The following is a 57,671-nucleotide window of genomic DNA, read 5'->3' as shown; positions in this document are numbered from 1 at the left end:
GACCGTTTCGCGGGTTGGGGCATGGGCCGTGTTCGACGTGCAATATGGTCTGCAGTTCGGCGCGGAAAAGCAGTATGAGCTAACGCTGGGCATGATAAACGCGTTCGACAAGGCACCCGCCAAGGCACTGTACACCGGGTACCTCTCGACCCTTGGCAATCCATAAGGGCGGCAGGCGTATGTCCGGATTGGCGTAAAATTCTAAGATGTAAGGGCGCCAAATACGGTCGATCGGGGTGGTCTCGTGGAACGTCAACCGAATGGCTTGGTTCACAGTTGGCATGGAAACGGTGAACTATAAGTTTTAATGCCGTCTGCCGCCTCAGTGCGGTAGCGCGAGAGTCTGGCCAGCTACGTCTTGCAAATCGTGCGGTATTGCTCAGCGTCCTATGTTGCTTGAGGCTCGTCGCTTCTTAAGGTCCTTCGATAGCTATGCGCTGTCCGCTTGCGAGATCTAAGCCTAACGTCAAACGCCGTTCGTTGGCACTTTCGCCATTCGTGAGCCAAAATCCCAGCGGAAAAAGCGATCATAACCCGGACATGAACGAGCGTCCGAAGTTGGGGGTGAGAGGAGGAGCGTAAATGGCCGATTATGGGTCGAATTGGAAATAGGCGGGACTACACAGGCGTCAGTAAATTGCCGCTGCGTTGCAGCTGTTCGATGTCACGACGGGGCGGCGCGCCAAACAAGCGCGCATATTCCCGATTGAACTGCGACGGGCTTTCGTAGCCGACGGCAAAACCCGCGCCACTCGCGGTCGTGCCCCCGGACAGCATCAGGCGCCGTGCCTCCTGCAGGCGCAGCTGCTTTTGGTACTCCAGCGGGGTCATTCTCGTTACAGCCTTGAAGTGTTCGTACAGCGACGACGGGCTCATGCCCGCGGCGGTGGCGATGTCCCCGATGCGGAGCGGCCGGTCGAACCCCGTGCGGATCGTCGCGATGGCGCGGCTGACCTGGTTGAGATGGCTGTCGGCGACCGCCATGTAGCGAAGCGCGGGCCCGTGGGGCCCCTTCAACAAACGATACAGGATCTCCCGCTCGATCAGCGGCGCGAGCGCGGCGATGCTATCGGGCTGGTCCAGCAAACGCACCAGCCGGCAAGCCGCATCGATCAGATCGTCGTCGCTGCGATAGACCGCAAGAGCCGGCAGATCGGCTTTCGGTGCCCGGGCGCCTTCGGCAAGGATGAGGTCCGCCAGCACCGCCTGGTCGATGTCGATCTTGCAGCAAAGGTACGGAGCGTCCCGCTCAGCCTGGATGACGTGTCCGACGAGCGGCAGGTCAACCGAGACCAGCAGGTAATGCGCGGCATCGTAGAGAAGGCTGTGTCCGCCAAGCGAGACCCGCTTGGTGCCCTGGGCGATTATGCAAAGCGACGCATCGTAGACGGCGGGCAAGGGGACGGTCGGCTCGTCGGCCCGGAAAAGCGATAACCGATCGATTGCCGTACTGACCATACCGGTTCGGGGAATGTGGTGTGCAGCCAGCGCGGCCAGATCTGCGATCGTGCTCATTGAGGGTCTGTGTCCGCTGTTACGGGCCTCGGCAAGCGTGGCGCACCTTGTTCCGGAGAATCGTGCAAGGATCGCGGCGGATCGGTCTTACGCCGGCCGATGGTTCGGTTCCATCTGTGCCCAGCCTTCATGGCCACAGGAAAGGACTCATCATGAACGACGTCATCGACAAGACCGTACTGATCAGCGGCGCTTCCAGCGGTATTGGCGAAGCCACCGTGCGGGAACTGGCGGGCAGGGGCGCGCGCCTCTTCATCGGTGCGCGCAGGACCGAGCGGCTCGAAGCGCTTGCGGCAGAATTGGGCGCGAATGTCGCGTGGCACGCGCTGGACGTGACCGATGCATCGAGCTTCGCCGCCTTCGCCGACGCGGCGGAAGCGCGGTTCGGGCGCGTGGACGTGCTGATCAACAATGCCGGCGTGATGCCGCTGTCGCCACTCGCCGCGCTGAAGCAGGATGAGTGGACGCGGATGATCGACGTCAACGTTCACGGCGTGCTGAACGGGATCGCGGCCGTGCTGCCCCGGTTCATCGCGCAGAAGGCGGGTCACGTCGTGAACGTGGCATCGATCGCCGCACATTTCGTTATGCCGAGCGCCGCCGTCTACTGCGCGACCAAATATGCGGTCTGGGCGATCACCGAAGGGTTGCGTCAGGAGCATGACGACATTCGCACGACGATCATTTCCCCCGGGGTCGTGGCGACCGAACTGGGCAATGACATCACGGACCCGGCGATCGCCTCTGCACTGACCATTTGGCGGCAGAAGTCGCTCACCCCCGACGCGATCGCGCGGGCGATCCGCTACGCCCTGGAACAGCCCGAAGGGGTGGACATCAACGAGGTCATCGTCCGCCCAACCGCAGCCGGCATGTAGCCGTGTCACGCTACCAGTCCGGGCGGACTTTCGGGCTGCCCGGACTGGTGTCGAGGTGAACGGCTGTCTGCGATCGAGACGACCCGATCATCGCAACGACGTGCGGTCAGGCGGCTGACCCGGCGTAGAAGCGCAGTTCCTCGAGGATCGAATGCCGCGACGGACGCCAACCAAGCGTGCGTTCGGCGCGTTCGCCCGACACCAGCTGGTCGCACGCGATCGCATCCGCGAAGCCCCCGAGCGACTGCCGAGCCTCTTCCAGCGGCCATTCCGCCACCCGGCCCGCGGCGCCCGCACCCTCGCTGGCGGCGCGTGCGATGTCGATCAGCGGGATAGCGGCGCCGTGCGCGCCGTTGAAGATCGAGGCCGCCGGCGCCTTCTCGAGCGCGAGCAGATACAGCTCGGCGAGATCGTCGACATGCACGCACGTCCAGCGGTTCCGCCCGTTGCCGACGTACCGCGCGGCGCCATGGTCCTGCGCCGAACCGTACATCATCATCGTGGTCCAGGCGTAGTTGCCGTAGACCCAGGCGGGACGAATGATGATGCCGTGAACGCCATCGGCCGCGGCGCCGAGGATCTCCGCTTCGAGCGCCTGGCGAAAGCGCACCATTTCCAGCGGATCGAGCGGGCTATCCTCTGTTGCGGGCCTATCGCCAGTGGCGCCGTACAGGAAACAGCCGCTCGTATAGACAAAGCGCCTTGACGTGCCGCGCAGCGCATCGATGATCGCGCGGGTCGCCACTTCGTCATAAGCCGCGCTGTTCTGGTCGTTCGGCGACGCGGCATGGACGACCGCATCGACGCTCTGGACAGCGTTGGCGATGCTGACCGCATCGCCGAGGTCGCCTTGGACCGTTTGATAGCCCATGTCGGTCAGCCTGACCGCGCTCGCCTCCGAACGCGCAAGCCCGACCACGTCATGCCCCGCCACGGTCAATCGACGTGCGACCGCCCCGCCGATCAATCCCGTAGCACCCGTTACCATTACACGCATGTCAGCATCCCATTGCTTCTGTGCCGCGAGGTAGAGCGGAACTGGGGCGCTGCGGAAAATCGCAAAAGTTGATACGCCGGTATCAGCGAGGACGATGGCGTCAGGCCGACGCGGCGATCCCGGCAATGCAGTCGCGAAGCCAGACCGTAGCGGGATGGTCATTTACCCGCCGATGCCACATCATCGCCAGCGGCCAGTCCGGCAACGCGACCGGCGGCTCATGCACGACAATACCCAGATTGGCCGCGGCGAACCGCCGGGCGACGCGCGCGGCAAGCGTCGCGATCAGGTCGGTGTCAGCGACGACGAACGGCGCGACCAGAAACTGCGGCAGGCTCAGCACGACACGGCGCGCCAGTCCAAGTGCCGCAAGCTTGCGGTCGACCAGCCCCGCACGATCCCCCTCGGGCGATACCAGGAGATGGGGCGCCGCCGCGAACGCCGCGACGTCGGCCTCGTTCGCAAAGGCCGGATGCCCGGGCCGGGCGATGCAGACGAAACCTTCGCGTAGCAGCGGGCGTGTCAGGATGCGTGCCGAGGCGTCGATGGGAACGCTGAGTGCGAGGCTCGCCTCGCCACTGTCGAGGAGATCGACGACCTCGTCCTTGCCAAAAATCCCGCGGACCCGCACCTCGAGACGAGGCGCTTCGATGGTTAGCTTCGCCAGTAGCGTAGGCAGCAGGACGAAGGCCGCATAGTCGGTCATGGCGATCGTGACGACATGATCGGCGGTTCCCGGATCGAAACCGTCGTCTTGCAGGACGGTCCGCATCAGACGAAGCGCAGCCGCGATCGGGCCGGCCAAATCATCGGCGCGGGGTGTCGGTTGCATTCCCGTCGACGACCGCACGAACAGTTCGTCGTCGAGCATCTCGCGCAGGCGCGTGAGTGCACCGCTCATCGCCGGCTGACTCAGACCGATACGCTGGCCCGCACGGGTGACGTGGCGTTCCGCGTAGAGGGCATCGAACGCCTTTAACAGGTTCAGGTCGAAGCCAGCTATATCCATTCGACGGGCATAGAAGGATGCGGCCGGCGGGGGAAGGAGAGCGGGGGTTCGGTAAAAGCCCGCTTTTTCCAGAGGATCGCCGAAATCTGGGCGGCGACCCGCTTTAAGTTGCGCCTGCTAGGGGCATAAACAAATGTACAAATTGGGGAAGCGAAAACCGCTCGGGAACGTCCATAACTGGGTCTTGCCGGCCACAGAGCTACTGGGCGGCTAACGACAATAGCGGACCTTGATTTTTCAGCGGAGTAGCGGCACCCCAAGAAGCGCCGGAAGGGGCATGTGCTTGACTGAATGTAGCGTTCTCCTCGCCTGACCCTGCAAACCGCACAATTTTCGTGAACGTCGTATCAATCACAAAGGGCGTCCTGCGGCGCTTTGTAACATACGTTACACCGCACCGCTTACTGCGTGACCGACAGCACCGTGACGGATCTCGGCGGTAGCGTCAGGCTGATCCGCCCGTTGCTGACGCGGGCAGCAATCTGCCGCGGCACGACCGTGTCCGGCTTGTCGTAGGTGTTGACGGCATCCACCCGGTCGGCGGTCAGCACCGTGCCGGATGCGGTCTGCGCCCGTATGCCCTGGAGCTGCGCATCGATTTGCGCCGGCGCGTTGGGGTCGACGTTCGTCAACGCGATCCATAGTTTTCCGTCTGCTGCGCGCGCGGCGATCGCGTCGATGCGCGGTAGGCTGACGTCGCCGAAACGATAGGTGCCCGCGTCAAAGGTGATCGGCAACCGCGTCGCATCTTGGAACGGCACGTACATCTTGAACAGATGGTAGGTAGGCGTCAGCACCATCTTCGGTCCGTCGGTCAAAATCATCGCCTGAAGCACGTTCACCATCTGGGCGATCGCGGTCATCCGAACGCGGTCGGCATGGCGCGTGAACATGTTCAGATTGATGGAGGCGATAATCGCGTCGCGGATCGAGTTCTGCTGATGCAGGAAACCGTCGCGGCTGCCGGGCAGCTTGGCCAGCCAGACGCCCCATTCGTCGATGACCAGCGGGACCTTTTTGGCCGGGTCGTACTTGTCCATGACGGCGGAGTGAATGCGGATCATATCCTCCATCTTCAGCGTGTCTTTGATCAGGGTCGCATATTCGCGCTCACCGAACCCAGTGCTGGCGTAGGTCGGCGGCCAGCTGACCCAGGTATAATTGTGCAGCGACAGCCCTTCGATGCTCCAGCTCCAGTCGTGTCCCTTCCATGCGCGCATCACCGCCTCGGTATAATCGGTCCCCGGCGATCCCGGCCCAACCGCGATGCGCTGCATCGGATTCGACCCGGCGACCGATCCGCCCGCCGGGTTGTCTGTGCCTTGCTGCTTGAGGTTCAGGTTGCGTGCGAAGCGGGCGTAGCGCTTCATCTCGTCAACGTAATATTCCGATCGATACGCGCCGCCGCAACTCCAGCTTTCGTTGCCGATACCAAGGAACTTCACCTGATAAGGATCGCGGTGACCGTTTGCGGCGCGCTCGGCGCCGGCAGTCGTGCCCGGATCGGCGGTCATATACGCCATCCAGTCGGCAGCTTCCTTGACGCTCCCCGATCCCATGTTGACGGAAATATAGGCCTCCGATCCGATTTGCTGGATGAAGTCAAAAAACTCGTCCGTGCCGAAATCATTCTTCTCGAGCGCGTTGCCCCAGCTGCCGTTGACGGTGACGGCACGCTTTGCTCGCGGACCAATGCCGTCGCGCCAATGATATTCGTCGGCGAAACAGCCGCCGGGCCAGCGTACGCTGGGGACTTTCAGCGCCTTTAGTGCAGTCACAACGTCGGTGCGTAAGCCGCGAACATTTGGGATAGCTGAACCCTCGCCAACCCATACGCCCCCATAAATCCCAGTGCCCAGATTCTCCGCAAACTGGCCGAAGATGTCGCGATTGATCTTGGGGCCGGTGCCATCCGCCGCGATCGAAACCGTAATCGGTACCGCTTGCGGAGGAGCTGAAGATGCCGAAGACGCAGCCATTGCTGCCGCGACCATACTGAAGAGCTTTCTCATGCCATCTTCCCCTTGCAGCCGCTTCGGACAGCCCGCAATTATCGGACATCATAACCCGAACTATTTACAGGAACAATTCCGCGTGTGTTGTCCCGAACTTGTCCCAACCCACAATTTTGTCACTACGTTATGCGGCCTAGGGCCACCTAAACTTTATCGAATTGCTCAAGTCGAGCGCAGCGCCACAAGACGTCGGCAACTGCATAAACCGATATGAACGCACCTGAATGAGAGTCTGAAGTTGGGCAGCGGGGGAGGGCGCGCGAATGCCCGACTATGGGTCTCTTCAGCCGTAAAGCGGACGCTACCGACCGGCAAACAATCGTCGACGAGGGAAGCACCCTCCCGAGACATTAAGATATGACAAAATCGCGGGGTTCACAGCTCCATTAATTCTGCAAGGATCAGGAAGGTTCACTCGCTTTTCGATGACAACCGGCAGCACGAGTTAACCTCTCCCCAGAGAGGCCTCGCTCGCTGCGTTAACCGGGCGAGGCAGTTGCGACTCTGCGACTTTGATTAACATTACGCAAAATTTCAATTAGCGTTGCTGACGTAAAAACCACCCGCAACGATAATGCGTTGCAGGTGTAATGATTACGGTCGTTGCTGATGTGGGCAAACAGCATGTTCTAGATACAAATCAAACCTTTACATAATCCTAACAGTTTGAACCTACTGATCACCGCAAGACATAATACCACCTGCTTACGGCATTGTTCAACGCTCGCGTACTGCCGCTCATGCGGTACAGGTGGCTGCCTTAGTCGCGTAGGAACTTTCCTAGCAGACGGGTCTGGTTGCCAGTAGAACGAACGCAAACGCTTAATCTTATTCTCCTACTGTACAACGCTGTGACAACCACCGATCGCCCACCCGTCCGCGACCTCCCCGACGGGACGTATGTCGAACTAGTTTCGAGCCTCTGCGGGACGCGGATGCCGGCGGTGATCATGTCCATCCTGTTTCTGATAGTGGGGGTGCAAAGCGCGCGGGCCGCGTCTGACCCTGCGCTGGCAGCGCTAGTAGCGGCCGGCGGGGTGGTAAGTGTTGCCCGGCTGGTCGTTTTGTTCTGTGGACGACGGATCTGTGACCGTACGGAAATGTCGCTGGTCAACGCGAAGCGGTTTGAACGCAAGTTTGCGCTTAGCTATTGTGGCTTCGCGGCAGTCTTTGGGGCCTTTGCTGCGCGGGCCTACATGCTTCCACTCGCGGAATGGCAGATGCCTATCGGCATTTTGGTCGTTGGCTATGCCGCGGGCGCTGCATCTACTGTCGCCATGCGTCCAAGTATCGTCGGCTGGAGCTTGGCTCTTTCGGTCATCCCCCCAAGTTGCGTCCTTTTGCTGCGTCAAGACGCGAATGCGCTTCTGTCCTCAGTGTGCCTGCTTGCCCTTCTTGCGGGTGGGTTACGTAGTGCGCGCCAACGCTACCGGTCGCAACGTTCTAAAACTACGACACGACAGGCGTTAGCCCACCAAGCGCAGACCGACCACCTTACCGGACTCGGGAACCGTCTTGCGCTCGTGCATGCGTTCGAAACGAACGGCGATGATGCGCGACCAGGACGAATCGCGCTCCATTATGTCGACCTAGACGAGTTCAAGCCAGTCAATGATCGGTTTGGGCATCACGCGGGTGACCGTCTTCTGTGCCTTGTTGGTGAGCGGCTACAGGCGTGTTGCTCCCCCGGCGACGTTGTTGTTCGGCTTGGGGGCGACGAATTCGTGCTGGCACAGCTCGACACCTCTGAGGACTACGACGTTGAGCAGCTAAGGGTACGGATCGAGAATTCTTTGAACGCGCCGTACGTCTTGGAAGGACGTTCAATAGACGTTGGCGCAAGCATAGGATCGAGCCGACATGCATCACGCGTTCAGACGCTGGACGCGCTCCTAATCGCCGCGGATATAGCGCTTAGCCAGAAGAAGGCCCAGCGGCACGCTGCGCGCAAACTGGTCGCGCCCCCCACCGCCTTCCCCGCCCACGGCGAGACCGACGAAGGCTTCGCCGTCAATGCCACCGAGGACGAGATTCGGGAGCGGGCACGACTGCTAGTCGAGGGTATCGCGGTAGCCATTTGGGAAAGTGCGCCGGACGGACTGATCGAAACGGATAGTCTTAGCTGGCGGACTTACACAGGTCAGAGCTATGACGATTGGAAAGGGTATGGCTGGGTAACTGCAATTCACCCCGACGACCGCATCGCTACGGTGCGAAAGTGGCGCGACACAGTCCATGATCAGCAATCGGTTGAAGCACAATACCGGCTTAGGCGGTGGGACGGCACGTACCGATGGATGCAGGTGTATGCGGTACCGTTGCGCAACGGCGACAGTTCAATCGTCCGGTGGCTGGGCATGAACATTGATATCGACGACCGTAAACTTACCGGGCTGTGGCAAATATCGTAGTGCGCCCGCGATGGCGACGGAAGGTGCCTGTGCCTTTCGTAGCGGATGCATAGACTCTCAAGAGAGCGGACCTGCTCAAGTGAACGAATGTCAGCTTCTAGCAAGCGCTCAGTTGGCTGTGAGTGGCCGGAAATGGGTCTTGCCAGACGCGAAGAGGACCGGTGGTTAGCGCCCAATCGCCGTCGTTTGCGGTCCGTCCGCTTTTAACCTTCAGTGGTAGTCCGACCTCGTGCCGTTCCCTCCATGCAGCACCCCCGCTTGCCGCCATCGCGGTAGCGGGCGTGCCCTCGATCTTGTAGGTGGCTCGCCGATGGCGAACCGAGGATACCCGAATGAAGCCTATCGCCGCCGCCACATCCGACCAGGTGTGCAAGATGCTGCGATTGATGGCCGCCGACGCTCGCGCATCACTCCCGACGACGTCTCGCATGCTGGGAAAGGCGCCAAAATACCTAGCGAGTGCGTCCGCAGGGCCGGGCTGAAGCAGCTTACGCTGGCAGATCGCCAGTTGCTCGCTCAGCTTTCCGGATTGATCCCTGATCAATGCGAACGCGAGAGCTGGTGACGTTAGCAATTTACGGCGCATGTACCCGCGTGATGCACAGCCCGAGCCCTGTAGGAAAGCGCATTCAGATCATGCCGCACTTGTATGTAACGGATTATTAGCGCTTTAATCATTCCCCCTTTCGCTGCGGAGCAAGGTCGATGATTCGATTGCATTATCCCGACGGGCTGCCGGTCAACTTGGAAGACGGCGTTGTGACCTTCATCGAGCCGGCTCGTAACGGGGGTACACTAATCTGGATTGGGTCAGAGGAGGACTCTCTCGCGATCCATGCCAGAGAAGATTACGCAATGGTGTGGGCGGCGCTTTTCCCGGCGCAACCAACCATCTGCTAACTTGCGTCAACATGCTCCAACAAGCTAGATTTCAATTTCGGACAAAGTCATCAGGTTACGCGCAATTGCGATCCAGCGTCGAAGATCGTCGGCGTACGCACACAGGGCGCGTTCTGACCGATTGTCCGTTAGCTGGTCGGCCAACCGACTCACTCTGCTCAACTCAATTTCTATTTCACGCCTGTCAAACATCGGGAATCTCCAGCCCCCGCTCTTACTATTTCGATCTTCGCAGAATTTGGTTAAAAAATGATTAAACGACGCCTTGTGAGAGCGTTAACTAGGGAACGTCACAGCTCTTTACCGCTCGATCCGTATTGAAATTCGTAGTACGCCGGTGACGCCAGCCGCCGAAGACACCGGCTCTGAGCATCGAGGAAAATAAAGTGACCCGTGCTCAACTTATGACGCTGCTTGCTGCCCAGTACCCGGAACTGCAAGCCTACGAAATTGAAGGGATTGTAACGGCTTTCTTTGACGCAATTGTGGAGCGCTTGGCTGACGGCGGCCGGGTTGAAATTCGGCGCTTTGGATCATTTAGTACGCGTGAGCGCGTTGCTCGCACTGGCCGCAACCCGCTGACAGGGGAACAGGTACAGGTCAATGCCAAGCGCAGTCTGCATTTCACGCCGGGGAAGAACTTGCGAAAGCTCGTCGCTGACTCGAAGGTCTGATCCCGCACTAGGCCTGTTTGTATGGGAAGCGAAGTCGCTTCGTAGTTTTCGCGCGGATGGTCCCGGCTGGCAAACCCGGATCAACGAGGCGGTGCGCGAGGCAATTAGTCTTTGAACCCTACGCCACCGCCACACCGCCGACGTGCACAGGACGCTGCGATCGCTTGTGGCAGAGTATTGCGTAACGTTCGCAGCATTGTGGGGGACGCTACGCCGGCATCGGGTTATCGGGCGCGCTTCGCGTGGGGCGCCGGGCCCAATCGATTGCCGGCGAGCAACGTCGAGCTATTAGTGCAGTTCTTTCGGCTCGATCCGCGCCTGTTCAGAGACCGAGAAGTGTGGGAGTCGCTAAGACGGCTGCTGTAGCACTGGAATGGTCGCAGTCAGAGTTCAACGCCGCCCTTGCACCCGCGCCGCCCGTCTAACCTGTTGCTCGTATTGCCGGGGACAGTCAGCCTGGTTGAATGAAGAACCCATCCTCTTCCACGCTCAACGATGCCCCCGCAGAAATGTCGGACCGCGACCTGCTGGCGGAGTATCAGCGCAGCGGGGGCGAGCCCGGCGATGCCGAGGTCGAGGCGGCTCTCGCATAGATCCAGCGAAGGGATCTCGATTTCTGACGCGCACCGACGTCGACTGATCAAAGACAATGCTGCCGACGCTTAGCTGAGTATCACTTCAATTAATCGACCCGCTCCCCTCCCAGTGTGCGGGTTGGCTACCCGATGCCTATGCTTCGTGCCGCTGCGTCGGTGAGGGGGCGTTCTGACCAAAAAGGGGGAGAGCGGTAAGCTGCGCTAAAATCGCTTCTGATAAATAGTTCATCAAAAAGATGACACCGTATAGGCAGTTAACTCTTTACTCAGACTTATGCATGGTATTGCGGTTGCACTACCTTTCAGGGCATCTCTCAGTACATTCACTTGTCCGCAACGATCCATCGTTGCGGGCAGTTTTTTGAGCTAATGATCTCGAACTAACTTTTCTTACCGCCATTCAGCCGAACGTAGGTGCGCAGCATGTGCTATGCCTTGCGTCGTGTACTTTGGGTGAGGCTGCGGATTGCTAGGATGACAACCTACGCAACCGGGCCAATCCGGTATTAAATTATCGTTTCGAAACAGCGGTTAGGGCTATTAAATCAAAATCGTTTCGTTATCCTGACAGCGTCGGAGTTCTTACCGACAGTGCTTTCTCCCTTTAAATTGGAAACGCTCCTTGGCCCGTAACGATCTGTCGTTACGGGCCATTTTTTAGTCTCTGCGATGCGGGAAAGGAATGAGCAACGTGATAGCTGCTGAGAGCATCGTTCGTCATAGAGGCGAGGGCCGTATGATGCTGGTGAAGGCAGTCTTTCTCGACGAGTATGGAAGCCCCAGCCAAGTGGAATGTGAGTTCTGCGACCAGGGAGAACTTACAACAGTCTGGGTGCACGTGAGCGAACTGGAGTTGACGACGCCCACATAAAGGTCGTCATCGATCACCGGGGTAATCGGATCCCTATCCGTACCTACCGTATAGCTATCTTTTATTACCATCAGTTGGCCGATCAAGGGCATGCCCGATCGGCAAGTCTCGCGTCGCGCGCGTCGGTGAAAGGGTGTGCTGACCGCCAGGGAGGGAAACAGTCAGCCAACCGAACTGTTAATTTGATTAACGTGTTCTTCATCGCTGGCCCCTATGACGAAGAGGCCGCTAGACTAACGACGGTAACATCGAAACTTGCCACCCGCAGCGGGCAGCACTCTTGCGGGTGGTATCTTCGAGACGTTGGAGGCAAACTCGCGATACGCTATCGCGGAGGATAAAGTTTCCCGCGCTTTTAGACACGGGCTCGTTGGTCTAGCCCGACAAGCCAATGCTGCCTTGCGCCTTCGGTTTCACCGAGTTGATCACCAATCGGTCACGCCAACGCCACCGCTCAACGCAGGGCTTCAATAAGACAGGAACGTCTTTAGGAGGCCTAAGTTGAGCCCCTCGTGCCAATAAAAAACAATATAACTGTACGTGCGAGAGCATTTGAAATGATCAACCGCTACGCAGATCGCGCGGCGGATGAGGCTGCATTTCAAATAAACTCTAAAATTGCAGCAAACGATGTTGATGGCGCGCTTGCCATGGATCAAGTCCGCCGCGCGATTATTGAAATTAACGGATGTTGAGCTGGCAAAGCTCGCAGGATTCAAGAGGAATTGCCGCGCGTCAATTGGTAAGTTCTGCGAGCGCGAACCGACCCTCGTGGGTCGAGCATCCACGATCGTGCAGTCAAATTGCGTCGGCGGCACACGACAGCTTGCAACGCCTGTGCGCTGCCTATTTTCGGATCAATCCCGCAGGAACTCGCCGTTCAACCATGTCCCAAGAATGTGTACACCGTCTCAAAAAGACACGCTTCTTTCGTGACGGCTAGAAATGGTTAATTTTGGTTTGAGCAAGGGTCCGATGGCCGTGCTATTGGAGCAGCAATAGCGCAACAATAGCGCAGTGGTTTCGCTCGGAACCTGGTGATCCACCTGCTTCCATTGACCGGGCGGGTGGATCACATTTCTCGTTCGATCGCGGCCTTTGGAAATGCAGCAGGGCATGCGCCTGCTTGCGCATTGCGCCGCTCGAGTGCCCTTCGCGCCATATCGTTGCGTACTTCCTTCAGTCCAAACGTTTCTACGATGTGTGAGCAGGCTAGCGTAGCTTCTTAGCGAGTTTTGCTGCACGTGTGAGCGTACGTCACCCGCGTCCGTGTATCTGGGCGCGGGTGACGCTTGATAATTTGGCGCGATATGCTGCCTACCGCAGCGAGCTTACAGGATCGCGTATATTATGTCGGAGAATATCGCCGCTAATGATCTAGTTCGCAGGAAGCTTGGCGGACCGGCCATGTTGGTACTGTCGCTTGTTGATGCCGGACATGGCGCAATGCCAATGGCAATATGCGCTTGGCCAGAGAATAAGAGGTTCGCCCGCATCGCAGTGCCCTTGGATCAGTTGATCCTTGTGCCGTCAGAGTAGCGCTGTCCCCACCTATCGCGTGTCCACGGTCATCAATCGCTACGCTCCGTTAGTAATTCGATCGTAAACGTTCCTCCAAGCGCTAGGCCGGATGGTAATCCCGGGGTGCGGAGAAACGATTTGAGCGATGAAATGTTTGCCGGGGCGCTAGTCCGCAAGGCATCAGGCGGCCCCGTCATGATTGTCCAGGCGATCGGCAAGGGTGGGCTCGGCATCGGTACGTGCGCATGCACCTGCTGGTTCGAACGGGGGCAATTCACAATTGCAGAGATTCCATTAGCCGATCTCGTGTCGGCCAATAGCAAGACCCATGCTAGCCTATCGCAGTCCCATACCGTAGAACAAATCGTCAAAGCACTGGCTTTCGCGCAGTCGGCGTGCGCATGAGAACGAGTTCGAGATCATCTGCGCCGGATTGCCGATTAAGCGGCTATGGTGATTGCGTTTACAACATGTGCGGACAGAGGCCAAGCCTCAGTCGTCATGGTTAGCAACCCTCCAAAAGCAACAACCGCACTGCGCCCATCGGTCTTGGCAATCACGCCGGTCATTCCTGCAAGCGACGGCTGGTCAGTCACGGACACCCGCGCGCCCACCGCGAAATCGTGTTGTTCGGCGCGTAAGGCTTTCTCCCGTTCGCGTTTGGTACGTAACGCAGCGCCACGAATGCGGCGCTATTCCTCTCGCGTCTCCGCATTACGAAGTGCTTCGATAAGTTCGGCGGCAAGCCGCTCCTCCTCCCGCAGCCCAGACACAGAAGCATTTCCGATCAGCGGGATCCGCCCGGCGTGAGAGAAGAGCGAGAATAGGGGATGCTGATGTGCAGGGTCGCCAGCCATATGAGCCAACGTAGCGAGGCCACTGGCCCGGGCGAACACGAACGTCGGCAAGATCGGCAAATTGATCTCGATCGTGTTCCGTCGACCCTTTGCATCGGACTTCCCATGCGGCCGCTTAATTATGTGGGGGCGTGTCCAGACGTCGAAGCCCGCCTCGGCGAGCGAGCGAGCTAGATTGAGCGTCCGACCGCCCGAGGTGCGCAAGATGCACCAATGCGTATCGTCCCTGCGCTGCGCTGCGCTGCCTTCCTACTTATACCCCATCCCTTGAACCTTGATACTGAATTGAAAATGCGTGGGGCAGTCATGGCGGTGGCATCTCGATCGAAGAACTGCCAGACGGTGGCGTCATCAACCTACGTTCAAAGTACTGCGGATTAGGCCCGCACCGATCCGCGCCAAATTAAGAATTGGAACGCTCACAAAGTGCGGGAACTTCGTGCCGGACCTCACCAAACACGGGGTAAAACTCTGCCCTTCGGGCACATACTCGGCGCTGACCGGGATACGGGCTGACGCGGAACGACACGCAATCTGCGCAGACGGGCATTCGCCTCCTCCGCGGAGCTCTACACGAGTTCTGTTCAAATTATCGCGTGCGGCACGGCAGCTAACCACGAGCTTAGGACGTTCCGTGGGCCAATTTAGGTGCCGAAGAACTGCCGTTCAACCAAATGAACGAATGTCCGGAAGTGACAGGCAAGGAAGGGCGTCTGAATGTCCGGGTATGGGTCTTCGCGACCGAATACTTGCCACTCTGGTTTGCAACATTGTTGTGTTCACAGACGGTCAAGGTTGGACCGATGCCAGGGGGGTTTGAATGTTATTCAGTCGTAGGCAAATCAACCCTCACGCCATGATCGCCGGGCGATCCATTCACACTCTGCCAACCAGCAGCCACGTTAGAAACAATCTAGCAACGCTTAATGATATTGACTCGCAACAGCACATAAGCCACCTGCTACGAAAGTAGGGGAATTTTGATGAGTTATTGGAATATCTTGCTGGCGACCGCGTCGCCCGCGATGCTGAGCACGGCGCCCACGAATGGTACGGAAATCCGGTCGGTTGATGTCGCTAGTGAAGGACAAAGAGAGGAAGAGATCCTCGTTATCGGGAAAACCTACGGTCGCGCTGTTGGCAAGACTGTCACACCGCTGAAGGATACTCCCAACACTGTCACCGTCATCGACCGCGAGCAGATCGAGGCCCAGAACCTCTTCACGCTCGAAGACGCACTGACCGCGACCAACGGCATTACCGTCAACGGTGTCGGCAGCGAGGACCCATCGTTCCTGTCGCGCGGGTTCGCCATCAATAATTACCTGATCGACGGCGTCCCGACCTTGTCGGTCAACTTCCCTTCGGCTGTGCCGGACCTGTTCTTCTATGATCGCCTGGAAGTCTTGCGCGGTCCTGCTGGCCTGTTCAGCGGATCCGGGAATCCGGCGGGCAGTATCAACCTCGTCCGCAAGCGTCCGCTTGACACAGCGCAGATTCAGGCGAGTGCTGGCTATGGCAGCTACGATAACCGGCGTCTGGAACTGGATGCCTCGACCCCCATCGGCAGCCACGCCGGTCTTCGCGCCGGTGTCATGCGTCAGGAACAAGACCAGTTCTTCGATACCGCCCATCGCGATCGGCTGGATGCGTTCATCGTCGGGTCCCTCGAGATTGGGTCGCGCACGACCGTGACGGCGGGTGCAAACTACGATCGCTTTCAGCCGGCGGTCCAATCGGGGCTTCCCGGCTATGCCGGTGGCATCGACGGTAGCGACGGGCGGCTGCTCGACGTTCGGCGATCGACGTATCTTGGGGCGGACTGGAATCGCTTCGATGCAAAGACATGGTCAGGGTTTGTCGAGGTCGCCCACCGCGTCTCGGATCGTTGGACGCTGCGGGCTACCGGTCTCTACACTGACGTCGATCGGGTCGACGTGTACAGCTATATCGGCGCGCAACCGGTAACGGTGGCCAATCGTGGCGTGACCAATCAGATCGCTTACCGCGGCGATAGCAAGCAGCAGACGCGATCGTTCGATTTCAATGGCATCGGCAGCTTTCCGCTGTTCGGTCGGGAGCAGACGCTGATCCTCGGGGCCGACTATCAGGCGAGTTCGGGGACATCCTATTTCACACGGCTGTCGAATTACGCGCGGATCGACGTTTTCAATCCGGTGTCACCGGCTGAGCCTCCGCTCGACCCTTATGGACCGCTCCCGGCCTATCCGGTTCAGGGAACCGCCGGCCAATGCGCGCCGGTGCAGACCCCCGCGCAGTGCGTCACCCAGGTCTATGGCGGGACCGTCACCAACCTCGAACAATATGGGCTCTACGGGCAGATGCGGTTGAGCCCGGTTCAGGGCGTGACATTGATCGGTGGCGGTCGCCTGACGTGGTTCGATACCGACAGCCAGACTCTGCTCCCCACGCGCGGTTTGCGGACGGGGTATACGATCGAAAACCGATTCACTCCGTATGCAGGGGTCGTGTGGGACCTGACCCGGCAGCTCAACCTGTACGCCAGCTACGCCGACAGCTTTACACCGCAAGCGCAACCCGTCGGACGGCAACGCGGCGACGGGGGCGGCATCGAGCCGATGATTGGCGCGCAATATGAGGCCGGCAGCAAGCTGTCGCTGATGAACAACCGCTTGTTGCTGTCCGCGGCAGCGTATCAGATCACCCAGAAGAACCGGCTGTTCAACGATCCGGTCGATACCACGCTCTATTATCAGCTCGGCAAGGTGCGGTCGCGCGGGATCGAGGTGGAGGCAAGCGGGGAGATCCTGCCGGGTTGGCGGATCAACGGTGGCTACAGCTACACCCGCACCAAATTGCTGGAGGACATCAACCCGGTGCTGGAGGGCAGTTCGCTCGTCCCGGTTATTCCCAAGCATATGGGCAAGGTCTTCACCAACTACGCGCCGACCAGTGGGCGGTTCGCCGGAGCAAGCATCGGTGGAGGACTGACGGTCTTCGGCGCAACCGCGGGCGGCACGCCGTCATCAGTCGCGGCGAACGGGACACGTACGGTATCGACGCTGGTCCGACAGGGCAGCTATGCCGTCCTGGACATCCGCGCTGGGTATAGCCTGACGCCACGGCTCGGGGTGTCGGTCAACCTCAATAACGTCCTTGATCGCACCTACTATGCCCGCATCTTCTCGACCGCGCGGGGCAATTACTACGGCTCTCCGCGGACGGTGTTCGCGACCTTGCGGTACACGATTCAATGAGCAGCGCAGGGGGGCATTCCCGCGCGCAGGCGCGCTGGGCACGGCGCGGCGATATTGCGCTGCGCGTTCTCGCTGCGGTGCCGCTCGGTTACGCTGCTTCCAGCCTCTGCGCGATGGCGCTCGCGCGCCTGCTGCCGGGGACGCGGTCCGGGACGACGGTCGCAGCGGCGCTCATCGGGCTTGCGTTGTGCGCCGTGCTGGCGATGTGGGCGTTTGCCGCCCGCAGCGGGTGGCGGGCGGTCTGGACGATCACCGTTGCCGGCGGCGTGGCGGCGGGGATTACCTGGCTTTCCATCGCCGTGACGGGCCGTGCATGAGCAAGGGGTTCCGACAATCGCAGGGGTTCCTGCATACATGGTCCGGGCTGTTGCTCGGCTGGATCCTGTTTCTCGTCTTCGTGGCAGGTACGATCGCCTTCTACCGGGAAGGACTGAACCGCTGGATGCGACCGGAGTTGGCGCGTGTCGAGAATCCGATGCGGGTCTTGGCAGGGGCCCAAACGTATCTCGCACACAAGGCACCGCACGCAAAAAGCTGGTTCATCCCTGTCGCCACGAAGCAATCCGCGGGGAGCCAGCTGTTCTGGGTACCGCAGCCTGATCCCAACGCCCCCAAGGGAAGCGGACGCCGTGGTGGTCGCGGACGGCGGGACACGCAAGCGCTGATCGGCGCTGATGGCAAGGTCGCGACGGTGCGGGAAACGCGGGGCGGAGACTTCTTTTACCGGCTTCACTTCGACCTGCACTATATGCCGGTGATATGGGCGAGATGGCTGGTCGGATTTGCCAGCATGATGATGCTCGTGGCGATCCTCAGCGGAGTTGTCACCCACAAAAAGATCTTTCGCGATTTCTTCACGCTGCGTCGCTCTAAGGGGCAGCGGTCATGGCTTGACGGCCATAATGCGGTCGCGGTCCTTGCGTTGCCGTTTCATCTGATGATCACCTACACCGGCCTCGTCACGCTGATGGCGCTGCTGATGCCATGGGCGGTCATCGCCAATTACACGGACGAACGCGCGATCGGCGCCGTCCTGTTTCCAACCATGCCAGTGGTCGAACGCACTGGTCGAGCGGCACCGCTGGTCGATCTCCGCCGCATCGCGGCCGACGCCGAGCGACGCCTCGGCGCGCCCGCGAGTTACATCCAGGTAAGCGAGCCTGGCGACGCGGCGGCTCGCATCACGGTCAGCCAAAGTCCCGTTTCCACGCTCAACACCCGGACCCCGCAACTCGGCTACGACGGCGTGACGGGGCGATTGCTGTGGCAATCTCTTCCCTCGGGTGCCGCCGCCGAAACCGCAGGCGTGATGATCGGGTTGCATGCAGGACGGTTTGCCGACGCAGGCCTGCGCTTCATCTATTTCCTGTGCGGGATCGGCGGCACCCTGATGGTCGCAAGCGGCCTGGTCTTGTGGACGGTCAAGCGTCGCGAGCGCTTGCCCGATCCGCGCCACCCGCACCTCGGGTTCCGTATCGTCGAGCGGTTGAACATCGCGGTCATTGCCGGCCTACCACTCGGTATTGCGGGTCTGTTCTGGGCAAATCGACTGCTCTACATCGGCATGAAGAACCGGGCGGAATGGGAGATCCACTGGATGTTCATCGCCTGGGCGATCGCGGCAATCGTGGCATTGCTCGCCACGCCACGGATCGCGTGGCAGATCGTGCTTGGGCTGGCCGGTGCTCTGCTCGTGGCGTTGTCCGGATATAATGCCGTGCTGACACCGCGCGGCATGCTCGAGGCGGTTGCCTCGGGTGACTTCATGCTTGCCGGGATCGACATGGCAATGTTCGTCGTTGGTCTATCCCTGCTGCGCATTGCGCGCCGGGTTGCCCTTCATCGTTCCGTCGCGCGTCCGGGACGACGTGTTCATTCAGCAAGTTCTGCGGATACAGAGAGGTCTACGCTATGAGCTGCGCCACAGTCCTGTTTTGCATCTGTGGCTTCCTGTTCTTCGGCCTTGCTACGGAGGCTCATCATCGGCGTCGATGCAGCGGCGTGTTGTCGGCGCGACGGTGTACGGCCATGCGGGTCGCGGGCTGGAGTTCGCTTGTTGCGGCATTTCTGGCGGCGGTCGTCGGTGGTGGCTGGGACTTCGGTCCGGTGCGTTGGATGGGCGCAGTCATGCTCGGTGCCGGTGCCGCGTTTCTGTTGCTGAACTTTGCCCCTGCATGGATGCAACAGTCTTTCTTCGTCAGACGGTGAATGCGCGAGCCAGGACAAGATGCATCTTCAATAAGGTCAAAAACAATTGCGGTTCAGACCCGTCCGTCGCACGGGACGAACATCGGGGTGTTGGTCCTCGCCTCGTCATCGTCTGAGCCGTTTCCATCCAAGCCATATGCCGCTTATCGATGTCACCGTACCAGCGATCGAGAACAGCCAGATCAGCCCATCCCAATTGCTCGTCTCCATGCCGGGCCCGTCTCGTGGCCTGCACGTTGGCCATAAGCGGTCGCGGGCATGAGTGTCACAATGCGCAAGATGCACCTTCGACTCTCACCCCAACGCCGCCCACGTCATTTTCCGATCAGCACATCGCTCGCTTTGATCAGAACCGTTACCTGGTCACCCTCGCTGAGCGCGAGGTCGGCTATCGCTTCCTCTGTAATGTTGGCTGTGATGACGATGCCGTTCCCGATATCCACCTTGACCGATCCGTTCACGGCTCTTGGATGGATGCTAGCAACGCGCCCTGAAATTTGATTGCGGGCACTGATTTTCATGGTGATTGACCTCACGGAGTTAAGAGACCGAGCGTTAGCAGCATCAGTTAATCGTCGTCGATCGTTTCCCGTTTTCATACTCTTGCCTGGTTTTGGGAGCGCCCACGCGTCCCCATAACTCAATCCCTTTTGGGAAAGCCGCCGTAGCTTCAGGCGGTAGAGCGCTTACGGCATTACCTTCCGCAAATATGAACGAATGTCCGAAAGTGGGAGGCGGGGAATGGCACCTGAATGTCCATTTGTGGGTCAGCGCGCGTGAGGCCGTGCCGTGTAGTTGGAAGCACGACTTATCCCAGAGGAACGGCAGCTATCTGACGGCTCGAGCCAAAAGCAGCCCTTCCGCTGTCGCCCAAACCTTGCCATTGCGCAGACCTTCGCGCGATCCCAGAAGGAGACGTAGGCCCAACATTGGAGACAACGAGTGGCATGGCTTCGGTTCGCGATTTTTACGGCGGTGTCACTCACGCTCGCGACAAGCGCGACAGCGCAGGTTCCCCCGCCGCCAATGCTTCCCGAGCAAACCAGTATCGCGGAAAACCTCGTGCGTGCCTTCTCGACAAAGGACGAGGCTCGTTATGCCGCCCTTCTCGCTGACGATGTTCAAGTTTTCGAAGATGGACAAAACGTCGCGCGAAACAGAGCCGATTGGCTAAAGGAGTTTGGCCCGAAGCTGTCCGCGACCGGTGTCTCGTTCAAACTTGCGCCGGGGTACGCCTCAACAGGACGCCTCCTCTTTATGGAGTATTTCAACTCCCTCGGAAGCTGGGGGCGGAAGCCGCCCCCAGATTGCTGCTGGGGATATGACGCCGTTGCCTATGACATAGCGGGCGGCAAAATCACGGTTATCAGGCGACTTCGAGGCGGTACTTTCCGGCTGGCTGACGACGGCAAGATAGCTGGAAAGTAACGGCCGCTTCGCATTCCGCTCAAGCCAAAGCTGCCATTCCGCTTGCCACCAAAATTGGCCATCCGGCTAACATTTAAACCGGCGCTCGCACCGCTCAGCCCGTCTGCTCTATGCTGGTGATCTTGGCGCAGGTTCGACATCAATGACCCGCAATCGATAGCGTCCGGGCGGTAGCATCAGCGCAACATCGTCGCCGGCGCGGATCGCGACGCGGTCCATCGGCACCGACGCGGTCGGCTCATCGACTGGGCGCGCCTCGACTACGCACCAGCCGCGCGCCGGATAGAGCCTCTGCGGTATGCGCACCACCCGGTCGCCCGCTCGCTGCCGCCATACGGGGCGTCCACGAACGAAGTGCGCATTGGGATGATCGACGACCAGATCGAACGTTCCCTGCGGCACATCGGCCGGCAGAGCTGATAGCCGTACAGCGCCACCACCGCCGCTACAGGCCGTCTGCGAGATGGTGAGCGGGTCGATCCCGGTCTTCTTCTTCAACCGTGCAGCCATCCACTGTGTTCCATCCGCGCCAGGCACTTCGGCAGCATGCGCATAACCAACGTGGATCAGCAGTTTTGCGCCCGTATGATCGTGGACATACGTAGCTAGGTTGCGTGCTTCTCCCTCCTCGCGCGCTGCTATCCGCTGCTCCATCGTAGCATCAGCCGCCGGATGCTCGTCGATGAACTCGTACGCTAAAAGATGATAACCGAGCTTTTTGGCGCGCCGACCAAGCCGGCCATATCCCGCTTCGGACAGATAATGCCCGTCGCCGTCCTCAAAATACTTGAGCGCCGGGTGTTGGACGAATGACGGCAGATATTGAGCCGGCGTGTCGGGCATGGATGGCGACAGCGCCTCCAGCGCCAGCGTATTGTACCCCAGCGGCCGCAAACGCGTAGCGAGTTCCGTGCTGAAGCCGCGATGCTCTGATCGCTCGTGACTTTCCGTGACGATGACGATCGAGGTCTGCCGTGCGCGCCGCTCGATCTCGGGCAGAACGTCCGGCGCCGTCTTCAAAGGCGCGCATCCGTTGGGCTTATAATACGCGCTGGTCGCTGCGATCAGGTCTTCGCGGCCGAACAGACTGAGCGTCTGCCTGGTGCCAGCGTCGCTTGCCGGATTACTTGGGTCGATCGCCGCCAATTGCTCCAATCTAGACGACAACTCGGTCAGACTAGTGGCGGCCACCCGTTCAACCGGTCCCGCGAAAAGGACGTTTCGCGCCTGTTGCGGCTCCCTGGCCATTGCCGACGCGCCTAGCATGCCAAGTACGATAGAGAAAGCGATGCACGTGGCGTTGGTCGGCATGAAGGATGCTATCAAGCTGTACACTCGCTCACCACCATAATGTGACAATCTAGCCTGCGATCAACGAAATGATCGCCGACGCCCAAGTCGCGACATTTAGGCACGGCCGACCCGCCGGCTGTCCCCCAACCCGACTGGCAGCTATCGGGTGGCAAAGCTGCCGGTCTGAAAACGCCCAGATTGCGACGTTCGGCTGCAGTTTCAACAACCCATCGAATCCCCATCAACGTGCTTCAAAAAACTATATTTTGTATTAAAATATAATCAATTCCATGCCTTTAGCATTTGCCTGCTGTGACAAGCAGGAACGGGCCTTAGATCCTATGGGGGCTGTTAAGTTATTTGACGAGACAATTGGCCTACCTAAAGACCGCGTCATAAGAGTGTCCATAAAAACTGATCTCTTTGGAACGCTGCAAATGCGAGCAATTTCTGCTATATATTTATTACGGATTGGTTCATGAGAGGCAACTTTGTCACAAGAGGATACTAAGGCTAGTATCGGCGCTAGGTAGAGTTGCATGTCATGTTTTGAACTACTTTTCATGAACAGCCTCCGTTCGAACTTCATCAATTGGGCTAATAAGGTAGTCTATAATTGATCGTTTCCCAGTCCGAATATCCGCGCTGCATGCAGTCTCATAGGTTGTGATATTGCCCGAAATGATCACCCCTGTGTCCCCTGCAGGGCCAGATCTTCGTCGGATTTCTGTGTTCCAGCAAATAGCAGACCGTCTTCTAACCACCAATGCTCAACGCGGATGAGCCAATTGACGCAACCGCGCGTTATGGCAGTATTGCTTTGGCCAAGATCAAGACTCCAATGCCAAAGGAGAAATCATGCTGCTGATCCTGCTTGCCGCGGCTGCTGCCGCGAATACGCCGACCGTAGTGCCGAGCCGTGGAATCGACGCACCCTACCCCAACGTTGCCGAAGGCATCGTCTACGTTCCCACTCCGGTCAGTATTTCATCGGACATCACGCATCGCAAGCGAATGATCGCGCTCCGTACCGAAGCACTCGACCTGCAGTCGCGTGACGGAGGTACGCTGACTGCAAGCCACAGGGACCTGCTGCAGCGCAAGCTCGATCGTATCCAACTGCGCTTCGCCGAAATGCGCCGTCGCGCAGATATCTTCTCAGTCGATGCCACCGGTCAAGCGATGTACACCGCATATACCCGACCGAAGGTCGTCTATCCACCCAACACCGGACGGACAGGCGTTGCGAATTAAGCCGCATTCCACTCAGGTGAACTGACCGCTAAATCGAAACACTATTCCTTAGTTTCATGTTCGTGTCAGGGTGGCAATGACAAAAACTTGCATTTTTTTTGGTGGTCCCGGCGTTAGCAAGGAGCATTTGTGGTCAAAAGCTTTGGGTTTAGAAATTGCGAGATGGCTACCAAAGGAGAGTTTGAAATCTTATAAAGCGATACAACGCAGCGATGGTACCGAGGAGACTAGCGTAGACGGACATCCTTTGTACTCTACCACCGTGCCCTGCGTCTGTGCGCCATGTAACAACGGTTGGATGAACCAGTCTGATGAGCGAACTCGTAACAAGACGATACGTTTGATCCGGGATCAAAAGGCCAGCTTCAGCCAGCAGGACTCTGAATGGTTAGCGGCTTGGCTAGCGATGAAAATGATAGTTCGCGATGAAATCCAAACGACACAGTCGGTTTTTACTGATCAGGACAAACAAGACTTCTATTCGACGAGACTGCCCCCGGCAGACATGTGGATCGGTCTGGGCTATGCCAAACAGGTGATGTGGGCCAACGCGTTTCATAGGCAGTGGCGCAGAGGGTACAGCCAAGATGGTATGTTTCACGAGGCGATCTGGACAATGGGGCTGGGCGCAACAGTAGCCTTCATAGAGTATCCAGTTAAGGGGAAAGGACCAACGGGAATACCGCCGAACCAGTTGGTGCAACTTTGGCCTTCTCCCAAGGCTTTTGAATGGCCGGTCAATCCCGTTTTGACCCCCGCTCAAGTTCGTTATCTGGCGATGCGGTACAACGCTAGTTTTCCGAGTGCTGGGGACTTCGGGAATGAGCGACGGTTCATGCCCACCGGAAAACCTACCCAAGGTCGGCCCCCATCCTAAAAAATCGTCCGTTTTTGCCGATTGCCGCTCAATAGCGGACAGGCTGCTTTCCACCAGATCGCGACGTTCGGGCAAGAGCGGACGCTCAACCTGCGGCATGGGAACGAAGGGTTTGTCCTACGTCCCGCCGTTTCCCGCTTCACCGGGGTGTCCGTTCGCGCTCAAAGAACCGACGTGAACGAACGTCCGCAGTTGGGCCGCGCGGGGCGGGCGCTGAATGGCGACTTATGGGTCATTGCGACTTGGGTATGCCAACACAGCTTAGCCTGTAGGTTTATCCAAGAGCACCCGCAGCCGCTCGGCGTCGTCCGGTGTGGCGGGGTTGTAAACGATCATCCCCAGTTCAGGCCTTCCTTCGACGGCAAAAGAAGAAAATTCCATCGCCAGCAGCCCGGCGTTGGGATGGTAGATCCGTTTTATGCCCTCGCCATGGGCGACCACGTCATTATCTTGCCACAGCGCCTCGAACTCTGGACTGAGACGCGACAGCTCTGTGACGAGCTTCGTCACCTCGACGCTAGTGCTGGCCCCCGCGCGTGCCACGTCTGCGCGGAAGGCGCCGACGACGAAGCGAGCAATGCTGTCGAAATCTGCGTTGCGGTCACGGACATGATCGCTGCCGAACATCAGGCGGAGGATGTTGCGTCCCTCGCGGGGCAGCTTGCCATAATCAGTTAGCAGCACCGCAGCGGCACGGTTCCAGCCAACAACGTCCCACATCGCGGTTTTTATGATCGTCGGGCTGAGGACCATCCCGTCAAGCACACGCTGTAGCCGGGGGGTGATGCCGTCGGCCATCTGATAGCGGGCCTCTGGCGGGCGGCCGAGCCCTAGCATGTAGATGTGCTCACGTTCCGGCTCGGTTAGCATCAGGCCCTTGGCGATGCGGTCGAGCACGTCCGCAGACGGCGCGCCGCCACGGCCCTGTTCAAGCCATGTGTACCAGGTAGGGCTAATGTTCGCGCGGCTCGCCACTTCCTCACGGCGCAGACCGGGCGTGCGGCGACGCCCGCTGGCAAACCCGAACGCTGTAGGATCTAGACGCGTGCGACGGTCACGAAGGTAAGTACCGAGTGGGTTGGGTGCGTCGCTAGCCATGATCGATCCTGTTGAATCCTTTACCATGATAATGTCACTACTTTAACAGAGTATGGCATCGGGAGATACTCAGTTGGTCAACGAGGAGATTTTTGATGCGCGTATTCCTGACCGGTGCGACCGGCTTCATCGGTTCCCACGTCATCCCCGAGTTACTCGGCCGCGGCCATCAGGTACTCGGGCTCACCCGCTCCGATGCCGGTGCGCAGAAGCTCGAAGCGGCGGGGGCCGAAGTCCATCGCGGTGACCTGGAACGACCCGACACGCTCACCGGCGGGGTCGCTGTAGCCGACGCGGTCATTCACTGCGCATTTGACCACGATTTCGCGAACTTCGTCGAAAATACCAAAAAGGACGAACGCAACATCGCTGCGATGGGCGATGCGCTGGCGGGGACCAACAAGCCTATCCTGATCACTTCGGGCATCGGTATCGGAACGCCACGCAACGGCGGTCCCGCGACCGAGGATGTGCTCAACCCGCTACATGCCAATCCGCGCATCGTGACGGAGCTTGCCGCCGCAGCGCTGATCGCCCGGCGCATCGACGTGCGTACCATTCGGCTGCCGCAGGTGCACGATACCACCAAGGCCGGTCTGATCACTCCGCTGATCGTCGAGGCGCGCCGTGCCGGGGCCGTCGCGTACCTCGGCGAAGGCCGTACGCGCTGGGCTGCCGCGCATATCAGCGACGTCGCCAAGCTCTACGCCTTGGCGCTCGAAATTGGCGAGCCAGGCGCGCGTTACCATGCGTCGGTGGAGGAAGGCATTGATGCCCGGAGGATAGCCGAGGCGATCGGTGCGGGGACCGGACTGCCGGTCCGCTCAGTTACGTCAGACGAAGTCGACCGCTACTTCGGCTGGATGGCTCCCTTCGCCGCCCTTGACATGACAGCGTCGAGTGTCTGGACGAGGGCTCGGTTGGGATGGGAGCCGGCAGGCCCCGATCTGCTCACCGACCTTGCCGCAATGAATTATGCGGAGGCTGAGGCTGTATGATCCATCTCCGTTGCACATTGGCTCGCGCGAGCGCGGCGCCAGCGTGCAGCGGCTTTAAACATTCCCGGCCACTCCCGACCGAGCAGATGAACGAGTGGCCGGTTTCGGGAAGCGGCGAAGAGCTTCCGGATGTCGGTTTGTGGGTCTAAAGACCGCTCCGGTCCGCAGCGAATGCCGCAGTCAGGCGTGGGCGTCAACGGCGATCAGGGGATCGCCGGAACGCCCGTCGGCGAGTACGAGCGGACGGATGTCGCTGAAGCCTGCCTTCTCGCAATATAGCCTGATAAGGGTGGCTTGGCCTTCCATGTCGAGGTGGCGCCAGATCGCCACGGCTTTCGTGGGGAAGCAACGGTTAGAGTAACTGGCCACGATCACGCCACCGGGACGCAGCACGCGCCGTAATTCTCGGAAAACCGAGACCGGGCGCTGCAGGTACTGGACGCCGACGCAGATGAGAACGGCATCGAAAGCGGCGTCGGGCTCGACGAGGACCGGGTCGCGATTGAGGTCTTGCACGAACCACCGGCCAAGCCATGGATTGGCCCCGAGCTCGTCGGTGTTCATGCCGTGCCCGACGACGTCCAGAGCCAAGTCTGGCGGCAGATGGCTGACCCAGCTCGACATGAGGTCGAGTACGCGATCGCCCGGCTTGAGTAGAGACGCGTAATGGCGGGTCAGCGCGGCAACCGCAGCGTCGTCGATGTGCGTGACGAGGCGGGGGGCCGAGTAAAAGTCGAGATCCGCCTCGCCATCTTGCTTGTCGAAAGCGTCCTCGGGAAGCCCCAGTTCCTTCGCCTCGCTCATGATTTGCCCCCTACGGCGATTGGCCTGCGAACCTTTGGCTGCAAAGCGGTCTTGCTGGCGACATCCGGGGTGCTGTTCGCGTTCATGCTGCAAAGACGTCTGCCAACCCGTGACGTTCCTCCTATTCCTTGGACATGGCGGCCCCAACGCTGAAACCCCATATCGTCTACATGGCGCTGCCCCGGACCCTTATCGATCCCAAATTCATCTATGTGGAGCCGGCGGTGCGGGAGTATCCACGCGGTCGGGAGGTTCTGGCGCGCTTCCCAAATGCCGAATTGGTCGAGGTGGCAAGGCACTGGCGAATACCTCAGCTCGCCGATCCGGCGCTCGCTGAAGATTGGTTGCGGGTGAAGCGCGAAACGCTCGTGCTCGGCGTCAAGAAGGGCATGGCGATGCGGCCCAATGGCCGCTCAGCCGACTTCATCGCGCCATCCTCGTCTAACGGCTGCGCAATGGCCTGCGCCTACTGCTACGTCGGACGGCGGAAGGGCTACGCCAACCCAATCAGCGTCTTCGTCAACGTCGACGACGTTACCCGTGCGCTCGCGCGGCACGCCACGCGGCTTGGTCCCAAGGTCGAGCCCAACACCATCGATCCCGTCGACTGGGTCTACGACCTTGGCGAGAACGGCGACCTGTCCGTCGATGCCTCGCTGTCGGACAACGTCCGGGACTTGGTGGCTGCGTTCCGCGACATCCCGAACGCCAAGGGCTCTTTCGCAACCAAGTACGTCAACCGGGACCTTCTCGACTACGATCCGCAAGGCCGTACCCGCATCCGTTTCAGCCTGATGCCTGATACGATCGCCAAAGTAGTCGATGTGCGCACCTCGCCGATGTCGGAGCGGATCGCCGCCATCAACGACTTCGTCGCCGCGGGCTACGAGGTTCATGTCAACTTCTCGCCCGTGATCGTTCACGAGAACTGGGAGGCGGAGTGGAAGGCCCTGTTCACAGAGCTGGACGCGGCGCTCTCGCCGGCGGCTAGGGCGCAGCTCAAGTGCGAGGTCATCTTTCTCACCCACAATGAGGGGCTGCATGATCTCAACCTCCAGTGGCACCCCCGCGCCGAGGAATGGCTGTGGCGGCCCGACATTCAGGAGGCCAAGTGGAGCCAGTCTGGTATGCGGAACCTGCGATACAAGGCGAGCTGGAAGCGGCAGTGGCTCGACCGCTTCTTGGGATGGCTTAAGGAAGCCATGCCATATTGTCAGATCCGCTACGCCTTTTGATCCGAAAGCCTATACCCCTGTGACGCGAAATCCAGCGTGCAAACTCCGTTTGGCTTGGCAGTGCGATCGAATCACTTGGATTAGCGTCCGCTTCGTGGAACCGTCGACTGGGTAACAGCGACTAAAACTGGTGTATCTCGGTGAGTGGGGCGAAGACGCCGAATCAATCGGCGCCGTCGATCGCGAGCGCCTTGATGATAATCGGTCGCGCTGTCGCGAGGTCGCGTGCGGCCAAGCCGAATGCTTTGAAGTGGTCCGAAGCCATATGAGCAGCAACGGCGGCATCATCAACATAGAGCTCGTTGAAGAGGTAGCGCTGTTCGCCGTCGGTTTCGCGCCACAGGTCATAGTGCAACACGCCAGCTTCAGCGCGTGAAGCGGCGACGCAGGGCCTAGCCGCCTCGACGAAGGCGTCTTCCGGTCCAGGCTTCACCGATACGAACGCAACGACCTTCACCGACATCCTCGATCTCCCGATCCAAGATTGCTGAGTGGACACATTCGATCATGACATCAAGCGTCCCGATCGACATGAATGAATGACCGCTTCGGGGAAGCCCCACTTGGACCACGAATGACCGGAAGTGGGTCGATTCTGCCCGCGCTCAACCCCACGAAGCGTCGGACGCTGTATCGGTAAGACGCCCGCCGGCCGATGCCGGCGGGCGTGGCATCAGGCGTCTTCCGCCTGCAAGTTGACGGTGGATTCCGCGAGCTTGGTCATATATTCGTCGCCGCCATAGATGTCCTTGGTGGCGTCCTTGAGCTTTTTGGTATCGGCCTTGAGGCCGAGCGCCTCTGCATAGGCCGCCGCGGTGCCGAAGCCGGCAATGCCGTAGTGCGTCATTCGCTGATATTGCGCGATGATCATGACGTCGAGCAACGGACCCTTGTCGGGTCCCTCTTCAAGCACATGTTTAGTCGCTTCGGCCACCAGGCCTTCCATGCCCTTGCAATGCTCTTTCGAGACCTTCTCATCGTTCGCGGCGATCAATTCCTTCAACACGTCGGTGTGCTTTTCGATGCCGGCCTGGGAGTTGGTCAGCATCTCTTTCAGCGCCGCGTCGCTGGCTTTCGTGGTGATCTTCTTCAGCACCTTCTTCATCTGATCATTGGCGGACCAGAGATCCTTCAGCTCGTCGGTGTAGATTTCCATGAGATCTTCCGGAGCAGCCATGGCGCGCGATCCTTTTTCGTACCTTGGACAAGATTGCCCTTTGGTCATCTGCAAACCGCTCAACTGTGCGCACCGTTCCCGAGCTGACCGAACAATGCCCAAGGGCACGCTCGAAAACCGCTGCTGCGTGAACACTCGGGTGCTCGATACCATCCTGCCCAATAGCGCGTGGGTTGTTGGGATATCTTGTGATTGACACCTTTGGTGATCAACGTGCTCACCGCATCCGCGCGGCAACGACCAGGACGCAAGCGTGGGTCAGCGGTCGAGACCGCGCCACATCGGAAGCTGAATGAACGTCGAAAGTTGGAGAGGCGAATAAGCGCTGGGAATGGCGGGGTTTGGGTCGACGCAGATGCCTGAGTTGCACCGCCACCTTCAAACGGGTCTTAATGCGCAACTGTGCGAATGACCGCCTATGTGTTCCTGAGCGTGACGAGGTTGCCCGAAGCTGCCACAAAGACACCTACCGCTAGACCGGAACGATCGATGCTAACTCAGCTTGAGAAACGACCTAGATTTATCTTGCTCGAGGGGCGCACGCCGATCCAGCGCCTGACGCGGCTGGAGCAGGCGCTTGGATGCGGGGGCTGCCCTCCGATCTACGTCAAGCGCGACGACCTGATGGGCGTCGGTGGGGGCGGCAACAAGCTCAGGAAACTGGAGTTTCTGATCGGCGAGGCACTGGATCAAGGCTGCGATACGTTCATCACTACAGGCGCACGGCAATCGAACCATGCCCGACTGAGCGCGGCGGCATCAGCGCGCGCGGGGCTCTCTTGCGAGCTGGTCCTGACCGATACCGTCGCGCGCGATGACGAAGCCTACCGGCGCAACGGCAACGTGCTGCTCGACAATCTGTTCGGCGCAATTTGCCATCGAAGACCAGGCAATATTGATGCCTTAGCGGTCGCTCAGGAGCGCGCTGGACAACTGTCCGTCAAGGGGCGCCGCGCCTATGTTGTCGGGTCTGGTGGCTCTTCGCCGCTCGGCTGCCTCGGCTACGTTCTGTGTGCAGAGGAGATCATGGCTCAAGAGCTGGAACTGGGGCTTCGCTTCGGCCGGATCATTGTGCCGAACGGCAGTTCTGGGACGCATGCCGGCTTGGCTGCGGGTATGAAGGCGGCCGGAGACGAGCCCGGCCGGATCGAATCATTCACCGTCCTTGCTTCAATTGAACGCGCGCGGGCAGTTACCACTGACCTTGCGGCGCGGACCCTGGCGCTAATTGATCCGGCCACTGCATTCGTAGGAGGCGACATAGTCGTCGCTGACGGTCAACTCGGCGAGGGCTACGGCGTGCCGACTGACGCTATGTTCGAAGCCGTTCGACTGGTCGCCCGGTCTGAAGGGCTGCTGCTTGATCCGGTCTATGGCGGGAAGGCTTTTGCTGGCCTCATCGCTGCGATCCGAGAAGGGGAGTGGCGGAATGAGGAACCGGTATTGTTCGTCATGACGGGTGGCTTGCCAGGCCTATTCGCTTACGAGCCGGCGTTCCGGTGCGATTAGTCCCGCTGACCCAGTAAACAATCTCAAGCTTGTGAGCTGAACGACTGTTTGCACGTCGCGACGGGTAAGGATGGCTAGACGTCCGGATGTAAGGCAACCCGCTATCGTTAGCCGTCAGGGGGCTGCCACCTCGTTCGCGACGCGCTCGACCAAGCTCTCAAAGCGCCAGCTAACTGGCTGGCTTGATTTGAGGAATCACACCCGCAGCCTGTTGACGTTCGATTGCTCGGATTAACGCGTCAACGGGGTCACGATCCTCTTGAAAGCCAGCAAGGCGGATCTTGGTCATGTCGGAGATCACATCAGCCTCGGTGCCGAAGATAAAGTCGCCAAATCTCCACCCCACCGCCTTCGTGAAATCGGTCTGGAGTAAGCCCGCGCATATCTGCCGCCAAACGGGCTCGAGCGCTGGCATATGGGTAGTGAGCGCGAAGGGGATAGGCTCGCCAGTCTCAATGCCGAAATGCCGGGCAACCTTGTCCCACATGCGCCGCCAGCGGAACGGCGGGTGAACGTAGTTGAACGCCTGGTCCGCTGCTTCGCTAGCGGTAGCGGCCCACAAGCTCGCGCGCGCCAGCGCATGTGCATCCGTCACCTGGACTAAACAGTCATCGTAGGTCGTACGAGAGCCCGGGAAACGGAACGCTGCCCCGTCGGCGGCTGACAATGCGGCGTAGGTGCCGATCACCGTCGCGATATTCATTGCATTTCCGGCTGCGTCGCCAACAATAACGTCCGGCCGGAGGATCGCCCATTCTGGTCCACCGGCGGCGCGACGCAGTTGCAGCTCGCGTTCCTGAGTGAAATAGAAGTTCGGCCCGATGGGTCGCGGGTTTTCGTCCTCATAGAATGGCGTCGTTACTGGTCCGAGGTGAACGCCGTAAACCTTTGCCCCCTGATACAGCACCACTCGCTCGATCGGCGCGCTGGCCGCCTCCAAACCGTCGAGCAGGTTACGGAGCATGGACGAATTGCGCTCGTCCTCCTCTGCCAGGCCGCCGCCTGGCCCGTAGGCCGCATAAAAAAGGTGAGTGACATCGCTCGCGTTCGCCAGTGCAGTTCGGCTTGCCTCGGCGTCGCTAAGATCCGCAACAATATCACCATGGCTACGCGACAGGGCTACCCCACGCCAGCCTGCCGTTCCGGCGATCTCTTCGAGCAGAGCCTTGCCGATGATGCCGCCCGAACCGGCGACGAGTGCAACGTTGGTCAAGAACCGACTCCTGGATCAATGCGGGGAGGCTAACCGAACGATCGGCTCCGACAAACTATCCAATCCGTTATGGCGTTAGCGTCCTCAAGACGATTTGGTGCCAGCCGCAGCACCTTAACGAACGAACGGTTGTCACCACTGACCGTCTTTCGGTTGTAGCGGTTAAAGGGCAGATGATCCGCGTTCGCCCACTTGGCGCCATTCACTTAATGCGCTGGCGTAGTCATAAGCCGACGATCGTTAACGGTTGGATCCCGTAGGTATGTCTCTCATCAATCGGCTCGAACTCTCGGTGCCCTTGATCCAGGCGCCGATGGCCGGCGTCGCCACACCTTCGCTAGCGGCAGCGGTATCCGAGGCGGGAGCCTTGGGGTCGATCGGAGTGGGCGCGACCGACGCCGCCGGCGCACAATCGATGATCGAGGAAGTGCGCAGCCGCACGACCCGTGCGTTCAACGTCAACGTCTTCGTCCACGCCAGCGCAAAGGCCGATCCTTCGCGGGAAGCGCAATGGCTGGACTGGCTTGCCCCGCTGTTCGCCGAGTACGGCGCAGAACCCCCGAGGGCGCTCAGGATCATCTACAAAAGCTTCGCAGATGATCCCGACATGTTGGCGGTGATGCTCGATCTCGCGCCGCCAGTGGTCAGCTTCCACTTCGGGTTGCCGTCCACCGACGTGATCTCGGCGTTGCGAACGCGCGGTATCTACCTCATGGCGACCGCGACCAGCATCGACGAAGCACACGCGATCGAGGCGGCGGGGATCGACGCGGTAGTCGCTCAAGGAATCGAGGCTGGCGGGCATCGGGGTGTCTTCGACCCCACCGCGCCCGACGACGCGCTCGGCGTATTCGCGCTGACCCGGCTGCTGGTGCGCAAAAACAACCTACCAGTCATCGCTGCTGGCGGGATGATGGACGGTGCCGGCATCGCCGCGGCGCTCGACCTCGGCGCATCGGCAGCGCAACTGGGAACTGCCTTTGTCGCGTGCCCGGAGTCGGCCGCAGACGATGCATACCGGGCGGCTCTCACCGGTGCGGGCGCTTACCACACCGTCCTCACGTCGCTTATTTCTGGTCGACCCGCGCGTGCGCTGGCCAACCGGTTCACGGCTCTGAGTCAGTTGGTCGATGAACGCCGACCGCCTGATTATCCTATTGCCTATGATGCGGGAAAGGCGCTGCACGCGGCTGCCAAGGCGCAAGGGCAACACGGTTTTGGGGCGCAATGGGCAGGGCAAGGTGCGCCACTGTCTCGTGCCATGCCAGCAGCAGCCTTGGTCGGGGTGCTGCGAAAGGAACTCGAATCGCGACGGATTAGAGGCTTTATTGAGCGCGACATTCCTTGATCGGACTGGCGTTTCCCCACTCGAAGCCGTCTATGCAGACCGTCCAGCGTACGGAATGCGACCGTACTATCGAGATGAACCAATGGCCGAAGTTGAAAACACGAAAAGGGGTCGCGAATGGCCGCAACTGGGTCTTAGTCACCAACGCTGTCCGGTCTGCTAAGGCCCAATTCCGAGACCTTCTTGGAGCAGCACTTGGTGGCTAGGAAATTACGCCAGGGACATCGAGGACATCATCCTTCGATCGTAATCTCATCTCCGCCATATTCTTCGAGGACCCCCTGCACGAATTCAGCGGTTTCCTCGCCATCAACTGTTACAGAGAGTGAGATGCGGCCGTTCAGGGCAGCTTCGTCTCCTGTGCCGTCCTCAAGCTCAGTCTCGTTGTCCGAGCCGCTAGCCTCGACCCCAGCGCTGTTTTGGTCGCCCTCCGCACCAACTTCTACGTCGTCGCGGTCTATCCCATGCTCTTGCACTAAGTGCTCGACTGCCAGCTCGGCTTCGCGCCGCGTCTCGAAGGTAGCATTGATTGTAGCCATCGCGAGATCTCCATTAACCCAGACGCGCTCAACGCACGCACGGCGCTTATGGGGCAGCGATTCAAATCAGAAATCGAGATAAGGTGCGATAGGTGAGGAGGTGAACGAAGGTCCACTTCCGGGAATGGGCTGAGTGCTTTCTGACGCCCGCTTCTGGCCCTTTTCCGTCCGCCAGCTGCAAAGGCCGGTTCATCTCGACGCGCGGTCGCTAAGTAGGAGCAAATAGCTTTGACACGAGCCAATCTGCCAGTGATGACCCTTTCCAAAGTGGGAGATCAGCATTTATGCTAAATCGTCGCGAAACACTGTTGGCCGGTATGGCTGCCGGTTTCCTCGGCTCTACGGCGCGTGCTGCCGTACCTGGCACCTGGCCCGCTTATCCTGCAGAGGAGATCGATCTGTGGCCTGGCACCCCGCCCGGCGCACCCGCCGTCCTGCCGGTCGAGCAAGTAATTGAAACCGGGAATGAGCAGCATCACGGCCGTATGGTAAAGGGCATCGTTCGCCCGCGCATGAAGGTGTTCCGTCCGACCAAGCCGAATGGCGCTGCGCTGCTGGTGACGCCTGGCGGCGGCTATTCGGTGATCGTTATTGACGTAGAAGGCTACCAGGTTGGGCCCTGGCTTAGCGAGCGCGGCTGGACAGTTTTTGTCCTATACTATCGGCTCCCGGGCGAAGGCTGGGCGAACCGGGCGGATGTGCCGCTGGCCGATGCGCAGCGTGCGATGCGGCTGATCCGGTCGCGTGCGGCTCACTATGGTGTTAATCCGGACAAGGTTGGCGCGCTTGGCTTCTCTGCTGGAGGCCATGTTTGCGGCGATCTCGCCACCCGTTACGATGCAAAGGTGTACGCCCCGGTGGATGCTGCCGATAGGCTGAGCGCGCGCCCCGCGATTGCGGCACCCATCTATGCGGTCCAGTCCATGAGTCTGCCGTTAGCGCATGGAGGCTCGCGCGATATGCTTCTCGGGCCAAATCCTTCGGTCGAAACGCAGCGGGCGCACAGTCCCGCGCATAACGTCACCGCGGCCACGCCGCCCTTCTTCATGGCCCATGCAGAGGACGACACGACCGTATCAGTCGAGAACACCGTCGAGATGCGCTCTGCGCTTAAGGCTGCGGGTTTGAACGTAGAGACGCATCTATTTGCAGCTGGTCAGCACGGCCTTGGTCTTGCAGGTCCGACGGGGGAGCCAGCGCGGCGCTGGAAGGAAATGTTCGCCGTCTGGGCACAGGCGCAAGCGCTCGGCTGAGATCCTGAAACCTCACCAAGTGCGAGCATATCGGCACCGGAGCTGCATGTCGTGCAGCTTGTTCGAACGTCAGGCTTTTCATTGAGCAGCTGTGCCGCCGGATGGACGAATGGCCGATGTTGGGAAGCTGGAGACCTCCTCTGAATGCCCGACTTTGGGGCAAAATGTATGTCCGGCTTTGGGTCAAAGAAGCACATTCCTGCTAACCCACCAACCTATATCAGCTTATCCAGCGTGATCGGCAGATCGCGCACGCGCTTACCCGTCGCGTTGTAGACCGCATTGGCAACGGCCGCCGCTACGCCTGTGATACCAATCTCGCCGATACCATGGGCACCCATCGGTGTATGAGGGTCGGCGATATCGGTCCAGATAACGTCGATCTCCGGCACATCGAGGTGCACGGGAATGTGATACTCGGCGAGGCTGGGGTTCATGATCCGGCCACTGCGTTCGTCGAACTGGGTCTCTTCCATCAGCGCCATGCCCAGCCCCATGATGATGCCGCCGCGAAACTGGCTCTTCGCCGTCTTGGGGTTAAGGATTCGACCGCAATCGAACGATCCGAGGATGCGGCTGACGCGTGTTTCGCCGGTGATCGCGTTGACGCGCACCTCGCAGAAGATCGCGCTGTGCGAATGCATCGACCAATGCATGAGTTCGAGGGGCTGCGACGCCGCCTCGGTGACGGTGACGCAGTCGCGATGTGCGCGTGTCAGGATCGACGCGTAACTTTCCCACCGTGTCGGATCGTCACGCTTGGCAAGCCCGCCGTCCTCGCTGCCGACTTCGTCCGCCGACAGCCCCGCGAGAGGCGAATCGTTGCCGGCGAGCTTAAGGAGTTCGGCGACGAGCGCGTTCTGTGCGCCGATGACCGCGGCGCCGATCGCTGCGGTCTGCTGCGATCCACCTGCCATAATTGCCCCCGGGATCGAAGAGTCACCATAGCCGACCTCGATACACTCCATCGGCAGCGCCAGGCGCTCCGCCGCGACGATGGCAGTGGTGGTCGACGTCCCCATGCCCATCTCAGCCGCCGCAACCTCGATCTTCGCGCGCACCGTGTCACCGTCGCGGGTGAGTGTGATGCGCGCCTGAGCACCTGGCATGCGGTAATAAGGATAGGTGCCCGTCGCACAGCCCATGCCGACCTGCCACTCGCCATCGCGGCGCTCGCCTGCCACGGCGGGGCGATCTGCCCAGCCGAACTGCTCGGCGCCCGACCGCCACGCCTCGACGATGTGCCGTGAGGAGAAGGCTAGACCCGATGTTGGGTCCTTGTCCGGCTCGTTGCGGATACGCAGCTCCACAGGATCCATGCCGAGATCGACGGCGAGTTCATCGATTGCGCATTCCAGTGCGAAAGTACCGACCGCCTCTCCCGGCGCGCGCATAAACGTGTTCGCCAGCATGTTCATCCTGGCGATTTCCACCTGCAGGGTAATGTTGGGGCAGGCATAGGCCGCGCGCGTCCCCAAGATGAACGGTTCGGGCATGTTGTTGTGTGGGGTCATGATCGACAGGCCAGTATGGATGAGCGCGTCGAAGTCACCATCTGCGGTCGCGCCGATCGCGACACGCTGCTCGGTAAGGGATCGTCCGCCGACGATCCGGTACACGCCCTCGCGCGATAGCGTGATGCGCACCGGTCGCTGTGCCAGCTTGGCGGCGGCGGCACCGATGATCTGGTGATCCCACAGACCCTTGCTGCCGAATCCCCCGCCGACATAGGGGGAGGTTAGACGGACTTGTGCAAAATCGAGATCGAACACCTCTCCGATCGTCTGCGCCTGCGCGGTTACCATCTGGCTTGCGTCGTGGATCACCAGTTCGCCATCGATCCATGCAATCGTCGCGGCATGCGGTTCGATCGGATTGTGGTTGTGGCGTGGGGTGCGATAGACCTGATCGACAACATGCGGCGCGGCGGCAAGCGCCCCCTTGGCATCGCCAATCTCGTTGAGCAACGGCTGGCCCATGAACAGGCCCTGTTTGATGCCGTTGGCCTTCGCGCCGTCGAGGCTGGTCGTCGATGGCTCCTCGTCATAGATGAAGCGGAGAAGGGACGCGGCGTGATCCGCCTGATGCTGCGTCTCGGCGAGGACGCAGGCGATTGGCTGGCCGTTCCAGTGGATGCGGTCATCCTGCAGGATCGGCAGGTCGGCAGGACCCACTGCGGTCGGCGACGAGCCGAACACGCCCGGCTTGTTCATTCGCGGCGCGTTGCGGTGGGTCATTACCAGTACGACGCCTGGCGCGCCTTCCGCGGCCGCGCTGTCGACCGCCGTGATCCGCCCGCGCGGGATCGTCGCATAAGCGAGCGCCGCATACGCCATGTCGTCGAAGCGGAATTCCGCCGCGAAGGTCGCCTCGCCCTTAACCTTCAGCGCGCCGTCGAGCCGGGATATGGGTGTGCCGATCAACCCGTGCTTGCGCGCGATCAGCGGGTCAGGACGGCCGCCGGGAATCCAGCTGTCGGGTGCCAGCGGCACGAGCTTCTCCACGGCCCCTTGCATCAGGCCCTGCACTGCCTGCTTTGCGGTCTCGACGATGCTCATGCCACTTCTCCCGTCGCCAGGTCGGCCAACACAGCGGCCAAGGTCCGCGTCGCCAGTTCCGGCTTGAACGCATTATCGCGAAGCGGAAGCGCGTCGGCGAACTCTGCGGCCGCCGCCGCGCGTAATGTGGCTTCGGTGGGCGATGCGCCGCGCAGTACGGCCTCCGCCTTAGTCGCGCGCCAAGGCTTATGCGCCACACCGCCGAACGCGATCCGAACGTCGCCGATCCGGTCGCCGTCCATCTCCACCGCCGCGGCGACGGAGATGAGCGCGAAAGCATAGCTCGCCCGATCGCGCACCTTGCGATAGGTCGAGCGGGCCGCGAAGCCGAGCGGCGGCAGCGTGATCGCCGTGATGAGCTCGCCCGGTGCCAGCACCGTGTCGAGGTCGGGTCGGTCGCCGGGCAATCGGTGGAGATCGCCAAAGGCGAGCGTCCGTGCGCCATCGCGTCCCTCGATATGCACGGTCGCCTCCAGCATCGTCAGCGCAACGCACATGTCAGATGGATGCGTCGCAACGCAGGCGTCAGAAGCGCCCAGGATCGCATGGATGCGGTTAAATCCCTCGCGAGCGTCGCATCCCGTGCCGGGCGTGCGCTTGTTGCATCGTGACCCGTCCGTATCGTAGAAATAGGTGCACCGCGTACGTTGCAACAGGTTGCCGCCCACCGTCGCCATATTGCGGATCTGTCCCGAAGCGCCTGCCAGGATCGCACGCGATAGCACCGGATAGCGTGTCCGCACCGCCTGGTGCTCGGCCAGCGCGGTATTGCGGACGGCCGCGCCGATCAGCAGGCCGCCGTCGGCGGTCTCGGCGATCGCGTTGGACAGGCCGGTCACGTCCACCAGCCGGTCCGGCCGCGCCACGGTCTCGCGCATCAGGTCGACGAGGTTGGTGCCGCCGCCGAGAAAGGCCGTCGCATCGCCTGCGCTCAGTCGCACCGCATCCGACACATCTTCGGCGCGCGTGTAGCTGAAGGGGGTCATGCCGTTACTTCCGTGACGCGTTCCGACGTGATTGTCGCCTGGATCGCATCGATGATGCCGTTATGCGCGCCGCAACGGCACAGGTTGCCGCTCATCCGTTCCTGAACCTCCTCGCGGGTCAGCGTCACGTTGTCGGATAGGTTGGCGCTGACGTTGCTAGGAACGCCGCGGCGCGCCTCCGCCGCCATGCCGATCGCCGAGCAGATTTGCCCCGGCGTGCAATATCCGCATTGGAAGCCGTCATATTCGATGAAGGCAGTCTGCAACGGGTGAAGCGTCCCAGCCTCGCCCAGGCCCTCAATCGTCGTGATCTGACGGCCGTCATACTGGACCGCCAACGCGAGGCAGGACAGGATTCGCTCGCCATCGACCAGCACCGTACACGCCCCGCACGCACCTTGGTTACAGCCCTTTTTCGTGCCAGTAAGATGAAGCGTTTCCCGGAGGTGATCCAGCAGCGATACACGAGGGTCCGCCGGTCCCGTGACGGCGTTTCTGTTGACGATGAACGACATAACGATCTCCTTCGGCGCACCGCACAATGCCGACTTATACCAATTTATGTGTCGTGCTGATGTCTTTTTCCGCGTCGAAGTGGCGAGCCGTTTAACGTCAGGATCGTCACGCCTATGCAGCGCTCGTCGTCGCCGCGTGAACGAATGGCCGAAGTTGAGTAGCTGAAAACTGTTGGCAAACGGCTGCTTTGGGTTCTGCCAACCAGAATGGTAGGTGAAGACCTGAACTTTGAGCACCGACAGCTAGTCGGCATGCCGAGCAACATGCCATAATTCACCAAGGATAGCGGGTATTTGAACGGAAAGTAGATCTATGAAGACGCGCCTGTTATCGCTTCTGCTCGTGCTTATGGCCACGCCGGGTTGGGCCAGCCCCGTCGTGACGATCGCACAGGGCAGAGTATCCGGAACCACAAACAAGGGTGTCTTAACGTTCAAGGGAATCCCATACGCTGCGCCCCCGGTCCGCAAGCTTCGTTGGCGGCCGCCAGTGCCGGCACCACGATGGCCGGACGTCCGAGAGGCCTCGGCTTTTGGACCAGTCTGCCCGCAGGCTCCGGTCACGTGGGCCGGACACGACCTCGATCGTACCAGCGAAGACTGTTTGACGCTCAACGTCTGGACTCCACGCACGGGAGGTGGCGCGCGCCTACCTGTGCTCGTGTGGTTTCATGGCGGCGGCTACACGGCGGGCGCAGGCTCTCAGGGCACGTATGAAGGCAGCAAACTCGCCCGTCGCGGCGCCGTGATTGTTACCGTTAACTACCGGCTGGGCGTGCTCGGCTACCTTGCTCATCCGGCACTGAGTAAGGAATCGCCGCTAGGCTCGTCCGGCAACTACGGGTTGCTGGATCAAATCGCGGCATTGCGGTGGGTTCACGCAAACATTGCACGGTTCGGCGGTAATCCGGCCAACGTGACCGTTGCCGGACAGTCGGCAGGAGGAGGTTCGGCGATGCTGGTCACGGTATCACCACTGGCGCGCCGACTGTTTCAGAAAGCGATCTTCGAAAGCGGTGCGGCGCTCGACCTGCCCGGAACTAGAGCGGGCGATAGTCTCGAACGAGCGGAAGAAGCTGGTGCAGCGTTCGGGCAAAAACTCGGCGCGAGGTCGCTTGACGAGCTCCGTGCTCTCCCAACCTCAGCCCTTATCGCGCCCGGCGCACCGCGTTCGATTACTAGCCCCATACAGGATGGGACGATCGTTCCCATCGACATCACGGCTGCGTACCGTCGCAGAGGGGAGCCGGGCTTTCCTCTCCTTCTTGGCTGGAATAGCAACGAAGCAGCCCGCTTCATCGATCATGCGACACTTGCCGGCTACGCCGCCTCCGCCCACGAGAGCTATGGCCCGGTCGCCAGTGAGCTGTTGCACCTGTACCCTGCCGCCACCGAAGCCGGTGCCACGCACGCCGCACAGGACTTGATGAGCGATGTCGGGTTCGGGTGGCGAAGCTGGAGCATTGCGGAGGCCCGAAAGGACGGGGAGGGTCTTCTCGTATTCCTGTACCAGTTCGACAACCCGCCACCGGGAGCGAACGGGTCGCGTACAAGCGGGGCGGTGCATTCCGATGAACTCGGGTTCGTATGGGGAAACGACGACCCGGAGCGACGGTGGTCAGCCGCTGACAATGCGCTGAGCGCCGAGATGCAGCGTTACTGGATCAACTTCATGCGAACTGGCAATCCGAACGGCGTCGGTCTGTCGCGATGGGCGCCTTACACCGAAGCGACGACGGCGCTTTGGTTGCGCAGCAGCGGACTGACGAACGAACCGCCAAACCGGTTGCAGAAATTGCGGGCGATCGATGCCATTCTTCGCAGCAGTGCTCGAAGCGACAAACGAGCGCCAAGCTGAGTCGGGTAGTTCTTGGGCCATCGTAACCGACCGGCATTTTGAGGCGGACTTTCTAGTGGTGCGGGCCTTTCGCACTTCCCATTGGCCAAACGATCGCAACATCATGCGCGGCGGTGCGGTCAATCAGACGCACCGCCCCATCGTTTCAGCGCACTCGACCGGCCCGGTTGTCGAGCACGACCTTCGACACGGTGGCGGTCTCGGCCACGCCGGGCAGGTGAGAGGTGAAGCCGATGCCGACATAGAATGGGGCGGTCAACTTGAGCGTGATAGGCGCCCCGAACTGATGCATCGGCTCGCCTTGCTCGCTCACCCACAGTGTGAACTGGTCGCCTTTTTTCTCGATGCCGATGCGCTTCGCATTGAGCGTGACCAGACTGTCGGGTGACTTGCCCCCGGGCAGGCCGCCGCGACTGCCGATGCGATATTCCATGTCGCTGACCCGCCGCCCCGGAGCGGGGCGCTGCGCCAAATGGATCATGCCGTCGCCATGCAGCGCGACCAATGCTTCTTTGGCATCGTCGTCGAGCGACTGGCGGATGATCAGCAGCGCCTTGTGGTCGCCGAAGCCGCCGTCGGGATAGGCCAGATCGGCCGCAAGCGAGACATCGCCGCGCATCCGTTTGAACAGGAAGCGGAACTCGTCGCGGGTGTACCACAGGTTATAGCCCGCCGAGTGGATCGTATAGGTGCCACCCTCCAACGACGCCGTGCCGGGCACGAGCGCACCCCCGACGTCGGCCTGTCCTTCGAACACGCCAATCGGGATGTTCTCGACGCGGGTATCGCGGTGGAAGCCGGCTGGAGGTCCCACCTGGTTATGCTGCGTCGACTGCGGATAGGCCCAGTCCGGCGCGAGGGGTGCGCCGGGCGGGCTGTTCCTGGAGGAGGTTCCAGGAACCTCCGGCGACACCTGCGCGGACAGGGCCGAGGCAAGGATCGTCACCGTTGCGGCGGCGATCCACGTGGTGGATTTGTGCATGATCTTTCCTCCGCTTAACGCTGTGGATCGGGCGCGCGGAAGGGGGAGCAGCAGGGTTTGCCGATCGCGTGGAACTCCATCAGTTCGGCACGCGTCCCGTCGGGGTCGAGCAGGTTGAGCTGCCATTTGGCATCGCGTCCGATCTTGGGCGTCTGATCCTGCCCCTGCAGGCGGTCGCCGTTCCACAGCAAAGTGTAGGCCGCGCGCGCGTCGGGTATACCGAGCGCGAAATGATTGAGCACGCCAAGGTTGGCCGCCGACATTGCGGGCGGGATGCCTGTGGTGTCAGGAGTCCCGACGACCATATATTCGATCCAGTCGCGCCCGTCGGGCAATTGCAGCGAGATCCAGGTAGGATGATCGTCCTGCATCCCGCCCTCCCAATAGGGCCGCAGTCCGAGGACTGCCTTGTAGAAGCGATCCTCCTTGACGCGATCGTGCACGATGAAGCCGAAATGCATCACGTGGCTGGAAAGCGGGTTGACCGGTATGGCGGGCAACCGAGCGGGCGGTTGCATGAATTGCACCACCGTTCCCTCGGGGTCGGTCACCGAAAACCAGCGGCTACCGTCTGCGGCCGTGCTGAGCGTCGCGGGCACGGTGACGCCTTGCGTCGCCAGATATGTCCGCATCGCTTCGGCGTTGGCGGTGTTGAATGCGACGTGTGCCAGGCGGTTGATCGAAGGCGCACCGGGGGGCAGCGGCAACACCTCGACGAACTGGGACGGCGCGAAATAATAGCGCGCGCCGGACGGCTGTTCGGGGTCGGGAAGCTTCACCGCACCCAAATCATGGACGTAGAAACGTTCGCTTTTTGCCGGATCCTGCGCGTAGACCGCAATGTGCGACACGCTGGCCAGCGGCGGGCGGGTGGGGCCCTGCGCTGCGACCGGTGCCGTCAGTACGAGTGCAGCCAGCGCGGCGCTCCCCCGAGTGTTGGTTAGCCTTCTCATCCGCTTCACCCCTCTCCGTGCGCTGTTTGCGCTATCATCGATGGGTGTAGATCGGTCACACGCGTTTGGCGAGGATCGAAAGGCTGCGCCGCCTCGCGTGCTGCGCCGCTCGTTAGGACGCTTGGCGTCTCGTCGCAGATGCGGCAAGCCATAGTCCGGCACCCGCTGAATGAAGGGGAACTCCAATGCGTATCACGGCCCTGCCTCTGTCAGTCTTACTCGTCGCGGCCGCGAGCCCGCCGGACACCGTTCGCATCGCGCCGCCCTATATCGACGCGCCCGAAATGGCGGCGCAGCGCGCTATGCCGCACGGCACGGTGTACAGCTTTATCATGCGTTCGCAGGACAGCCGCATCTACCCCGGCATCCGGCAGCTCGACAACGCCGTCACTCAGCGGCGGGACGCTTACGGCAACCGCATCGCGGCGCCAGTGGGAGAGCAGTCCGAAGCCACGCCCTATCGACGAGAGGTCTTTGTCTACATACCGGCGGGCTATCGTCACGGCACCGAGGCACCCTTGCTGGTGGTGCAGGACGGGCGTGATTATGCCGTGCGCGTCGCTGCCGCACTCGACAGCCTGATCGCTGCGCACCGTGTGCCGCGGATCGTTGCGGTGATGATCCAATCGGGCGGCGGCGATGCACAAGGATCCGAGCGCGGTCTGGAATATGACACGGTCTCGGGCCGTTATGCCGAGTTCGTCGAGCGCGAAGTGCTGCCACAGGTCACTGCCCTGTATAACGTACGTTTCACCCACAACCCGGCGTTGCGTGCGGCTATGGGAGGCAGCTCCGGCGCGTCGGCGGCGTTTGCCATGGCTTGGTTCCACCCCGAATGGTACGGTAAGGTGCTGTCCTATTCGGGCACCTTCGTGAACCAGGCATCGCCGGTCGATCCATTGACGCCACGCGGCGCTTGGGACATTCACGACCGTCTCATTCCGGGCGTCCCGCGCAAGCCGATCCGAATGTGGATGGAGGTAGGCACCAAGGATCTGCATTGGCAGGATCCCGAATCGACCTATCACAACTGGCCCATGGCAAACGATCGCATGGCAGTCGCGTTGCGGGCCAAGGGGTATGACTATCGTTATGTCGTTGCGGAGAATGCCGCTCACGTTGATGGCAACGTCATCGCCCAGACACTCCCAGGCGCTCTCGAATGGCTATGGCGCGATGACGGTAAAGGTCTGAGTCCGCGGGAAGGGCGTTCGCGTACGCATATCTAATTTTAGATCGCTGTTTATGCCACAAGACCGACCGCTTTCGGGTCGACGCAGTCGCTGGCCTTAGTCAGATTATGATCGGAAGGGATATATTCTGACTAAGGCACAACAGGATGCAACTTGAATGGGCGGGCATAAATGTGGCCCATCCAGATTCACTTGCTTATATCCGCGCGCGCACACCGAAGAAGAAGGCACGGCCAGTATATTCGTAAAATGCCGGTACGTTGTTATACGTCGAGTATCGCTGTGTCGCCGAATCCAGCAGGTTGGACCCCTGAACATACACCGTCAGTTGCGGCATAATGTCATAAGATATGCTGCTGGCCAGCTCATGATACGGGCGCTGTTTGATCGAAAGCGTGTTGATGTAGCTGTATTGCGACGATGTGAAGCTCGACTGATACTGGTATGACAGCGACGCGTTGATGCCGTGCTTCTCGTAAAAGACTTTAGCGTTCGCCGAGAACGGCACCGCGTCCTGAAGTCCGGTAGTCGGCAACCCTTCCCGCTTTGCGCGGGAGCGGTTGTAGGTCGCATTGGTCTGGAAGCCCAAGCCGTTTTCGAAGAAGTACTGAGCGCCGGCCTCGATGCCGTAAACCGTCGCACTGTCGCCGTTGACATAGGTCAGCTCGGTGAAGGGGAAGCTGGCTGGCGCCCCGGCAACCTGATTGGTTGGTACTAGGTTAAATGCTACAGCTTGCGTCGTCACGAAGTTGGTCAGGTGTTTGTAGAACCCGGCCAGCGTCAGCGCGATGCGCCGGTTGGGATAATATTCGACCGAGATATCTGCTTGATCAGCCGAGACTGGTTGCAAGTTCGGGTTGCCTGCATCGGTAACGACCGGTGTATTGGACTGCGCCGCAGAATAGTCTTTGGCGGAGGACAGCTCGCCGAAGGTCGGCCGCGAGATCGCCTGCGATGCCGCCAGGCGTACTCGGAAGCCCTTCGCGATCTCATAGGAGAAGTTTGCAGAAGGCAACAAGCGTTGGTAGCTGCCGCCGCCGGTGATCGGCGCGATCGGGTTGAAGACGACATTGGCCGTCCCGACGCCAATGACCTGATAGCTGCGAACGCTGGCGCCATAACCCAGCGAGTCTACCGTGGTATTCACATAGCGCAGGCCAAAGTCGCCTTGCCATCGGTCGCCGCCGACGTTGATCTGCGTGTAAGCGTTAAAGGTGCGCTCGGTGATCGCGTACGACGCCAGCTGATCGGGTACGACCTGCTGCGTTGCATAGCCGGTGGGGTAGATCTCACCCGTGCGCGGATTGATGACGTTGGGGTTGTTCTCCGCCTTCGACAGAGACGACAAATAGGTGTCGATGTCGAACGTCGGAATCGCGCGCGGGAAGTTGCCCGACAGGTTGGGCAGGATGTTGTTGTACTGAGGAGCCTGTACCACGTTCGCGCCGATTGCCGAGAACGAGAAGGGATAACCACCAAAATTGTTGGCGGTGGTGTACTGGTTGTCGATCACGTCGACCGTCTTTTTGCGATCGCTATAAGCACCGCCAAAGGCGATCGAACGCATTAGGCCGTTGTCCACGTCGTACAGCAAGTCGAGCTTGGCACTTGTGCTGCGATCCGAGATGTTTTGGCCCTGGATGCCGATATAGTGGACGCGCAGGTCGTCATTTCCAGCCTGGTCGATCGATCGGTTGGTCAGTGTGCCATCAGCGTTCGGGATGATCAGAGTCAGATCAGGAATGCTGCCATCCCGCGTTGCAACCTGTGCGCTGGATCCGGGAATGCCGGCTACGACGAACCGGTTCTGCCCGCCCGTGTTGTTGGTGGCCTTGCCATAGGAAAGATCGGCTGCAACCTTGAGGCGGTCGAGCGGCCGCCAGTCGACATGCCCACCAACCTGATACGTCACCGAGTTGCGCGGTTCATTGGTCGCCAGCACGTCGATCGTTGCTGGATTGACGGTGTAGTTAGTGACGACGTTGTTGCTGTCGACCTTCACGTTGTTAAGATCCCAGCGTACGCTACCATCGTCAGCGAACGGCGTCAGTCCGACCGAAACACGCTGGTTCTGCTGGTTGTCGGTATAGTTGCTGTAGATGCCATCGACGCGGAGCTCGAACTTGTCGGAAGGCTTCCACTGATAGGCAGTTGATCCGCCCCAGCGTTGCCGGTCCCCCCGGACGTAGCCTACGCTGTAAAAGTACGGGACGATGACGCCGCCGCCGTTCGGCGCGTTGACGACGCTGCGCTGACCATTTGGCGCAGTCACCAGATCGTAAACGTCGTTGCTGGAATATTCGCCGAGATTGTCAGTACGGAATTTGTACTTATTGTACGTACCCGACAGCAGGATGCCCATCGTGTCGTTCGCAAAGGTCGTGCTGACTACGCCCGACGCCTTGATACCGCCCTTTTCCGCGAACTGATTATACTGCCCTTCCAACGACCCTGCCGCATGAAAGCCCTTGTGGTCGAACGGGCGTGCCGTGCGCAAATCGATATTGCCGCCGACGCTGCCTTCAAGCTGCGAAGCTTGTGCCGCTTTCTGGATCTCCGCGCCCGAGATGACTTCGGAGGGCAGCACGTCGAACGCAAACGACCGGTCGGGGCCGTCGGTAGGCAGAACGCGTCCGTTGAGTGTCGTCAGGGCGAAGTTTTCGCCGAGACCACGGACCGTGACGCTGCGGCCTTCACCGCGCCCGTCGCGCCCGACCGTCACGCCTGGAATATTGGAGAGTGCTTCCGCCACGTTGCGGTTGGGGAACTTGCCTAGTTCTTCCGCGGATATCGCGTCAACGATGGTGGATGCGTTGCGCTTGGTATCGATCGAGCGCAGCAAGCTGCCTCGTACGCCTCGCACCACGATGTCGGCGCCGGTCGTGCTGTCTGTCGCGGTGGTGGCATCGCCACCGGTACCGGGGCCGGACTGAATGGTGGAACCTAGGTTCGTTTGGTCGGTCGGTGCTCCGGCGACTGGTCCGTTTTGCTCAGTCTGGGGCTCATTGGCCGGACTTGGTTGCGAGCTTTGTGCGAAAGCCTGCGATCCGGCGACTAGCGCGGTGATGCTGACACTCGCGCCTACGAGCTTCCGCCAGTGTTTACGATCGACCATGCTAAGTCCCCTCATCTCGAGCCTGCCTGCCAGTCATCTCGGACTGTGCGAGCACTTTGTTGCGCTTTGCTAGCGTGCGAGCGTTTTAAATGTCAAACGCTTTAAAACGAAACCGATGCGTGTGACAAATTTGTTATACTATCGTCGTACGAGGCTATGGACAGGGGGCTACAGGACGTCGACGATGCCGCTGGACATACCACGATAGAGAACACCAGCGGTTTCGTTTTGCTTCGTTAGGTTGCACGGGCCCATTATTCTGATAGCCTAGATCGTGAGTGCCGCACTGGCGCCATGTCCTGGGGAGTTACGTCAATGCCAACGCCGTCAATCGTTTTACGAAAATCTGCGCGGTCGTTAGTCGTTTCCTTTAGCGCCCTCATGGTTGCCGGCCTTCCGCTTTCGGCACGTGCGCAAAACGCGTCCCTTGCCCCGTCAGGGCAATTCTCGGTTTACCGCACGACGGCTGCGCAGACGCCGCCAATGGGTTGGAACCCGTGGAACGCGTTCCGCACGGACGTAGACGAAACGAAGGTCCGTGAAGTGGCAAAGGCTATGGTTGACAACGGACTGGCAGGACGGGGCTATCGCTTTGTCAATGTCGACGACGGTTGGGCACTCAAGCGTCTGCCCGATGGGCGAATCCGAATTCGTGACAGCATGTTCCCGTCCGCTGCGGCTCAAGGTAGCGTGACCGGCACGTTCAAGCCGTTTACCGATTATATCCACGCCCTTGGGCTCAAGGTAGGGCTTTACACAGACATCGGACGCAATACGTGCGCGCAGCGATGGGATGCCGAAAGTCCGAACCTACCTGTCGGTACCGTGGCCGAGCGGCAGGTAGGTAGTTACGGCCATGCCGTGCAGGACATCCGGACGATCTTTGCCGACTGGAATTTTGACTACATCAAGATCGACGCGTGCGGTGTTGCTGATTACACGCCTGATGTAGCACCGGTGAAAGCAGGACTTTACCAGGTCGCTGCACCGCTGATCGTACGCGGCAATATTCCCGCGTCTGATCCCCGCGAAGTCGAGCACCTTTATGCCGTACTGGGGGACGCGGTGCATAAATGGGGTGGCGAGGATGCCACAATGTCAATCTGCGCGTGGGGCGAAGCGCTCTCGCCACTGTGGGGCAAGGCGCGGGGCAACTTGTGGCGTACAAGTCCGGATATCGAGTTCACTTGGCAAAGCATGCTCGGCAATATCGACAGCGTGATTGACGGCGCACTCTATGCCGGGCCCGGCCACTGGAACGACCCCGACATGCTCGCGATCGGGCACGGCGATTTCGATGCAGCGCATTTGACCGAGGCACGGGCTCATTTCACGATGTGGACGATCATGGCATCGCCACTGTTGCTCGGCTATGATTTGCGGAAGTCGCCTGCCGCGCTGCTCGATATCGTCGGCAATCCCGAGGCGATCGCGATTGACCAGGATCCGGCGGGCAATCAGGGTGTCCCGTATCGTAACGGAGCGGCAATGATTGTTGTACGGACGTTGAGTGGTCAGGGTGCGCGGGCGGTTGCGTTCTTCAATCGCGGTGCGGTGCCAATCGCTGCAAGCGTCTCCTGGGCTCAACTCGGGCTCAAGCCTGGGACGGCCGCGACTGTCCGTGACATTTGGACCAAGAGAGATCGTGCTGCCGTCTCCGACAAGATTAGCGTTAACCTGCCCGCACATGGCGCTGTCTTGCTTAGAGTAACGGGAAAGCCCAGCAATCCCGCCGCGGCATGGCTCGACGAAATGCCCGCGCGCGTAAATGTCGCCGTCGACGGACTTACGCAGGCAACGGCTTTGCCGATGGGACAGTTTCCGGTGCGAGTTGGTGCCACCCCAGACGGGTTGCCGATCCGTGCGAATGGAAAGGAAGCACAGCGGGGCATCGGCGCGTTTGCCAATTCGCGGCTCGAAATTCGTGCCGATCGCGCGTTCCGCCGTTTCGTGGTCGCGCCTGCAGTGCTGAGCGGGCAGCAACCCGTACGCTTTCGCGTCTATGCTGATCGCAAGCTTGTGCGAGAGGTTGTCGCGGGGCCTGCGCAGGCCGCAGTCCCAATCGATATGGACGTAACCTCTGCTAAAATCGTGGAGTTGGTAGCACTTGCGCCCAGTGGGCCGGCGCGTCCGCCGATGATCGCATGGGGCAACGCGCGGTTCCTGCGGTAGGCAGGCGTAGTGGTGGAGACATAACGAAATGTAAGTTCGATTGAAGCCATCACACGGCACTGATACCGCCACCGAAATCGGCAAGGGAAAAGACGCGATGATCCGGGACACCAGCGAGCGACGGCAGAGGATCAGTACGCTCGTACGCGAACGCGGAAGTGTTCAGGTAGCGCCACTCGCCGAGAGTTTCGGAGTCTCGATGCAGACGATCCGCAAGGACCTTCGCTTTCTTGCAACACGCGGTGTCATGGAACGCTCTTATGGCGGCGGGATCAGCGCGGAAGCAGTTAACGTAACGGCCGAACCACCGGTCGAAGTAAAGCGCTCGAGCCATGCCGACGAGAAGGTGCGGATCGGCAAGCTGGCCGCGGCAATGGTCTCCCCGGGCGAGTCGATTGTGCTCGATTCAGGAACGACGACGTTGCAGATCGCGCGCTTCCTGCCCGATGACGAGGACATCACCGTCCTCACAAACGATCTTGATATCCTATCGGTGCTGGCCGCCAAGGAACGCCTCAACATCGTGATGCTGGGGGGGATGTTGCGTCGCAAGAACCGTGCGTTCTACGGTGCGCAGACCGTGGCGGCGCTGGAGAACCTGCGTGTCGACAAACTGTTTCTCGGGGTCGACGGGTTCGATATCGAGTGCGGTATCACGACGCACTACGAGCCGGAAGCGATGCTCAACCGGAAGATGGTGGAGGCAGCGCGCGCGGTGATTGCGGTCACCGATGTCTCCAAATTCGGGCGGGTTTGTCTGCATCGGATCGTCACTGTGGAAAACATCCATCATCTCGTCACGGACGACGCGGTGCCGAGCGAGATCGCCTCCGCGGCGCAACGGCTGGGATTCAAAATACACGAAGCCTGATTCGTCGAGCGGCAGATATGTGCGTTGGTCGTTATCGTAGGTCCGGGCGGTCGAAAAAGAGGGCGGTCCGGAAACGTCCAAGGTCGGTCGTTTCGGGCCGATTGTTACAACCTCAAAAAAACCTGCCCCTGCGTTGATGCAGAAGTCTAAAGTCTGCATCAGCAGGCTATGCCCTGTCCAGGCACACTGTTAGACATAAGTGATGTCCCAGCTCATCGCATTCATCGCTGTCGCGGCTGTATCCACCATGCCCATGCCTACCGTAACCGGGCCCAGCGCAGCTTTGAACCGTGCGACGAGAAGCCTCGACACCAAGTCGCAGTGCGTGCCGTTTAAATGGATTGCAAACGACAAGGGGTCGGCACGTGGCGCGATTACCGTGCCTGTGGCGGTAAACGGTCGGTCGCTGCAAATGCAGCTTGACACGGGTGCTGATGTCATCAGCCTCTATGGACATCTAGCCGAGCAATCGCACTGGTCGAAAACAGGAATAGAGACGTTCAAAGCTGCGCGGTTTAGAATCGCTGACACTGGCCTCGACCGGCCGACTATCTACGTCAATTCTGACATGGAAGCCGATGCCGACGTGCAAGGGACGCTCGGCCTTCCAGCGCTTCTTGGTAAAGTCGCGGTCCTCGATTATCCACAGAAACGCTTCTGCTTGTTTGCCGAGGCGGATGTACCCGCAGCGATCGCTGAAGCACCATCTGTTCGCGCGATGCTACGCAACTCCAAACTCTACGTTCCCCTGTCGATCGGTACGTTCACCAGCGACGCCTTCGTGTTCGATACCGGGTCTAGCGAATTACCGCTTAACGTCGACTTAGCGACCTGGCGCACACTGACCAACCGCGTGACCACCGAAGGCGCGCCGACAAACTATCAGGGCAGTGCTTGGGGTAAGCCGCTTTTTATCCCAGGTGCACCTTCCACAGGCCTGGTTTCAGTCGGCAAGGCCACTCTTGGTCGTGTTACTATCTTCACTAATCCTGCTCAGCCAACCGGTTTTGCCGACTGGCCCGTGCAGACCGTCGGCGTGCTTGGCAATGCTCCCGTCTGGGATGGAATCGTTGTTCTGGACCTGACCGCAAAGGTGAGGTTCGCCATCATCCATTGAAGATGGGAGCGGCATCAGTCTCGTCGTAATGCAAAACTCACAGGTATCGCATCAGTCAAAAAGCGTCTAAATACCGCGCAAGTGCTGATGCAGCAGTGCGATGCGTTTTACGCGGGATCCGGTGCTGCCTCTCCCATGGTAAGGTCACGAAAGCAGTTGGACCGCTCACCACCAAAACGGGACCCAGCATGAGGTGATGAGTGCTCAGATGGGGTGCTGATAACGCCCGATGGCTTGAGCCGAATTCGAGGGCTTTAAATCGCAAAGTTCGGGCGTGGGTTTCCCCGTTCGGGCGAACATAGTCTACCCGAACGGGGGAAGGTGTCGGGCTACCCCTTCAGGTGAAAGAACCGCCGGGCGTTGGTATAGTAAATCTTGTCAATCACGCCACGCGGCAAAGCCAGTCCAGGCGCGTCCGCTTTGATTGCAGCGACTGGCTGTGACAAGGGCGTGGCAAGATAGCGCCAGTCGGAGCGCCACGCATCGTCCGCCTCTTTCTTGAAATTGCCGGTGGTCGGCGGGTTCTGTGCACGGGCCTTGGGATCTGCCGGACTGTCTGTCAGATCCGTACCGTACAGCAGACGATCCTGATATTTCACGAAGAACGCACGGACCTTGGCGTGGTTTGCGTTGGACTGAACCTGCACTTGGCTCATTCGCGCGGCGAGATCGACCACAGCATTGGGGTAGCGGTCAAGGAAGCGCGCAAGTTCGTCCACGCTCCATTCGAGGCTGGCCATATGCGCACCATCAAAGGCAAGCTTGGGATGGCGCGCCACGAACCGGTCGCGCACCGCCATCAGCTGCTCGTAGCTCGGCTCCTCGGGATGGGTATACATGTAATATTCCGGATGCTCGCGGAAGTAGGTGCGGTCATTCTCGGTCGTCATCTGGTCCAGTGGAAGCCAGCAATTTTTTGGCTCGGCCTGATGGGCGATTAACGGGACGCCACGCGCCTGAATATGCGCCATGATCGGATCGAACCGTGGGTCGTCGAGAAATACGCGTTTCCCGGCGGCATCCTTCGCGATCATACCGATATTCTTCCATACCTTAACCGCCACCGCGCCATGGGCGAAACCGGCGTCCACCGCGCGTTGCGCGCTTGTAGTCCAGCCCGGAGTGCCAAACCCATCCATGGAGAAAGTGGTGGCAAAATGGAAATGTTTCGGGTCGGCAGCATGCATCTTGTAAGCAATCGTGGCTTGCTGCGCGAGCGGCGGAAAGTCCGGGTAATCGACGTTGATCGACAGCAGTTCGAACCCGTCGTTGCGTGCTATCGCGGCAAAGTCGGTGCTGTCGCGATTGGCGTGGACGTGCGCATCGAGCTTGGGGACGCGTACGAAATCGGCCTCGGTATAGGTCGGCGGCGGAGCTGCGCCGACCAGCGCGAGCGCTGCGGTTGCCGTGAGGAATGCTGTTAACGCGCGCATCGACTTCTCCAAATGAAACGTAACGAAACGATACTATGTTGCGTTTTGGTTTGCGCAAGCGATAACGATCGGGCACATCGTGTTCAAGGTCGCTCCCGTTTTTCATGAGGTGGCCTAACTTTCGGGAGGCTGCCGTGCAGAGTTTCATCCTTTCTCGCCGGCGCCTGCTCGCGAAGTTTTCGGGCACTGCCGCCGTCCTGTCAGTCGCGCCGCAGGCCCTTGCGCGGGTCGTGGCCAAGGGCGGATCGGCAGTCCGGCTGAGCGATGGGGTCCTGACGATCGAATTCGATTCAGGCCTCCATTCGCGGATTTCGCGAGGCGGCACGGTCCTGACCGCGATGGAACCGGGCGAGGCGATCCGGCTCGGCGATGAGCAGGTCATCGACCGATTCCTGCTGCTCGACCAGACTCAAGAAAACGTATCCGGTGTGCACGGCACGGGTCGCGTCCATCACCTTCGTGGAACATCAGCCGGACGGATCGAGAAGCGTGTTTCGGTGACGTTCCTCGATCGCTACCCCGGTCTCGCGCTGCTTGACGTACGCTATCGCAACACCAGCGCCGCGACGGTCGTCGTTACGGGATGGCAGGCGGCGACCCATGATCTACTCGCGCATACCGATGGCGCCTGGAGTTTCTCGGGAGCGTCTTACCCCGATCGAAGAGACTGGGTGCAGCGCGTTTCGCCGGGCTTCGGCCAGCACAACTTCATGGGGATGAACGCATCGGATTATGGCGGCGGTACGCCGGTCGCAGTGGTGTGGCGTCGCGATGCCGGTCTTGCCGTCGGGCATATCGACACCGTGCCACGACTAGTGTCGCTGCCGGTCTCGGGTCAGCCATCGGGCACCCGCATCGCGATCTCCGGGGACCAGCCCACGCTGCTTGCACCGGGGGCGTCGCTTGATCTGCCGCCGGTATTTTTAATGGTACATGAGGGCGATCATTTTCGTCCACTCGACGCCTATCGTCGACTGATGGCCGAGCGCGGGCTTGCTGCTCCAGCAATCCCCGACGCGAGCTACGCGCCGGTATGGTGCGCCTGGGGATACGGCCGCGACTTTACGACCGCTGAAGTTCTGACGGCGATGGGCAAGGCTAAGGAGATTGGCCTTGAATGGGCGGTGCTCGACGATGGCTGGCAGACATCGGAGGGTGACTGGAAGCTGAACTCGAAAAAATTCCCGCGTGGCAATGGCGACATGAGGGCGTTCGCCAGCGCGATGAAAGCGGGGGGGATGCGCCCCCGCCTATGGCTCGCACCACTCGCGGTCGACCCCGGCACGGATCTGCTGCGCGATCATCCCGACATGCTGTTGCTCGATACGACTGGTGCCGCGCAGAACGTCAGCTTCTGGAATGCCTATACCATGTGCCCGGCGTATCCGCCGGTGGTCGATTACTTTCGCGGGCAGGTTCGCCGTATCCTGGGGGAATGGGGGTTCGAGGGGCTGAAGCTCGACGGCCAGCATTTGAATGGGGTCGCGCCTTGCCATAACCCTGCGCACAACCATGCGCGCCCCGAAGAATCCTACGAGAAGCTGCAGGATTTCTGGAAGGCGCTCTACGACGAGGCAATGGCGATCAACCCTGACGCGGTGATCGAGATTTGCCCGTGCGGCGATTCCTTCGCCTTTCACAACATGCCGGGAATGAATCACACCCCGGCCTCTGACCCGACTTCTTCATGGCAGATCCGGTTAAAGGGGAAAACTTTCAAGGCATTGATGGGGCCGTCCGCGCCTTATGCTGGAGATCACGTCGAGCTAAGCGACCGGCACAACGACTTTGCCACGCATTACGGCGTCGGTGCGATCGTCTCGACCAAATTCACCTGGCCGCACGATCCAGTCAACACCACCGATCCACTGCCACCCGGCGGAATCGCGTTGACCCCGGAACGTGAGGTGCTGTGGCGCAAGTGGATCGCGCTGTACCGCGCGAATATGCTGCCCAAGGGGGAGTATCTCGGCGGCCTGTACGACATCGGCTTCGATAAACCGGAGAGCCACGCGATCCGCGCGGGCGGGGCAATGCACTATGCGTTCTACGCCGATACATGGGCCGGAACCGTCACGCTGCGTGGCCTCCCGCCGGGGCGTCATAGATTGATCAACAGCTTCACCGGACAGCCGCTGGGCACCGTCAGCGGTCCTGTTGCCAGCCTGCCGGCACGCTTCGAGCATTTCCTGGTGCTTGCCGCCACACCGCTCAATCAAAAGGCTGCAGCATGACTAACAGCGCGACGTCGGGTAGCCGGGTATGGCTGCTGAACGCCTTGGCAACCGTCGTTCTGTGGGGAATCTGGGGGGCGTTTTCGGGCTTGTCGCCGCAGCATGGTTTCCCGGAGACGCTGGTATATTGCGTATGGGCGCTGACGATGATCCCGCCCGCGGTAATCGTACTGGCGCAGGCCAAATGGAAGCTCGACACCAACCTGCGCGCTGTCGCTCACGGCCTTGCGGTCGGATTGCTCGGCGCGGGCGGACAGATGGTTTTGTTTTACGCCGTAACGCGGGGGCCGGCGTACCTCATCTTTCCGGTCATCTCCTTGTCGCCGGTTGTTACGATTGCACTCTCCTTCCTGTTCATGGGAGAACGCACCGGGCGCCTTGGTGCGGTCGGAATCGTACTTGCTCTGCTCGCGCTGCCGACCTTCGACTTCGCGCCGGGTGGTGCTGCGTCCGGCGGGAGCTGGATGTGGATGGCGTTGATCGTCATGGCCTGTTGGGGGCTTCAAGCCTATTTCATGAAATCCGCCAATCGCGTCATGTCGGGCGAAAGCATCTTCTTCTACATGACCGTCACCGGTCTCGCGCTCGTGCCCGTTGCGCTGATGCTGACCGACTTTAGCCGGCCCATCAACTATGGTGCGGACGGTCCATGGTTGGCCGCGGGAATCCAAATTTTGAACGCTGTCGGTGCGCTGACGCTCGTCTTCGCCTTTCGCTACGGCAAGGCGATCATCGTGGCGCCGCTGACGAACGCCGGCGCGCCGCTCGCGACTGCGATCATCTCATTAGTCGCGCTGGGCGTGATGCCGGGGTCGATCAAGCTCGTCGGAATCGGGCTCGCCTTGGCCGCATCGCTAATGTTGGCGTTCGAGCCCGACGCCACAGGCGGCGATGATCACGAAGCCGACGGTATTCTCGTTAAATAGGTTTCGTTTTGCTTCGGTTAGTTGCGAGTTTGCGAGTGATGCGCTAATACATATCGAAAGGAGAAGTTGGTGGAATTGATTCGAAACATCATCGCGCGTCACAAGCGCGGGGAAGCGATCGGCGTAACTTCGGTTTGCTCGGCTCACCCGTTGGTGATCGAGGCGACCTTCGCGCATGCGTTGCGGCACGATGCGCCGGTCGTGCTAATCGAAGCGACCTCGAACCAGGTCAATCAGGACGGCGGTTACACCGGCATGGTGCCCGCCGACTTCCGCCGCTTTGTCGAGGCGATCGCACATCGGTTGGGCTTTCCGCTTGAGCGGTTGGCGCTCGGCGGGGATCATCTCGGTCCTAATGCCTGGACTAGCCTGTCGGCGGACAACGCGATGGCCAAGGCCGAGACGATGATCGCCGACTATGTTCGCGCGGGCTTTTCGAAGATCCATCTCGATTGCTCGATGGCGTGTGCGGGTGACCCGAACCCATTGCCCGAGCGGACCATTGCGGAACGCGCCGCGCGACTGTGCCGCGCAGCGGAAAACGCCTTTTTGGGAAGTACAGCAGACGCCCCGGTATATGTGATCGGCACCGAGGTGCCGGTGCCCGGTGGCGCAGCAGAAGACCTCGAAACGCTCGCGATTACGACGCCCGAGGCTGCACGGGCGACGCTCGACATGCATCGCGCGTTATTTGCGGAAAGCGGGCTTGCGGCTGCCTGGGATCGCGTGATCGCAACGGTTGTGCAACCGGGCGTCGAGTTCGATCACATGAAAGTGGTTGATTACCGACCTGAGGCGGCACGCGCGCTGAGCGCCGCGATCGTGCCTGTCGACCACGTCGTGTTCGAGGCGCATTCGACCGATTATCAATCCGCTGCTTCGCTTGCCGCGTTGGTGCATGATCATTTCGCGATCCTCAAGGTCGGTCCCGGCGTGACCTTTGCGTTGCGCGAAGCGCTGTGGGGGCTTGATGCAATCGAACGCGAGACGGTTGCGCCCGACGAGCGCTCCCATCTCCGCGACGTTGCGGTTGCGCGGATG

The 57,671-nt window shown here is 60.4% G+C and carries 47 protein-coding genes (2 of these 47 only partly in view); 28 read left to right on the top strand and 19 right to left on the bottom strand.

Annotation, left to right across the window (positions count from 1 at the left end; translation table 11 throughout):
- Positions 1 to 166: the 3' portion of a hypothetical protein gene (locus tag ABIC17_RS17020; protein WP_354283814.1), read on the top strand. It extends 182 nt beyond the left edge of the window; only the last 166 of its 348 coding nucleotides appear in the window; its start codon lies beyond the left edge, outside the window; the stop codon is at positions 164 to 166.
- Positions 167 to 618: 452 nt separating this feature from the next.
- Here ABIC17_RS17020 and ABIC17_RS17015 read toward each other — a convergent pair whose 3' ends face one another.
- Positions 619 to 1,515 carry an AraC family transcriptional regulator gene (locus ABIC17_RS17015; RefSeq protein WP_354283813.1) on the bottom strand — a complete coding sequence of 299 codons (897 nt, stop codon included), beginning with the start codon at positions 1,513 to 1,515 and terminating at the stop codon, positions 619 to 621.
- Positions 1,516 to 1,667: 152 nt separating this feature from the next.
- On the opposite strand from ABIC17_RS17015, the gene ABIC17_RS17010 reads away from it, so the two are divergent.
- On the top strand, positions 1,668 to 2,393 hold the full coding sequence (locus tag ABIC17_RS17010; protein ID WP_354283812.1) for an SDR family oxidoreductase: 726 nt from the start codon (positions 1,668 to 1,670) through the stop codon (positions 2,391 to 2,393).
- A gap of 106 nt (positions 2,394 to 2,499) precedes the next feature.
- On the opposite strand, the gene ABIC17_RS17005 is transcribed toward ABIC17_RS17010, so the two are convergent.
- The 3 genes from ABIC17_RS17005 to ABIC17_RS16995 form a co-directional block, all read right to left on the bottom strand.
- A complete protein-coding gene (locus tag ABIC17_RS17005) occupies positions 2,500 to 3,390 on the bottom strand; it encodes an NAD-dependent epimerase/dehydratase family protein (protein ID WP_354283810.1) in 891 nt (296 codons plus the stop codon).
- 100 nt (positions 3,391 to 3,490) lie between these two features.
- Complete coding sequence (locus tag ABIC17_RS17000) at positions 3,491 to 4,399, bottom strand: LysR family transcriptional regulator (RefSeq protein WP_354283808.1); 909 nt, start codon at positions 4,397 to 4,399, stop codon at positions 3,491 to 3,493.
- Positions 4,400 to 4,800: 401 nt separating this feature from the next.
- On the bottom strand, positions 4,801 to 6,177 hold the full coding sequence (locus ABIC17_RS16995; RefSeq protein WP_354283806.1) for an alpha-N-arabinofuranosidase: 1,377 nt from the start codon (positions 6,175 to 6,177) through the stop codon (positions 4,801 to 4,803).
- Positions 6,178 to 7,364: 1,187 nt separating this feature from the next.
- Here ABIC17_RS16995 and ABIC17_RS16990 point away from each other — a divergent pair.
- The 10 genes from ABIC17_RS16990 (at position 7,365) to ABIC17_RS16945 (ending at position 19,691) form a co-directional block, all read left to right on the top strand.
- On the top strand, positions 7,365 to 8,825 hold the full coding sequence (locus ABIC17_RS16990; RefSeq protein ID WP_354283868.1) for a diguanylate cyclase domain-containing protein: 1,461 nt from the start codon (positions 7,365 to 7,367) through the stop codon (positions 8,823 to 8,825).
- A 1,286-nt stretch (positions 8,826 to 10,111) separates the two neighbouring features.
- A complete protein-coding gene (locus ABIC17_RS16985) occupies positions 10,112 to 10,399 on the top strand; it encodes an HU family DNA-binding protein (RefSeq protein ID WP_354283804.1) in 288 nt (95 codons plus the stop codon).
- Entirely contained in the window at positions 10,329 to 10,514 is a 186-nt protein-coding gene (locus tag ABIC17_RS16980) for a BrnA antitoxin family protein (RefSeq protein WP_354283802.1), read from the top strand. The genes ABIC17_RS16985 and ABIC17_RS16980 overlap by 71 nt, the downstream gene beginning before the upstream one ends.
- A gap of 349 nt (positions 10,515 to 10,863) precedes the next feature.
- Complete coding sequence (locus tag ABIC17_RS16975; RefSeq protein WP_354283800.1) at positions 10,864 to 10,992, top strand: hypothetical protein; 129 nt, start codon at positions 10,864 to 10,866, stop codon at positions 10,990 to 10,992.
- A 1,431-nt stretch (positions 10,993 to 12,423) separates the two neighbouring features.
- The gene (locus ABIC17_RS16970; RefSeq protein WP_354283799.1) at positions 12,424 to 12,561 is read left to right on the top strand and encodes a hypothetical protein; all 138 of its coding nucleotides are present in this window, start codon (positions 12,424 to 12,426) and stop codon (positions 12,559 to 12,561) included.
- A gap of 964 nt (positions 12,562 to 13,525) precedes the next feature.
- Complete coding sequence (locus ABIC17_RS16965) at positions 13,526 to 13,792, top strand: hypothetical protein (protein ID WP_354283797.1); 267 nt, start codon at positions 13,526 to 13,528, stop codon at positions 13,790 to 13,792.
- A gap of 1,435 nt (positions 13,793 to 15,227) precedes the next feature.
- Positions 15,228 to 17,483 (top strand): TonB-dependent siderophore receptor, encoded by a 2,256-nt coding sequence (locus ABIC17_RS16960; protein ID WP_354283796.1) that lies wholly within the window; start codon positions 15,228 to 15,230, stop codon positions 17,481 to 17,483.
- On the top strand, positions 17,480 to 17,800 hold the full coding sequence (locus ABIC17_RS16955) for a hypothetical protein (protein ID WP_354283794.1): 321 nt from the start codon (positions 17,480 to 17,482) through the stop codon (positions 17,798 to 17,800). Before ABIC17_RS16960 ends, ABIC17_RS16955 begins: the two co-directional genes overlap by 4 nt.
- A complete protein-coding gene (locus ABIC17_RS16950; RefSeq protein ID WP_354283793.1) occupies positions 17,797 to 19,398 on the top strand; it encodes a PepSY-associated TM helix domain-containing protein in 1,602 nt (533 codons plus the stop codon). Before ABIC17_RS16955 ends, ABIC17_RS16950 begins: the two co-directional genes overlap by 4 nt.
- On the top strand, positions 19,395 to 19,691 hold the full coding sequence (locus ABIC17_RS16945) for a DUF3325 domain-containing protein (RefSeq protein ID WP_354283791.1): 297 nt from the start codon (positions 19,395 to 19,397) through the stop codon (positions 19,689 to 19,691). Before ABIC17_RS16950 ends, ABIC17_RS16945 begins: the two co-directional genes overlap by 4 nt.
- Positions 19,692 to 20,005: 314 nt before the next feature.
- Here ABIC17_RS16945 and ABIC17_RS16940 read toward each other — a convergent pair whose 3' ends face one another.
- On the bottom strand, positions 20,006 to 20,212 hold the full coding sequence (locus ABIC17_RS16940; protein ID WP_354283790.1) for a TOBE domain-containing protein: 207 nt from the start codon (positions 20,210 to 20,212) through the stop codon (positions 20,006 to 20,008).
- A gap of 421 nt (positions 20,213 to 20,633) precedes the next feature.
- On the opposite strand from ABIC17_RS16940, the gene ABIC17_RS16935 reads away from it, so the two are divergent.
- On the top strand, positions 20,634 to 21,119 hold the full coding sequence (locus ABIC17_RS16935) for a hypothetical protein (protein ID WP_354283788.1): 486 nt from the start codon (positions 20,634 to 20,636) through the stop codon (positions 21,117 to 21,119).
- 108 nt (positions 21,120 to 21,227) lie between these two features.
- Here ABIC17_RS16935 and ABIC17_RS16930 read toward each other — a convergent pair whose 3' ends face one another.
- Positions 21,228 to 22,430 carry a hypothetical protein gene (locus ABIC17_RS16930; RefSeq protein ID WP_354283787.1) on the bottom strand — a complete coding sequence of 401 codons (1,203 nt, stop codon included), beginning with the start codon at positions 22,428 to 22,430 and terminating at the stop codon, positions 21,228 to 21,230.
- Between the two features lie 840 nt (positions 22,431 to 23,270).
- Here ABIC17_RS16930 and ABIC17_RS16925 point away from each other — a divergent pair.
- Positions 23,271 to 23,666: a hypothetical protein gene (locus ABIC17_RS16925; RefSeq protein WP_354283785.1), complete on the top strand. Its 396-nt coding sequence runs from the start codon at positions 23,271 to 23,273 to the stop codon at positions 23,664 to 23,666.
- 298 nt (positions 23,667 to 23,964) lie between these two features.
- Positions 23,965 to 24,543 carry a hypothetical protein gene (locus tag ABIC17_RS16920; protein ID WP_354283783.1) on the top strand — a complete coding sequence of 193 codons (579 nt, stop codon included), beginning with the start codon at positions 23,965 to 23,967 and terminating at the stop codon, positions 24,541 to 24,543.
- A 261-nt stretch (positions 24,544 to 24,804) separates the two neighbouring features.
- On the opposite strand, the gene ABIC17_RS16915 is transcribed toward ABIC17_RS16920, so the two are convergent.
- Positions 24,805 to 25,641: a helix-turn-helix transcriptional regulator gene (locus ABIC17_RS16915; protein ID WP_354283781.1), complete on the bottom strand. Its 837-nt coding sequence runs from the start codon at positions 25,639 to 25,641 to the stop codon at positions 24,805 to 24,807.
- Positions 25,642 to 25,736: 95 nt separating this feature from the next.
- Between ABIC17_RS16915 and ABIC17_RS16910 the strand changes: the two genes are divergently transcribed.
- Positions 25,737 to 26,639, top strand: a complete 903-nt coding sequence (locus ABIC17_RS16910) for an SDR family oxidoreductase (RefSeq protein WP_354283779.1) — start codon at positions 25,737 to 25,739, stop codon at positions 26,637 to 26,639.
- Between the two features lie 180 nt (positions 26,640 to 26,819).
- On the opposite strand, the gene ABIC17_RS16905 is transcribed toward ABIC17_RS16910, so the two are convergent.
- A complete protein-coding gene (locus ABIC17_RS16905; RefSeq protein ID WP_354283778.1) occupies positions 26,820 to 27,443 on the bottom strand; it encodes a class I SAM-dependent methyltransferase in 624 nt (207 codons plus the stop codon).
- A gap of 170 nt (positions 27,444 to 27,613) precedes the next feature.
- Here ABIC17_RS16905 and ABIC17_RS16900 point away from each other — a divergent pair, with 170 nt between their 5' ends.
- On the top strand, positions 27,614 to 28,678 hold the full coding sequence (locus tag ABIC17_RS16900; RefSeq protein ID WP_354283776.1) for a spore photoproduct lyase family protein: 1,065 nt from the start codon (positions 27,614 to 27,616) through the stop codon (positions 28,676 to 28,678).
- Positions 28,679 to 28,841: 163 nt separating this feature from the next.
- Here the strand turns inward: ABIC17_RS16900 and ABIC17_RS16895 are convergent, their stop codons facing one another.
- Complete coding sequence (locus tag ABIC17_RS16895) at positions 28,842 to 29,141, bottom strand: putative quinol monooxygenase (RefSeq protein ID WP_354283774.1); 300 nt, start codon at positions 29,139 to 29,141, stop codon at positions 28,842 to 28,844.
- Between the two features lie 210 nt (positions 29,142 to 29,351).
- Positions 29,352 to 29,855 carry a ferritin-like domain-containing protein gene (locus ABIC17_RS16890; RefSeq protein ID WP_354283772.1) on the bottom strand — a complete coding sequence of 168 codons (504 nt, stop codon included), beginning with the start codon at positions 29,853 to 29,855 and terminating at the stop codon, positions 29,352 to 29,354.
- Between the two features lie 525 nt (positions 29,856 to 30,380).
- Here ABIC17_RS16890 and ABIC17_RS16885 point away from each other — a divergent pair.
- Complete coding sequence (locus ABIC17_RS16885) at positions 30,381 to 31,364, top strand: D-cysteine desulfhydrase family protein (protein ID WP_354283771.1); 984 nt, start codon at positions 30,381 to 30,383, stop codon at positions 31,362 to 31,364.
- 169 nt (positions 31,365 to 31,533) lie between these two features.
- Here the strand turns inward: ABIC17_RS16885 and ABIC17_RS16880 are convergent, their stop codons facing one another.
- Complete coding sequence (locus ABIC17_RS16880) at positions 31,534 to 32,577, bottom strand: Rossmann-fold NAD(P)-binding domain-containing protein (protein ID WP_354283770.1); 1,044 nt, start codon at positions 32,575 to 32,577, stop codon at positions 31,534 to 31,536.
- A 262-nt stretch (positions 32,578 to 32,839) separates the two neighbouring features.
- Between ABIC17_RS16880 and ABIC17_RS16875 the strand changes: the two genes are divergently transcribed.
- The gene (locus ABIC17_RS16875) at positions 32,840 to 33,925 is read left to right on the top strand and encodes an NAD(P)H-dependent flavin oxidoreductase (RefSeq protein ID WP_354283769.1); all 1,086 of its coding nucleotides are present in this window, start codon (positions 32,840 to 32,842) and stop codon (positions 33,923 to 33,925) included.
- Positions 33,926 to 34,158: 233 nt separating this feature from the next.
- On the opposite strand, the gene ABIC17_RS16870 is transcribed toward ABIC17_RS16875, so the two are convergent.
- Positions 34,159 to 34,464, bottom strand: a complete 306-nt coding sequence (locus ABIC17_RS16870) for a hypothetical protein (protein ID WP_354283767.1) — start codon at positions 34,462 to 34,464, stop codon at positions 34,159 to 34,161.
- A gap of 317 nt (positions 34,465 to 34,781) precedes the next feature.
- Between ABIC17_RS16870 and ABIC17_RS16865 the strand changes: the two genes are divergently transcribed.
- Complete coding sequence (locus ABIC17_RS16865) at positions 34,782 to 35,717, top strand: alpha/beta hydrolase (protein WP_354283765.1); 936 nt, start codon at positions 34,782 to 34,784, stop codon at positions 35,715 to 35,717.
- A 215-nt stretch (positions 35,718 to 35,932) separates the two neighbouring features.
- Here ABIC17_RS16865 and ABIC17_RS16860 read toward each other — a convergent pair whose 3' ends face one another.
- The 3 genes from ABIC17_RS16860 to ABIC17_RS16850 are packed head-to-tail and all read right to left on the bottom strand — an operon-like array spanning position 35,933 to position 39,776.
- A complete protein-coding gene (locus ABIC17_RS16860; protein WP_354283763.1) occupies positions 35,933 to 38,275 on the bottom strand; it encodes a xanthine dehydrogenase family protein molybdopterin-binding subunit in 2,343 nt (780 codons plus the stop codon).
- Entirely contained in the window at positions 38,272 to 39,261 is a 990-nt protein-coding gene (locus tag ABIC17_RS16855) for an FAD binding domain-containing protein (RefSeq protein WP_354283761.1), read from the bottom strand. The genes ABIC17_RS16860 and ABIC17_RS16855 overlap by 4 nt, the downstream gene beginning before the upstream one ends.
- Complete coding sequence (locus ABIC17_RS16850) at positions 39,258 to 39,776, bottom strand: 2Fe-2S iron-sulfur cluster-binding protein (RefSeq protein ID WP_354283866.1); 519 nt, start codon at positions 39,774 to 39,776, stop codon at positions 39,258 to 39,260. Before ABIC17_RS16850 ends, ABIC17_RS16855 begins: the two co-directional genes overlap by 4 nt.
- A gap of 313 nt (positions 39,777 to 40,089) precedes the next feature.
- Here ABIC17_RS16850 and ABIC17_RS16845 point away from each other — a divergent pair, with 313 nt between their 5' ends.
- Positions 40,090 to 41,634, top strand: coding sequence for a carboxylesterase/lipase family protein (locus ABIC17_RS16845; RefSeq protein WP_354283759.1), 1,545 nt, complete (start codon positions 40,090 to 40,092; stop codon positions 41,632 to 41,634).
- A 145-nt stretch (positions 41,635 to 41,779) separates the two neighbouring features.
- Here the strand turns inward: ABIC17_RS16845 and ABIC17_RS16840 are convergent, their stop codons facing one another.
- Complete coding sequence (locus tag ABIC17_RS16840; protein WP_354283757.1) at positions 41,780 to 42,616, bottom strand: hypothetical protein; 837 nt, start codon at positions 42,614 to 42,616, stop codon at positions 41,780 to 41,782.
- A 14-nt stretch (positions 42,617 to 42,630) separates the two neighbouring features.
- The gene (locus ABIC17_RS16835) at positions 42,631 to 43,569 is read right to left on the bottom strand and encodes a VOC family protein (protein ID WP_354283755.1); all 939 of its coding nucleotides are present in this window, start codon (positions 43,567 to 43,569) and stop codon (positions 42,631 to 42,633) included.
- Between the two features lie 185 nt (positions 43,570 to 43,754).
- Here ABIC17_RS16835 and ABIC17_RS16830 point away from each other — a divergent pair, with 185 nt between their 5' ends.
- Positions 43,755 to 44,798: an alpha/beta hydrolase gene (locus tag ABIC17_RS16830; protein WP_354283753.1), complete on the top strand. Its 1,044-nt coding sequence runs from the start codon at positions 43,755 to 43,757 to the stop codon at positions 44,796 to 44,798.
- A 160-nt stretch (positions 44,799 to 44,958) separates the two neighbouring features.
- On the opposite strand, the gene ABIC17_RS16825 is transcribed toward ABIC17_RS16830, so the two are convergent.
- Positions 44,959 to 47,877 carry a TonB-dependent receptor gene (locus ABIC17_RS16825; RefSeq protein WP_354283751.1) on the bottom strand — a complete coding sequence of 973 codons (2,919 nt, stop codon included), beginning with the start codon at positions 47,875 to 47,877 and terminating at the stop codon, positions 44,959 to 44,961.
- Positions 47,878 to 48,171: 294 nt separating this feature from the next.
- Between ABIC17_RS16825 and ABIC17_RS16820 the strand changes: the two genes are divergently transcribed.
- The 3 genes from ABIC17_RS16820 to ABIC17_RS16810 all read left to right on the top strand — a co-directional run bounded on the left by ABIC17_RS16820 (position 48,172) and on the right by ABIC17_RS16810 (position 52,037).
- A complete protein-coding gene (locus ABIC17_RS16820; RefSeq protein ID WP_354283749.1) occupies positions 48,172 to 50,049 on the top strand; it encodes an NPCBM/NEW2 domain-containing protein in 1,878 nt (625 codons plus the stop codon).
- A 97-nt stretch (positions 50,050 to 50,146) separates the two neighbouring features.
- On the top strand, positions 50,147 to 50,920 hold the full coding sequence (agaR, locus tag ABIC17_RS16815; protein WP_354283747.1) for a transcriptional repressor AgaR: 774 nt from the start codon (positions 50,147 to 50,149) through the stop codon (positions 50,918 to 50,920).
- A gap of 202 nt (positions 50,921 to 51,122) precedes the next feature.
- Positions 51,123 to 52,037, top strand: a complete 915-nt coding sequence (locus ABIC17_RS16810) for a hypothetical protein (protein WP_354283745.1) — start codon at positions 51,123 to 51,125, stop codon at positions 52,035 to 52,037.
- A gap of 329 nt (positions 52,038 to 52,366) precedes the next feature.
- Here the strand turns inward: ABIC17_RS16810 and ABIC17_RS16805 are convergent, their stop codons facing one another.
- Positions 52,367 to 53,482 carry an amidohydrolase family protein gene (locus ABIC17_RS16805; protein ID WP_354283743.1) on the bottom strand — a complete coding sequence of 372 codons (1,116 nt, stop codon included), beginning with the start codon at positions 53,480 to 53,482 and terminating at the stop codon, positions 52,367 to 52,369.
- Between the two features lie 122 nt (positions 53,483 to 53,604).
- Between ABIC17_RS16805 and ABIC17_RS16800 the strand changes: the two genes are divergently transcribed.
- The 3 genes from ABIC17_RS16800 to ABIC17_RS16790 all read left to right on the top strand — a co-directional run.
- Positions 53,605 to 55,704: a glycoside hydrolase family 36 protein gene (locus ABIC17_RS16800; RefSeq protein WP_354283741.1), complete on the top strand. Its 2,100-nt coding sequence runs from the start codon at positions 53,605 to 53,607 to the stop codon at positions 55,702 to 55,704.
- Positions 55,701 to 56,630 carry an EamA family transporter gene (locus ABIC17_RS16795; protein ID WP_354283739.1) on the top strand — a complete coding sequence of 310 codons (930 nt, stop codon included), beginning with the start codon at positions 55,701 to 55,703 and terminating at the stop codon, positions 56,628 to 56,630. The genes ABIC17_RS16800 and ABIC17_RS16795 overlap by 4 nt, the downstream gene beginning before the upstream one ends.
- Positions 56,631 to 56,699: 69 nt before the next feature.
- Positions 56,700 to 57,671 carry the 5' portion of a D-tagatose-bisphosphate aldolase, class II, non-catalytic subunit gene (locus ABIC17_RS16790; protein ID WP_354283737.1) on the top strand. 312 nt of this gene lie beyond the right edge of the window, so only the first 972 of its 1,284 coding nucleotides appear in the window; the start codon lies at positions 56,700 to 56,702; its stop codon lies beyond the right edge, outside the window.

The organism is Sphingomonas sp. PvP056 (genome assembly GCF_040549155.1).
Taxonomy (GTDB): Bacteria; Pseudomonadota; Alphaproteobacteria; order Sphingomonadales; family Sphingomonadaceae; genus Sphingomonas.
This window is presented reverse-complemented; position numbering and strand designations above follow the sequence as displayed.

Bases quoted from the DNA above. Each gene is read 5' to 3' on its own strand.
- ABIC17_RS17015 (WP_354283813.1), bottom strand. From the start codon at position 1,515: ATGAGCACGATCGCAGATCTGGCCGCGCTGGCTGCACACCACATTCCC.
- ABIC17_RS17010 (WP_354283812.1), top strand. From the start codon at position 1,668: ATGAACGACGTCATCGACAAGACCGTACTGATCAGCGGCGCTTCCAGC.
- ABIC17_RS17005 (WP_354283810.1), bottom strand. From the start codon at position 3,390: ATGCGTGTAATGGTAACGGGTGCTACGGGATTGATCGGCGGGGCGGTC.
- ABIC17_RS17000 (WP_354283808.1), bottom strand. From the start codon at position 4,399: ATGGATATAGCTGGCTTCGACCTGAACCTGTTAAAGGCGTTCGATGCC.
- ABIC17_RS16990 (WP_354283868.1), top strand. From the start codon at position 7,365: ATGTCCATCCTGTTTCTGATAGTGGGGGTGCAAAGCGCGCGGGCCGCG.
- ABIC17_RS16980 (WP_354283802.1), top strand. From the start codon at position 10,329: ATGCCAAGCGCAGTCTGCATTTCACGCCGGGGAAGAACTTGCGAAAGC.
- ABIC17_RS16975 (WP_354283800.1), top strand. From the start codon at position 10,864: ATGAAGAACCCATCCTCTTCCACGCTCAACGATGCCCCCGCAGAAATG.
- ABIC17_RS16970 (WP_354283799.1), top strand. From the start codon at position 12,424: ATGATCAACCGCTACGCAGATCGCGCGGCGGATGAGGCTGCATTTCAA.
- ABIC17_RS16960 (WP_354283796.1), top strand. From the start codon at position 15,228: ATGAGTTATTGGAATATCTTGCTGGCGACCGCGTCGCCCGCGATGCTG.
- ABIC17_RS16955 (WP_354283794.1), top strand. From the start codon at position 17,480: ATGAGCAGCGCAGGGGGGCATTCCCGCGCGCAGGCGCGCTGGGCACGG.
- ABIC17_RS16950 (WP_354283793.1), top strand. From the start codon at position 17,797: ATGAGCAAGGGGTTCCGACAATCGCAGGGGTTCCTGCATACATGGTCC.
- ABIC17_RS16945 (WP_354283791.1), top strand. From the start codon at position 19,395: ATGAGCTGCGCCACAGTCCTGTTTTGCATCTGTGGCTTCCTGTTCTTC.
- ABIC17_RS16940 (WP_354283790.1), bottom strand. From the start codon at position 20,212: ATGAAAATCAGTGCCCGCAATCAAATTTCAGGGCGCGTTGCTAGCATC.
- ABIC17_RS16930 (WP_354283787.1), bottom strand. From the start codon at position 22,430: ATGCCGACCAACGCCACGTGCATCGCTTTCTCTATCGTACTTGGCATG.
- ABIC17_RS16925 (WP_354283785.1), top strand. From the start codon at position 23,271: ATGCTGCTGATCCTGCTTGCCGCGGCTGCTGCCGCGAATACGCCGACC.
- ABIC17_RS16920 (WP_354283783.1), top strand. From the start codon at position 23,965: ATGAACCAGTCTGATGAGCGAACTCGTAACAAGACGATACGTTTGATC.
- ABIC17_RS16915 (WP_354283781.1), bottom strand. From the start codon at position 25,641: ATGGCTAGCGACGCACCCAACCCACTCGGTACTTACCTTCGTGACCGT.
- ABIC17_RS16910 (WP_354283779.1), top strand. From the start codon at position 25,737: ATGCGCGTATTCCTGACCGGTGCGACCGGCTTCATCGGTTCCCACGTC.
- ABIC17_RS16905 (WP_354283778.1), bottom strand. From the start codon at position 27,443: ATGAGCGAGGCGAAGGAACTGGGGCTTCCCGAGGACGCTTTCGACAAG.
- ABIC17_RS16900 (WP_354283776.1), top strand. From the start codon at position 27,614: ATGGCGCTGCCCCGGACCCTTATCGATCCCAAATTCATCTATGTGGAG.
- ABIC17_RS16895 (WP_354283774.1), bottom strand. From the start codon at position 29,141: ATGTCGGTGAAGGTCGTTGCGTTCGTATCGGTGAAGCCTGGACCGGAA.
- ABIC17_RS16890 (WP_354283772.1), bottom strand. From the start codon at position 29,855: ATGGCTGCTCCGGAAGATCTCATGGAAATCTACACCGACGAGCTGAAG.
- ABIC17_RS16875 (WP_354283769.1), top strand. From the start codon at position 32,840: ATGTCTCTCATCAATCGGCTCGAACTCTCGGTGCCCTTGATCCAGGCG.
- ABIC17_RS16870 (WP_354283767.1), bottom strand. From the start codon at position 34,464: ATGGCTACAATCAATGCTACCTTCGAGACGCGGCGCGAAGCCGAGCTG.
- ABIC17_RS16865 (WP_354283765.1), top strand. From the start codon at position 34,782: ATGGCTGCCGGTTTCCTCGGCTCTACGGCGCGTGCTGCCGTACCTGGC.
- ABIC17_RS16860 (WP_354283763.1), bottom strand. From the start codon at position 38,275: ATGAGCATCGTCGAGACCGCAAAGCAGGCAGTGCAGGGCCTGATGCAA.
- ABIC17_RS16855 (WP_354283761.1), bottom strand. From the start codon at position 39,261: ATGACCCCCTTCAGCTACACGCGCGCCGAAGATGTGTCGGATGCGGTG.
- ABIC17_RS16850 (WP_354283866.1), bottom strand. From the start codon at position 39,776: ATGTCGTTCATCGTCAACAGAAACGCCGTCACGGGACCGGCGGACCCT.
- ABIC17_RS16845 (WP_354283759.1), top strand. From the start codon at position 40,090: ATGAAGACGCGCCTGTTATCGCTTCTGCTCGTGCTTATGGCCACGCCG.
- ABIC17_RS16840 (WP_354283757.1), bottom strand. From the start codon at position 42,616: ATGCACAAATCCACCACGTGGATCGCCGCCGCAACGGTGACGATCCTT.
- ABIC17_RS16835 (WP_354283755.1), bottom strand. From the start codon at position 43,569: ATGAGAAGGCTAACCAACACTCGGGGGAGCGCCGCGCTGGCTGCACTC.
- ABIC17_RS16830 (WP_354283753.1), top strand. From the start codon at position 43,755: ATGCGTATCACGGCCCTGCCTCTGTCAGTCTTACTCGTCGCGGCCGCG.
- ABIC17_RS16825 (WP_354283751.1), bottom strand. From the start codon at position 47,877: ATGGTCGATCGTAAACACTGGCGGAAGCTCGTAGGCGCGAGTGTCAGC.
- ABIC17_RS16820 (WP_354283749.1), top strand. From the start codon at position 48,172: ATGTCCTGGGGAGTTACGTCAATGCCAACGCCGTCAATCGTTTTACGA.
- agaR (WP_354283747.1), top strand. From the start codon at position 50,147: ATGATCCGGGACACCAGCGAGCGACGGCAGAGGATCAGTACGCTCGTA.
- ABIC17_RS16810 (WP_354283745.1), top strand. From the start codon at position 51,123: ATGTCCCAGCTCATCGCATTCATCGCTGTCGCGGCTGTATCCACCATG.
- ABIC17_RS16795 (WP_354283739.1), top strand. From the start codon at position 55,701: ATGACTAACAGCGCGACGTCGGGTAGCCGGGTATGGCTGCTGAACGCC.